The organism is Clostridium neonatale, from assembly GCF_900465025.1.
GTDB classification, from domain to species: domain Bacteria; phylum Bacillota; class Clostridia; order Clostridiales; family Clostridiaceae; genus Clostridium; species Clostridium neonatale.
This window is the reverse complement of sequence record NZ_UICR01000001.1, coordinates 663,014-720,684: the sequence shown is the minus strand read 5'-3', so window position 1 is coordinate 720,684 and position 57,671 is coordinate 663,014. Positions and strand designations below refer to the sequence as shown.

General features: G+C 27.9%; 50 protein-coding genes, 2 tRNA genes, 1 pseudogene and 1 riboswitch (2 of these 54 running past the window's edge). Of the genes and pseudogenes, 12 read left to right on the top strand and 41 right to left on the bottom strand.

What is annotated here, in order from left to right; translation table 11 throughout:
• The 8 genes from CNEONATNEC86_RS03350 to CNEONATNEC86_RS03315 form a co-directional block, all read right to left on the bottom strand.
• Positions 1-773, bottom strand: the 5' portion of a protein-coding gene (locus CNEONATNEC86_RS03350) for a penicillin-binding transpeptidase domain-containing protein (protein ID WP_058293820.1). It extends 2,215 nt beyond the left edge of the window; the window shows 773 of its 2,988 coding nt (coding positions 1-773); the start codon lies at positions 771-773; its stop codon lies off the left edge, out of view.
• Positions 770-1,267, bottom strand: a complete 498-nt coding sequence (gene mreD, locus CNEONATNEC86_RS03345) for a rod shape-determining protein MreD (protein ID WP_159135521.1) — start codon at positions 1,265-1,267, stop codon at positions 770-772. The genes CNEONATNEC86_RS03350 and mreD overlap by 4 nt, the downstream gene beginning before the upstream one ends.
• Before the next feature lie 9 nt (positions 1,268-1,276).
• Positions 1,277-2,134, bottom strand: a complete 858-nt coding sequence (mreC, locus tag CNEONATNEC86_RS03340; protein WP_058293818.1) for a rod shape-determining protein MreC — start codon at positions 2,132-2,134, stop codon at positions 1,277-1,279.
• A gap of 4 nt (positions 2,135-2,138) precedes the next feature.
• Entirely contained in the window at positions 2,139-3,158 is a 1,020-nt protein-coding gene (locus CNEONATNEC86_RS03335; RefSeq protein ID WP_058293817.1) for a rod shape-determining protein, read from the bottom strand.
• Between the two features lie 22 nt (positions 3,159-3,180).
• The gene (gene radC / locus CNEONATNEC86_RS03330; RefSeq protein ID WP_159135520.1) at positions 3,181-3,870 is read right to left on the bottom strand and encodes a RadC family protein; all 690 of its coding nucleotides are present in this window, start codon (positions 3,868-3,870) and stop codon (positions 3,181-3,183) included.
• A 129-nt stretch (positions 3,871-3,999) separates the two neighbouring features.
• Positions 4,000-4,566: a Maf-like protein gene (locus CNEONATNEC86_RS03325; protein ID WP_058293815.1), complete on the bottom strand. Its 567-nt coding sequence runs from the start codon at positions 4,564-4,566 to the stop codon at positions 4,000-4,002.
• A 208-nt stretch (positions 4,567-4,774) separates the two neighbouring features.
• Entirely contained in the window at positions 4,775-5,452 is a 678-nt protein-coding gene (locus CNEONATNEC86_RS03320) for an SPOR domain-containing protein (protein ID WP_159115586.1), read from the bottom strand.
• Positions 5,453-5,629: 177 nt separating this feature from the next.
• The gene (locus tag CNEONATNEC86_RS03315) at positions 5,630-7,084 is read right to left on the bottom strand and encodes an aminoacyl-histidine dipeptidase (protein ID WP_159115585.1); all 1,455 of its coding nucleotides are present in this window, start codon (positions 7,082-7,084) and stop codon (positions 5,630-5,632) included.
• A gap of 490 nt (positions 7,085-7,574) precedes the next feature.
• Here CNEONATNEC86_RS03315 and pyk point away from each other — a divergent pair, with 490 nt between their 5' ends.
• Positions 7,575-8,993 carry a pyruvate kinase gene (pyk, locus tag CNEONATNEC86_RS03310; protein ID WP_058293812.1) on the top strand — a complete coding sequence of 473 codons (1,419 nt, stop codon included), beginning with the start codon at positions 7,575-7,577 and terminating at the stop codon, positions 8,991-8,993.
• Positions 8,994-9,055: 62 nt separating this feature from the next.
• Here the strand turns inward: pyk and rpsA are convergent, their stop codons facing one another.
• Positions 9,056-10,207 (bottom strand): 30S ribosomal protein S1, encoded by a 1,152-nt coding sequence (gene rpsA / locus CNEONATNEC86_RS03305; protein WP_159135519.1) that lies wholly within the window; start codon positions 10,205-10,207, stop codon positions 9,056-9,058.
• A 277-nt stretch (positions 10,208-10,484) separates the two neighbouring features.
• Between rpsA and CNEONATNEC86_RS03300 the strand changes: the two genes are divergently transcribed.
• From CNEONATNEC86_RS03300 to CNEONATNEC86_RS03290, 3 genes are read left to right on the top strand one after another with little or no spacing between them, the layout of a single operon-like run.
• On the top strand, positions 10,485-11,375 hold the full coding sequence (locus CNEONATNEC86_RS03300) for a hypothetical protein (protein WP_159135518.1): 891 nt from the start codon (positions 10,485-10,487) through the stop codon (positions 11,373-11,375).
• Positions 11,376-11,389: 14 nt separating this feature from the next.
• Positions 11,390-12,043 (top strand): PspA/IM30 family protein, encoded by a 654-nt coding sequence (locus CNEONATNEC86_RS03295; protein WP_058293809.1) that lies wholly within the window; start codon positions 11,390-11,392, stop codon positions 12,041-12,043.
• A 9-nt stretch (positions 12,044-12,052) separates the two neighbouring features.
• Positions 12,053-12,703 (top strand): DUF1292 domain-containing protein, encoded by a 651-nt coding sequence (locus CNEONATNEC86_RS03290; RefSeq protein WP_159135517.1) that lies wholly within the window; start codon positions 12,053-12,055, stop codon positions 12,701-12,703.
• 31 nt (positions 12,704-12,734) lie between these two features.
• On the opposite strand, the gene CNEONATNEC86_RS03285 is transcribed toward CNEONATNEC86_RS03290, so the two are convergent.
• The 9 genes from CNEONATNEC86_RS03285 to rd all read right to left on the bottom strand — a co-directional run bounded on the left by CNEONATNEC86_RS03285 (position 12,735) and on the right by rd (position 19,911).
• Entirely contained in the window at positions 12,735-13,184 is a 450-nt protein-coding gene (locus tag CNEONATNEC86_RS03285) for a CBS domain-containing protein (protein ID WP_058293807.1), read from the bottom strand.
• A 157-nt stretch (positions 13,185-13,341) separates the two neighbouring features.
• Complete coding sequence (locus tag CNEONATNEC86_RS03280) at positions 13,342-14,271, bottom strand: 3'-5' exonuclease (RefSeq protein WP_058293806.1); 930 nt, start codon at positions 14,269-14,271, stop codon at positions 13,342-13,344.
• A gap of 30 nt (positions 14,272-14,301) precedes the next feature.
• On the bottom strand, positions 14,302-16,104 hold the full coding sequence (locus CNEONATNEC86_RS03275) for a MutS-related protein (protein WP_159135516.1): 1,803 nt from the start codon (positions 16,102-16,104) through the stop codon (positions 14,302-14,304).
• Between the two features lie 463 nt (positions 16,105-16,567).
• Positions 16,568-17,521, bottom strand: coding sequence for a metal ABC transporter solute-binding protein, Zn/Mn family (locus CNEONATNEC86_RS03270; RefSeq protein ID WP_125149462.1), 954 nt, complete (start codon positions 17,519-17,521; stop codon positions 16,568-16,570).
• A 196-nt stretch (positions 17,522-17,717) separates the two neighbouring features.
• Positions 17,718-17,900 carry an alpha/beta-type small acid-soluble spore protein gene (locus tag CNEONATNEC86_RS03265; protein WP_058293803.1) on the bottom strand — a complete coding sequence of 61 codons (183 nt, stop codon included), beginning with the start codon at positions 17,898-17,900 and terminating at the stop codon, positions 17,718-17,720.
• A gap of 131 nt (positions 17,901-18,031) precedes the next feature.
• Positions 18,032-18,979 carry a hypothetical protein gene (locus tag CNEONATNEC86_RS03260; RefSeq protein WP_159135515.1) on the bottom strand — a complete coding sequence of 316 codons (948 nt, stop codon included), beginning with the start codon at positions 18,977-18,979 and terminating at the stop codon, positions 18,032-18,034.
• 227 nt (positions 18,980-19,206) lie between these two features.
• Positions 19,207-19,281 (bottom strand) — tRNA-Trp (locus tag CNEONATNEC86_RS03255).
• Between the two features lie 162 nt (positions 19,282-19,443).
• A complete protein-coding gene (locus tag CNEONATNEC86_RS03250; RefSeq protein ID WP_159135514.1) occupies positions 19,444-19,590 on the bottom strand; it encodes a hypothetical protein in 147 nt (48 codons plus the stop codon).
• Between the two features lie 159 nt (positions 19,591-19,749).
• Positions 19,750-19,911, bottom strand: a complete 162-nt coding sequence (gene rd / locus CNEONATNEC86_RS03245; RefSeq protein ID WP_058293801.1) for a rubredoxin — start codon at positions 19,909-19,911, stop codon at positions 19,750-19,752.
• Positions 19,912-21,656: 1,745 nt separating this feature from the next.
• Between rd and CNEONATNEC86_RS03240 the strand changes: the two genes are divergently transcribed.
• Together CNEONATNEC86_RS03240 and CNEONATNEC86_RS03235 are read left to right on the top strand one after the other, a co-directional pair.
• The gene (locus tag CNEONATNEC86_RS03240) at positions 21,657-23,336 is read left to right on the top strand and encodes a 2-oxoacid:acceptor oxidoreductase subunit alpha (RefSeq protein ID WP_159135513.1); all 1,680 of its coding nucleotides are present in this window, start codon (positions 21,657-21,659) and stop codon (positions 23,334-23,336) included.
• Positions 23,337-24,209 (top strand): thiamine pyrophosphate-dependent enzyme, encoded by an 873-nt coding sequence (locus CNEONATNEC86_RS03235; protein WP_125149465.1) that lies wholly within the window; start codon positions 23,337-23,339, stop codon positions 24,207-24,209. It begins immediately after the preceding gene.
• Positions 24,210-24,535: 326 nt separating this feature from the next.
• On the opposite strand, the gene CNEONATNEC86_RS03230 is transcribed toward CNEONATNEC86_RS03235, so the two are convergent.
• Positions 24,536-24,610: transfer RNA gene (locus tag CNEONATNEC86_RS03230), tRNA-Trp, on the bottom strand.
• 71 nt (positions 24,611-24,681) lie between these two features.
• Positions 24,682-25,653: a metal ABC transporter substrate-binding protein gene (locus CNEONATNEC86_RS03225; protein WP_159135512.1), complete on the bottom strand. Its 972-nt coding sequence runs from the start codon at positions 25,651-25,653 to the stop codon at positions 24,682-24,684.
• 328 nt (positions 25,654-25,981) lie between these two features.
• Here CNEONATNEC86_RS03225 and tsaE point away from each other — a divergent pair, with 328 nt between their 5' ends.
• The 3 genes from tsaE to rimI are packed head-to-tail and all read left to right on the top strand — an operon-like array spanning position 25,982 to position 27,577.
• Positions 25,982-26,443 (top strand): tRNA (adenosine(37)-N6)-threonylcarbamoyltransferase complex ATPase subunit type 1 TsaE, encoded by a 462-nt coding sequence (gene tsaE / locus CNEONATNEC86_RS03220; protein ID WP_058293797.1) that lies wholly within the window; start codon positions 25,982-25,984, stop codon positions 26,441-26,443.
• Positions 26,440-27,156 carry a tRNA (adenosine(37)-N6)-threonylcarbamoyltransferase complex dimerization subunit type 1 TsaB gene (gene tsaB, locus CNEONATNEC86_RS03215; protein ID WP_058293796.1) on the top strand — a complete coding sequence of 239 codons (717 nt, stop codon included), beginning with the start codon at positions 26,440-26,442 and terminating at the stop codon, positions 27,154-27,156. Before tsaE ends, tsaB begins: the two co-directional genes overlap by 4 nt.
• Positions 27,140-27,577, top strand: coding sequence for a ribosomal protein S18-alanine N-acetyltransferase (gene rimI, locus CNEONATNEC86_RS03210; protein WP_058293795.1), 438 nt, complete (start codon positions 27,140-27,142; stop codon positions 27,575-27,577). Before tsaB ends, rimI begins: the two co-directional genes overlap by 17 nt.
• Positions 27,578-27,854: 277 nt before the next feature.
• On the opposite strand, the gene CNEONATNEC86_RS03205 is transcribed toward rimI, so the two are convergent.
• From CNEONATNEC86_RS03205 to CNEONATNEC86_RS03170, 8 genes are all read right to left on the bottom strand, one after another.
• The gene (locus CNEONATNEC86_RS03205) at positions 27,855-28,607 is read right to left on the bottom strand and encodes a flagellar motor protein MotB (protein ID WP_058293794.1); all 753 of its coding nucleotides are present in this window, start codon (positions 28,605-28,607) and stop codon (positions 27,855-27,857) included.
• Between the two features lie 28 nt (positions 28,608-28,635).
• The gene (gene motA / locus CNEONATNEC86_RS03200) at positions 28,636-29,412 is read right to left on the bottom strand and encodes a flagellar motor stator protein MotA (RefSeq protein WP_058293793.1); all 777 of its coding nucleotides are present in this window, start codon (positions 29,410-29,412) and stop codon (positions 28,636-28,638) included.
• Positions 29,413-29,963: 551 nt separating this feature from the next.
• Entirely contained in the window at positions 29,964-30,542 is a 579-nt protein-coding gene (locus CNEONATNEC86_RS03195; protein WP_125149468.1) for an ECF transporter S component, read from the bottom strand.
• A gap of 187 nt (positions 30,543-30,729) precedes the next feature.
• A riboswitch (FMN riboswitch) is annotated at positions 30,730-30,847 on the bottom strand.
• 104 nt (positions 30,848-30,951) lie between these two features.
• On the bottom strand, positions 30,952-31,545 hold the full coding sequence (locus tag CNEONATNEC86_RS03190) for a cytidylate kinase-like family protein (protein WP_125149469.1): 594 nt from the start codon (positions 31,543-31,545) through the stop codon (positions 30,952-30,954).
• Between the two features lie 100 nt (positions 31,546-31,645).
• Positions 31,646-32,254 (bottom strand): copper homeostasis protein CutC, encoded by a 609-nt coding sequence (locus CNEONATNEC86_RS03185; RefSeq protein WP_159135511.1) that lies wholly within the window; start codon positions 32,252-32,254, stop codon positions 31,646-31,648.
• A 63-nt stretch (positions 32,255-32,317) separates the two neighbouring features.
• Positions 32,318-33,454, bottom strand: a complete 1,137-nt coding sequence (locus CNEONATNEC86_RS03180) for a YibE/F family protein (protein ID WP_125149471.1) — start codon at positions 33,452-33,454, stop codon at positions 32,318-32,320.
• A gap of 138 nt (positions 33,455-33,592) precedes the next feature.
• Positions 33,593-35,155: an alkaline phosphatase gene (locus CNEONATNEC86_RS03175; RefSeq protein WP_159135510.1), complete on the bottom strand. Its 1,563-nt coding sequence runs from the start codon at positions 35,153-35,155 to the stop codon at positions 33,593-33,595.
• Positions 35,156-35,449: 294 nt separating this feature from the next.
• Positions 35,450-36,913, bottom strand: coding sequence for a glycoside hydrolase family 1 protein (locus CNEONATNEC86_RS03170; RefSeq protein ID WP_159135509.1), 1,464 nt, complete (start codon positions 36,911-36,913; stop codon positions 35,450-35,452).
• Positions 36,914-37,185: 272 nt separating this feature from the next.
• Between CNEONATNEC86_RS03170 and CNEONATNEC86_RS03165 the strand changes: the two genes are divergently transcribed.
• Positions 37,186-37,980 carry an HAD family hydrolase gene (locus CNEONATNEC86_RS03165; RefSeq protein WP_159135508.1) on the top strand — a complete coding sequence of 265 codons (795 nt, stop codon included), beginning with the start codon at positions 37,186-37,188 and terminating at the stop codon, positions 37,978-37,980.
• A gap of 224 nt (positions 37,981-38,204) precedes the next feature.
• On the opposite strand, the gene pgmB is transcribed toward CNEONATNEC86_RS03165, so the two are convergent.
• The 5 genes from pgmB to CNEONATNEC86_RS03140 form a co-directional block, all read right to left on the bottom strand.
• Positions 38,205-38,843 (bottom strand): beta-phosphoglucomutase, encoded by a 639-nt coding sequence (gene pgmB, locus CNEONATNEC86_RS03160; protein WP_159135507.1) that lies wholly within the window; start codon positions 38,841-38,843, stop codon positions 38,205-38,207.
• Between the two features lie 3 nt (positions 38,844-38,846).
• Complete coding sequence (locus tag CNEONATNEC86_RS03155) at positions 38,847-40,535, bottom strand: glycoside hydrolase family 3 protein (protein ID WP_159135506.1); 1,689 nt, start codon at positions 40,533-40,535, stop codon at positions 38,847-38,849.
• A 21-nt stretch (positions 40,536-40,556) separates the two neighbouring features.
• Positions 40,557-41,819, bottom strand: a complete 1,263-nt coding sequence (locus tag CNEONATNEC86_RS03150) for a PTS sugar transporter subunit IIC (RefSeq protein WP_159135505.1) — start codon at positions 41,817-41,819, stop codon at positions 40,557-40,559.
• Between the two features lie 459 nt (positions 41,820-42,278).
• Positions 42,279-43,076 carry a MurR/RpiR family transcriptional regulator gene (locus CNEONATNEC86_RS03145; protein WP_159135504.1) on the bottom strand — a complete coding sequence of 266 codons (798 nt, stop codon included), beginning with the start codon at positions 43,074-43,076 and terminating at the stop codon, positions 42,279-42,281.
• 223 nt (positions 43,077-43,299) lie between these two features.
• Entirely contained in the window at positions 43,300-44,211 is a 912-nt protein-coding gene (locus CNEONATNEC86_RS03140) for a hypothetical protein (RefSeq protein WP_159135503.1), read from the bottom strand.
• A 218-nt stretch (positions 44,212-44,429) separates the two neighbouring features.
• Here CNEONATNEC86_RS03140 and CNEONATNEC86_RS03135 point away from each other — a divergent pair, with 218 nt between their 5' ends.
• Together CNEONATNEC86_RS03135 and CNEONATNEC86_RS03130 are read left to right on the top strand one after the other, a co-directional pair.
• Entirely contained in the window at positions 44,430-45,122 is a 693-nt protein-coding gene (locus CNEONATNEC86_RS03135) for a response regulator transcription factor (protein WP_058293785.1), read from the top strand.
• Positions 45,097-46,671 (top strand): sensor histidine kinase, encoded by a 1,575-nt coding sequence (locus CNEONATNEC86_RS03130; RefSeq protein WP_083498704.1) that lies wholly within the window; start codon positions 45,097-45,099, stop codon positions 46,669-46,671. Before CNEONATNEC86_RS03135 ends, CNEONATNEC86_RS03130 begins: the two co-directional genes overlap by 26 nt.
• Positions 46,672-46,872: 201 nt before the next feature.
• Here CNEONATNEC86_RS03130 and cls read toward each other — a convergent pair whose 3' ends face one another.
• The 8 genes and pseudogenes from cls to CNEONATNEC86_RS03090 all read right to left on the bottom strand — a co-directional run.
• Positions 46,873-48,420, bottom strand: a complete 1,548-nt coding sequence (gene cls, locus CNEONATNEC86_RS03125) for a cardiolipin synthase (RefSeq protein WP_159135502.1) — start codon at positions 48,418-48,420, stop codon at positions 46,873-46,875.
• A gap of 374 nt (positions 48,421-48,794) precedes the next feature.
• On the bottom strand, positions 48,795-48,932 hold the full coding sequence (locus CNEONATNEC86_RS03120; RefSeq protein WP_157065754.1) for a hypothetical protein: 138 nt from the start codon (positions 48,930-48,932) through the stop codon (positions 48,795-48,797).
• A gap of 94 nt (positions 48,933-49,026) precedes the next feature.
• Positions 49,027-51,150, bottom strand: a complete 2,124-nt coding sequence (locus tag CNEONATNEC86_RS03115; protein WP_159135501.1) for a beta-glucosidase — start codon at positions 51,148-51,150, stop codon at positions 49,027-49,029.
• Positions 51,151-51,256: 106 nt separating this feature from the next.
• Positions 51,257-53,602, bottom strand: a pseudogene (gene yicI / locus CNEONATNEC86_RS03110) (alpha-xylosidase).
• Positions 53,603-53,815: 213 nt separating this feature from the next.
• Positions 53,816-54,658, bottom strand: a complete 843-nt coding sequence (locus tag CNEONATNEC86_RS03105; protein ID WP_159135500.1) for an aminoglycoside 6-adenylyltransferase — start codon at positions 54,656-54,658, stop codon at positions 53,816-53,818.
• Between the two features lie 102 nt (positions 54,659-54,760).
• Positions 54,761-55,603: an AraC family transcriptional regulator gene (locus tag CNEONATNEC86_RS03100; RefSeq protein ID WP_058293780.1), complete on the bottom strand. Its 843-nt coding sequence runs from the start codon at positions 55,601-55,603 to the stop codon at positions 54,761-54,763.
• A 198-nt stretch (positions 55,604-55,801) separates the two neighbouring features.
• Positions 55,802-56,782 (bottom strand): cold-shock protein, encoded by a 981-nt coding sequence (locus CNEONATNEC86_RS03095; protein ID WP_159135499.1) that lies wholly within the window; start codon positions 56,780-56,782, stop codon positions 55,802-55,804.
• A gap of 302 nt (positions 56,783-57,084) precedes the next feature.
• Positions 57,085-57,671, bottom strand: the 3' portion of a protein-coding gene (locus tag CNEONATNEC86_RS03090) for a glycosyl hydrolase 115 family protein (RefSeq protein WP_159135498.1). Its footprint extends 2,272 nt past the window's final position; 587 of the gene's 2,859 nt are visible here — the last part of the coding sequence; its start codon lies off the right edge, out of view — the gene reads right to left on this strand; the stop codon is at positions 57,085-57,087.

The following is a 57,671-nucleotide window of genomic DNA, read 5'->3' as shown; positions in this document are numbered from 1 at the left end:
GTAACAGCTTTATATCCTTTAAAACTTTGCATTTTTATTGCATCTTTAATAACCATAAATTCTCTTATTTCTTCAAGAGAATATCCTTGTTTCTTTATAAGATCTACAATTTCCTTTCCAGACATATTATCATACATCTGTTTTTTTTCTTTAGAGTCCTTATAATTAGGATCAATAAGTTCAATTAAAGAATACTTTTTGGTTAATTCATAAAACATTTCTTCTGGAGTTATCTTAAGAAGTTCTGAATCTAATTTTGCACTTTCTTCATCACTTAACTCTTCAACATCTGGAAACATCTTCTTTTTTAGTGTATCATCAAATCCTCTATCTTTTTTGAATCTTAATTCTTGATAATTTTGTGATTCTTTATCACTAGTTGTATATTCAAAATAAATATTACCATCAGAATCTATTTTTAATGCCATATTATCTTGAATAGATTCATTATTTTCTTTGAATATTTTAAATATTTCACTCATTGTACTATAGAAGTTATTTGTTGCATCATCTGTAGTTGTATATGAAAGAGTATAAGTATTTATATTATCAGCCAATATATTTCCTTCTTGATCATAAATTCTTCCTCTTGGTGCTTTTTCTGATTCAAACCTTGTTGATGTAACATTGGCTTTTTCTTTATAATCTTCATGATTTAAAATTTGAAGATATATAAGTTTAAAAGTAATAGTTCCAAATATTATTAACATTATTATACTTAAAACAGTATATCTTGATATCTTTTTCTTTTTGGCTGGTTTATTTACTATCATTTAAACCTCCACTGTTGATTGTTGTTATTTTTATCCAATTGTCTAGATACCATCTTATACATGAAGAACATTATTATTGAGTTATACAATCCCATGATTATAATTTTTATAAAATCCACTTCAACAATAATATCCATAAAGGAAAATATCATAAATATTCCAAAAAACTTAACAATCGTAATTACAAATATACTTACTGTAGGAATTAATCTCTTATTTCTTACAATACTTTCACCTATCACACTTGCCATAATACACAAAAATAAATTCAACAATGAATTTACACCGAAACCATTGTAAAAATATATATCTTGTAATAGCCCACTGACAACTCCTATAAATACTGCATCTTCTTTTTTCTTTAAAATTGAATACGCTATAGCAAAAGTAAGCAGTAAACTTGGATAAGCTCCATGTATAGCAAAAAATGGAGCAAATGAATTGTCTAAGATAAGTAGTACTATAGAAATTAATATTAAAATTATTTTTTCCATACTTATCACCTAATTATATTTAACTTCTTTTGTGTCCCTTATATCTTTAGGAACTATTACAAACAATTCTTCCAATTTATTAAAATCAACATAAGGCTTAACTATAGCACTTTTCATTACTTTTACCTTATCTTCCTCAACTTTAGTTACTTCACCAATTCTAATTTCTTTTGGATAAAGCATTCCAACACCTGAAGTCATTATTACATCGCCTTCTTTAATTTCTGAATCTATTGGAAGATCATACACCTTAGCCAAATTCCTATTTTGTCTATCTTTATATCCTTTTATATATCCTGTTGCTTCTCTTGTACTATCTGCCATAACAGCAACCACTATATTTTCATTTGCAAGGGATTGAACTATACTCCAGTTTGATCCAACGCTAGTTACTTGGCCAACAAGTCCTTGTGCCGCTACAACTACCATCCCTTTTTGTATATTTGCATTCTCACCTTTATTAATAAAATATCCGTCAGAAATATTATTGTTAGGATATCCAATAATATCACATCCAACATAATCATAATTATTATGTTCTTCAGTGAAATTCAATATTTGTCTTAATCTTTCGTTCTCATCTGCTAAATCAGAATACTCTAATAATTTATCTTTCAATTTTTCATTTTCAGTAATTAAATTCTTATTTTCTTCTTTTACTTCTGAGAAGTTTAAAAAGAAATCTACACTTTCTTTCACCCTATTTGTTGCTTTATAGACAATACTTTGGACTGGATTTAATGCCGCTCCTGCACCACTTTCAATCATACTCTTGTTTTCTCTTTTAAAAGTAGCAATAATTAATACTAAAAATGTAACTGACAGTACTATAATAGTTACTGCCAGCTTATTTTTAAGAAGCTTCATTTAATTAACCTCTTTGATCTCTGCTAATTTTGTCAAAATCCTCTAATGCTTTTCCTGCTCCTAATACTACACAATCAAGAGGTGATTCAGCTATATGTACAGGCATATTTGTTTCTTTATTTATTAATACATCTAGTCCTCTTAGATAAGCTCCTCCACCAGCAAGCATAATACCTTTTTCCATTATATCTGCAGCTAGTTCAGGTGGTGTTTTTTCTAATGTAGTTTTTATTGATTCTATAATAGCATAAACGGGTTCTTTTAAAGCTTCTCTTACTTGTGATTCAGAAATTTCTACTATCTTTGGAAGGCCTGTTATCATATCCCTACCTTTTATCTCCATAAGCATTTCTTCTTCGCCTTCTAATTTATAAGCAGATCCTATTTCCATTTTTACTTGTTCTGCTGTTCTTTCACCTATCATTAAACTAAATTCTTTTCTTATATAAGAAATGATTGATTGATCTAATTCATCTCCTGCAACTCTTAATGATTTACTAGTTACAATACCTCCAAGTGAAATTATTGCAACTTCTGTTGTACCTCCACCGATATCAACAATCATGCTTCCTGTAGGTTCACTTACTGGAAGTCCTGCTCCAATAGCTGCTGCCATTGGCTCTTCCATTAATACAACATCTCTTGCTCCTGCAAGTTTAGTTGCTTCTTCAATAGCTCTCTTTTCTACCTCTGTAACTCCTGAAGGATAACATACTATTATTCTTGGACTCTTAAATGCATTTTTTGTAGTAACTTTCTCTATTAGATTCTTCATCATAGTTTGAGCTGTATCAAAATCTGCAATTACTCCATCCTTTAATGGTCTAATAGCAACAATATTTCCTGGTGTTCTACCAATCATAAGTTTAGCTTCTGAACCTACTGCTAATGTTTTTTTTGTTACATTATTCATAGCAACAACTGAAGGTTCTCTTAAAACTATACCTTTTCCTTTAACAAATACTAAAGTATTTGCTGTACCTAAATCTATTCCCATATCTTTTCCTGAACCAAAAAATCCCATGATTGCGTTTGCTCCTTCCAATTTATATAAGTTTTTTATCTTTTAAACTAACAAATTTATTGTTACCTATAATAATATGATCTAACAATTTTATTCCCAAGATATTTCCACATTCCTTTATTCTTAAAGTAATATTAATATCTTCTCGGCTTGGTGTTGGATCCCCTGATGGATGGTTATGACATACAATTATAGATGCACTACTTTTATTTATTGCAGGTTTAAATATTTCTCTCGGATGAACAATAGAATTATTCAAACTGCCCTTAAAAACATCCTTACTTCCAATAACTATATTCTTTGTATTTAAAAATATAACTTTTAACACTTCTTGATTTAAGCTATTCATTTCATTCATTACAACACTAGCTAAATCTTCCGGGCAACTAATTTTAACTTCTTTTTTTGATGCCCTTAATGTACTAAGTCTTCTTACTAATTCAGATATAGCAAGTATTTGAGCTGCTCTAGCACCTCTTACACCTTCTATAGATTTAATTTCTTCAAAACTTGCACTTAGTATTCCATCTAATCCATCAAACTCCATTAACAATTTACTACTTAATTGAAGTATACTCTCTTTATTGGAGTTTTTTTCAAGTATAATTGCTAAAAGCTCATGATTTGCTAACACCTCTGGTCCAAATTTTACTAATCTTTCTCTTGGTGTTTCATAGCTATCATCATATTTATTTCTTGGGATTGCTTTCATTATTTACCTCCAAATAATTAAAACTCCCCACCCCAGATTAACCTACAAGCTATATTCTTCATAGATATCATTTATTACATTGTAAGAAAAAATTGCTCTTTTAAATCATATCTAATGTTGAAATATTTTCTATACTATTTCTTTTAGAACAGATCTCAATGTATTTAAAGGAAGACCTACAACATTATAGTAGCATCCTTCTATGCTTTCAACAAAAACTCCTCCGATTCCCTGGATACCATAAGCTCCAGCCTTATCCATTGGTTCTTTTGTATTTATATATTGAAAAATCTCCTCATCACTCATATTGGAAAATTTGACCTTTGTAGCCAAACTCTTTTGTATTATAATATTCTCTTTATTATTTATTACAACAATTCCAGAATAAACAAAATGATTTTTTCCTTGAAGTGACTTTAACATTTTAAAAGCTTCTTTCTCATCCTTTGGCTTTCCAAGAATTTTGTTGTCTAATGTAACTATAGTATCTGCTGATATTATTATTGAATCCTTAGATACTCTATTTCTAACATCCATCGCTTTTCCTAATGCTATTTCTTTAACATACTCATCTATAGAGCCCCTAAAATCAACTTTGTTTTCATCAAAATTGCTTATAATTATATCAAAATCAGAAACTAACCTTTTTAGAAGTTCTTGCCTTCTCTCTGACGCTGATGCTAATATTATTCTCATATTTTCACATCCTAAATTTAAAGAATCTATCTATTATTATTGACAAATACTCTTTTAAATAGACATTAGGGTGTAGATTTGTCTCAGCAACAATTCTACACCCTATAGTTTATCATTTAACAACACCTTAAACAAGTATGTTCTATTAAGTTATGTTTTTTTTTATATAAAATTAATTTTGTTGTAATAATTTCATTAAACAACTAATTTAATTCTCGTTAATTGCTTTATATACATTGGCACTAATTTCTCCTTTATTATTCTTATTTATTTCTTCTGGGAAATTATTTATACACTCATTTATTAAATTAAGTTTTTTAGAATTATTTAAGTCCTCTTTATTTATTATATTTTGAGTCCATTTTTTGAAGTCTGCAGTCTTTATACTCTTAACACCATCTTCGTCTAGTTTATTTAATATAGTAAAAACTCCATCCATCACTTCAATACATTTTTTATCTTCATTATTTTCTCCATTTATGGTTAATTTAATTTTTGCCACTTCTATCCCCTTGGATATTAATTCATCAAACTTTTTACTTGCATTATTTTCTTCATATATCCCTGCCATTACTCTAAATTTTCCATCGCTTTCGATTATAAATGGTGTACAATAAGTAGCTAGTTCATTTACAGATTTCTCTGCATTTTCTTTCTTTGAATAATATCCACATTGTAATGCTATTATATTCATATTAGTATCCACAACCTTATCTTTATCATTATTTTTAGATGCTGTTGTTTGTACTGAATTTTCTTGATTTCTATCAAAAATTAAACTACTTATATATAAGCCTCCACCAATAGAAATACCACCTATAATAATAACACTACATAGAAATTTTAGTTTGCTATATCTTTTATATTCATATCTTGTGTATCTCATAATGCCACCCCCAGATTTTTAATACTAAAACTCATTTATATATTATTATTCCTTTGGAAATCCATTTATGAGTTATGTAATGTAATTTTAAAATTTTCTTATTTAAAATATGAAATAAAAAAGAGATTAAAATATATTCATATACTTTAATCTCTTGAAAAATGATATTTAAATTAATTATTTAATTTCTTTAAGTACTTCTAATAGATATTCATAACATCTTTCAACTGATGAAATACTCATATGCTCATTTGGTGTGTGAACATCATAAAGATCTGGGCCAAAGCTAATCATATCAAGATCACCTAATTTTTCCTTAAACAATCCACATTCAACACCTGCATGTATAGCTACAATTTCTGGTTCTTTATTATACATTCTCTTAAATACATCTTTACATATTTCTCTTATTTTCGAATCTGCTTTATATGGCCATTCTGGATAGCCAGCATTACTAGAAAATTCTCCACCCAAAAGTTCTGTTATACATTTTATCTTTTCTACGATATCTTCTCTTAACGAAAATACTGAGCTTCTTACCGCACTATCAAATTCAACTTCATTGTCATTCATAAGCACTACACCTAAATTAGTAGAACTTTCAATAAGTCCTTTTATATCAGCACTTTCTGTGTTCACACCATTCGGATACATATACAATAAATCAACTACTTTTTGTGTTATTTCATTTGAAATTACCTTATTATTTGCTAAAGTAGTTTCACAAATATTTATTAATAATCCTGGATCCTTAGTTGCAAATTCATTTTTTAAATCTTTAGTAAGATTTGATACTATTTCAAATAACTTATCTTTGTCAGTTTCATTTATTGATATTACTGCACTTGCTTCTCTTGGAATAGCATTATTCTTTGATCCACCTTCTATTGAAGCTAAATTAAAGCTTATTTCATTAGAAATGTTCTTTAAAATTCTTCCTATTATTTTATTAGAATTTCCTTTTCCTAAGTGAATCTCCATTCCTGAATGACCGCCTTTTAGTCCCTTTACTTCAATAGAAAATTCCTTAGTAGCTTCCTTTTTATCTTCTAATTGAATTTTTATTGAAGATTTTGTTCTAATTCCCCCAGCACAGCTAACTAAAAGTTTTCCTTCTTCTTCATTGTCTAAATTCAAGACAATTTTTCCACTTATATGCTCTGGACTTAATGCCATAGCTCCACTCATTCCTGCTTCTTCATCAGTTGTAATTAACACTTCAAGAGCTGGGTGAGATATATTATTTGAATCTAATATTGCCATTGCATATGCAACTGCAATTCCATCATCAGCTCCTAAAGTCGTTCCATTTGCATATATATAATCATCTTTTACCACTAACTCTATAGGATCTTTAGTAAAATCATGTACTTTATCTTTATTTTTTTCACATACCATATCCATATGTCCTTGAATTATAACTGTCGGCGCATTTTCATATCCTTTAGTTGCTGGCTTTTTTATAATTATATTATTTGCATCATCTTGAATTGATTCAAGGCCTAAACTTTTACCGAAATTTAATAAATAATCACTTATAGCTTTTTCATTTCCTGATCCTCTTGGAATTTTGCTTATTTCACTAAAATATTTAAATACATTTTCTTCTGTAAGTTTTTCTAAAGTTTTCATAATAATATCTTCCTTTCCAAAATTGTGTGGTACAATATATTTGATATATCTTTTATATCACTTTAATATCATAAGATAATAAGATATTAATCAATTATTTCATTTATTATATCATATCTATCTTTACATAGTTAAAATTATATAATTTTTTAATTTTCCAATAATCAAATCAAATATTAGTTTCCTCTCTATAACTAATCTATAGCTAAACAATAATATTCGTTTTATGTATTATTATTTAGCAATAATTTTTCTGATTTTAAATTATATAGTACGTGTATTAGAATTATTCCTGCCTAGATTTAATGAATTTAATAAATGTATTTTGATAAGACTATAATTGATATTATATATTTTGCTCCATTTTTTTAAATTTATTGCGAGCATTTTACTATTTTATATTTTTTCATTTATGTAGTGTATTATTGCTAATTTATTCAAAATTAGATGAAATATATATTAAAATAAATTATTAGGATGAGGTGTTAATATGCAAAAAACAAAAATGATTTTTACTATTGGACCTGCCAGTGATAATGAAGAAGTTTTAGGCAAATTCATTGATATTGGTATGAGTGCCGCAAGATTAAATTTTTCCCATGGAACTCATGAGACACATAAAGAAAAAATAGAATTAATAAAGCGTTTAAGAAAGGAAAAAAATTCATCAACTGCAATTATATTAGATATTAAGGGTCCTAAAATAAGAACCCATAATTTTGTCAATGATGGTGTAGAACTTAAGGAAGGCAATTCTTTTGATTTTATTTGTGGAGAAGAAATTCTTGGTGATGAACATAGATGTTCTATATCTTACTTAGAACTTTATGAAGATATAAAAGTAGGAGGTAAAATTCTAGTAGATGATGGTCTTCTAAAATTCACTGTTACTAGTATTGAAGGAAAAACTATTCACACAGTAGTTGAAGTTGGTGGTATGATTAAAAATCATAAAGGTGTTAATGTACCTAATGTAGTTATAAAACTCCCTTCAATAACTGAAAAAGATATCGAAGATATTAAATTTGGATGTGAGATGGGTGTAGATTTCATTGCTGCATCTTTCATAAGAAAAGCTAGTGATATTCTTGATGTCAAAAAGATCTTAGCTGAAAATAATGGAAAGCATATAAAAGTGATTGCTAAAATTGAAAATCAAGAAGGTGTTGATAATATTGATTCAATTATAGAAGTTACTGATGCAGTTATGGTTGCTAGAGGAGATATGGGTGTAGAAATTCCAATACAAAAGGTACCTATAATTCAAAAAATGATAATTAAAAAATGTAATAAAGCAGGTAAAATAGTAATTACAGCTACTCAAATGCTTGATTCAATGATAAGAAATTCTCTTCCTACAAGAGCTGAAGCTAGTGATATCTGTAATGCTATATTTGATGGAACTGATGCAATCATGTTAAGTGGTGAAAGTGCCTCTGGTTTATTCCCAATTGAAGCCGCAACAACTATGGCTAATATTGCTCAAGAAGCTGAAGAATACCTAGATTATAATGCTTTAACTGCAAGACTTAGAGAACCATCTCTTACTGATTATGCTGCTGCAATAAGTTACTCTGCTTGTAGAACTGCTAATTTACTAGATGCAAAAGCAATAGTTGCAGCTACAAAAAGTGGTGCTACTGCCAGAATACTTTCAAGATATAGATCAAAAGCTCCAATTATAGCTATTACTCCATATGACCAAGTTAGAAGGTCTTTAAGCTTAAACTTTGGTATTTATCCAATGCTATGTGACATGTTTAATACTACAGATCAAATTTTAGATGAAGCTAAAAATGTAGTATTTAAATTAGGAATAACTGAACCTGGAGATGATATAATAGTTGCTGCTGGTATGCCTACAACTCATACAGGTGGAACTAATATGTTAAAAATCGAAAAAATATAATACAATAAAATAAAAAGATAATGCCTAAATTTAAGTAGGCATTATCTTTTCATTTTATATCTTTATTCAAACTTAAATCCTTTAAGTAAATCAGCTAAAGAGGTTCCATCTTCTTCATTATCAACATAATTTAAATATTCTTTATTAGTCTCAACAGCCTCTTTTATGCTTAATGCAATTTTTTTGCTTTCGTTGTCAATACTTAATACTTTTACTTTAACCTTTTGACCCACTTCTAATACATCAGAAGCTTTTGCAATATTATCATCTGTTATTTCAGTAATATGTACTAAGCCTTCAATTCCATCAAACAGCTCTACAAAAGCACCAAATGAAGTTAATCTACATACTTTTCCTTCTACAACATCGCCTTCTTTTAAATCTTTGCTATGTAAAGTCCACGGTTCTTGTTCAACATCTTTTAGAATTAGAGATAATCTCTTCTTTTCCTTATCCACACTTCCTATAAATACTTCTACTTTATCACCTTCTTTTACAACTTCTTCTGCTCTATTAACTCTTTTCCAAGATAGATCTGAAAGGTGAATTAATCCTTCTACTCCACCTATATCTACAAAAGCTCCAAATTTAACTATCTTTTTAACAACTCCAGATCTCTTTTCTCCTTCTTTTAAAGTATTCCAGATTGCTTTTTGATTTTTTTCATATTCTTCTTCTTCAAGTACCCTTCTTGATGCAACTATTTTATTATTTCTGAAATCTAATTCAGTTATCTTAACCTCTAATTCCTTTTCAAGTAAAGTACTAAGTTCAATTCTCTCCCTTGACGCAAGTGATCCTGGAATAAATATCCTTATATTTCCATAATAAGCTACTAAACCACCTTTAACTTCTTCTTTTACTTTTACAATTATAACTTTTCCTTCATTATAAGCTGCTTTCAGATTTTCTTTTTCTGTTATTTCCATAGCTTTTATTAAAGAAAGTTCAACATAACCTTCTCCATCATTAGGTGAAAGTACATATACTGTAATTTCATCTCCCACATTAACTACTTCTCTAGGATCTTTATTATCCATAGATACTTCTTCTTTTGAAATTAATCCATCAAAAGCATAATTTATATTAACACTTACATCCTTATCACTTACTTCTATAACTGTACCTTTTAATATTTCTCCTCTATTTAATTTCTTTACATCATAATTATCAAAGAAATCATTCATTGTAACTTCTTTTTCTTCATTAAGCATTTTCAAATCCTCCTAAAAATAAACTATCTAATTACAATATTAATCTAAGTAAACCTTTAATACAAGTAAACTCATATATTTATAAAAATATTTTACTTCTGATTGCAACAAATAATATTATATAACACTTTAAGAGTTATATAATATTATTAAAAGATAGTTTTAATAACCTTTTAGTGATATATTAAACCCTAATCCTGTAATTTAGTCTATTTTGAGTAAATTCTATCATTGTGTGATTATTCTTTTTTTTATATAATTAATACATACTTAATTTATGGGGGGGATAAATATTAGAAAGAATAATAGGAAAAAACTTTTTATATTACTTTTAACACTTTTATTTACATTTTCCGGTTTATCCTTAGATATAATATCTCTAGGTAATACAGATCAGCTTCAAACTAACATTGCACAAGCTAAATCAAAATCTAGTAGTTCCAAAAGTTCTCACAGTTCAAAAAGTTCTAGTAGTAAAAGAAGTTCTAGTAGTAAGAAAAGCTCATCTAATAGTTCAAGCAATAGTGGATTTAAATCTGGTTCTGTAAGTAATTCTTCTACAGATAAAAAGAGTTCCTCTACTAGTTCAACAACTAGTGGAAATAGTAATTCTACTAATAAAAAGAATTCCACTACAAGTTCAACAAGTAGCGATTTTAAAACTGGTTCTGTAAGTAATTCTTCTACAAATAAAAATACTACTTCTACTAGTTCAACAACTAGTGGAAATAATACTTCTACTGATAAAAATAATTCCGCTACAAGTTCAACTAATGGCGATTTTAAAACCGGTTCTGTAAGTAATTCTTCTACAAACTCAACTTCTAGTGGAAATAGTACCACTAGTGATGAAGACAGTTCTTCTAGTAGTACAGGAAGTGAAAAAGGATTTAAAAGTGGTTCTTTCTCTACAAATAAAAATACTGATGATAAATCATCTGATGCAGATGGTAATAACCAAGAAAATGATACTAATACCAAAAGCTATGATTCACCACCTAGAGGAAATACATCTTATTGGCCATCATATAGTTATGGTAGTTATTTTTATAGACCATTTTATTTTGGCTCAATAACAAGTTTAATGATCAATGCTATAATATTAGCAATAATATTTATGATAATAATTGCTTTAATAAAAATATATCTAAAAAATAAAAGAAAATAATTGGAGGTAAATTTATGGGAATCTTCTCAAGAATGTCAAATATGATAAAAGCAAAAGTAAATAATACTTTAGATGAAATGGAAAATCCAATTGAATTATTGGATCAAAAGTTACGAGATATGGAAGAACAATTTAATAAAGCAAAATTAAATTCTGCTCAAATTCTAGGTAATGTTCATGAAATAGAAAAAAAATTAAACTTAGCTAAAAAGGAATCTGCTGATTATGAAGAAAAAATCAAACTTGCATTAAGCAAAGGAAATGAAGATCTAGCAAAAAAAGCTTTAGCTAGAAAAGTTGAAATTGACAAAAAAGTCTCTTCTCTTCAATCAAGTTATGATAATTCAAAAATTCAAGCAGATGCATTAAAAGCCAATCTTCGTTCATTAGAAGAAGAGATTAACAAAACTAGAAACTACAGAGATGAAGCTGCTGCTAGATTTTCAAATGCTGAAGCTTCGCAAAAAGTTAATGAAGTGCTTGCCAATGTTCAAACAAAAAATAATTCCATTCAACTTGATAGCATAGAAAGAAAAATTCAAAGAAAAGAATCTCTTGCTCAAGGATTAGGAGAATTAAAAGATTTAGACAATTTTGATAGTGAGTTTGAAAAGTTAGATGAAGTAGATTTAGATCTTGAACTTGAAAAATATAAAAATAATCTTTAGGTGATATATATGGATAAAGATCTCGACTTTATAGAAACTGAGAGAAACTATTGGGGAAAGATATATACAGAAATAATGTTTGCATTAAATGAGGTTTCCCCTTTTATAGAAGAAAAAAAATTAAAACAACGAAAATATTATTCTAAGTCTGATGCATTAAAAGAATATATTAAGCTATTAGATTCAGCAGAAACTGATTGTAAAAAAAAATCTCTATTTTCTATATTTAAATCTAACCCTACTATTTCATTGTTGCAAGATTATAAAGCAAAAAATAGAGAGGATTTCACTCAACTGGAAAAATGTTATAAATGTACATGCTTAAATTGTTCATTTGAGTGTAATTTCAAATCATGCTCAGCTTGTAGAAGCAACTCATTATTAAGTTTTTGTGATAAAGATAGAGTTAATATTCGAAAGTTTGATAACTTTACCTTTGATCTTACTAATAATGATACTGGTATTTCTTCTAAGTATAAGGCCTTAGCTGTAATAGAGGACTGTACGATTAAAAAACAATATATACTACTTGAAAACTTAAGAGATGCAAATGATAAATTAGTGTTATACTATTATCCTGGAATAAAAGAAGATACCTTTGGTGAAATAACTAATGTTGAAGAATTTGACTTCATTGTTGAAACTTATCAAAATGCTTAAAGAGGTGGCAACTAGCCACCTCTTTAATATACTATCCTTCATCATACATAGAAAACTGCTGAACTTCTAAATGCTTTCTTTTTTCCATCTCATTATAACAATAATTTATTATATCACTTCGTTTTATTATTCCTATAAAAATTCCATTATCATCAGTAACCGGAACAAAATTCTGGCTAACCGCTAAAGTTATCAATTCTTCTATATTCGAAGTTATAGATACTGATTTATGATTTATTCTTCTTTCAATATGTTTTACTTTAACAGATTCAGTGTTCTTAAAATTCAAATCTGGGGTGTTCTTTAACTTCCAAAGTAAATCCCCTTCTGTTAATGTACCTACATATTTTCCTTCTCTGTCTATAAGCGGTATAGCTGTATATCCATGATGCTCCATTTTCTCCATAACTTGTCTCATTGTCGCTTCTAGATTTTCATATACTACTTCATTTTTAGGAGTAAGAAAAAAGGCTATATTCATAACTAAAATCCTTTCCTAAATAAATTTATTATAATTCCATGCTACAGATTATTCTTTAAACGAATTCAATATCACATTCTATATAATATTTCTATATTTTGTAACATGTCCTTTTTACATTTTATCATACTTTTCACAAAATTTCTTCAGTAATTTCTTATATATTTGTTACATTTTCTTTATTTTCATCTAAATTATTAAGCTTATAACAGTATTTCAAATAAGCTTCACTCTTAAGTATACTATTATTTTCTATGTAGATTTCTTCATCTTTCAATGTCTTTTTTATAGAAACTTCACATAATATATTATTTTTACATTTAGGGCATGCTCCTACAGCTGCAAATCTCCAATTAAGTAATTTTAAGGGCGTTTCTAAATTTACTTTTTTATTACATTTTGGGCATAGTAATTTTAAGTCTTCTTCGTCTATATTACGTTCTTTTAGGTTTTCCACATTTAATGCAGGCATGTTATAAATATCATTAATTATATAGTTCTTAATAACTCTTGAATTATATATTCTTTTAAAAACTTCTACTGTATACTCCGCATCATTTAATGCATCATGAAGTTTACTCTCATCAATCTTTATTTTTAGTTCATCTAAAGCTGATTTAAGACCTAATGCTTTTTTATGCACTAATATTTTCATTGCATATTCTTGTAAATCTAAGTAACCATTAATCCATTCTAGCTGTTTATAATTATGATAATTAGAATTTATGATTAATTCTACAATATCATCTTTCGCCCATGAACATAAAACATCACCATCTTCAAACATATCTCGTAATTTACTCATAGCTTCTTCAAATGAGATGCCTCTATCCTTTAAGATTTCCATGTCAATTTTAGTTATTTCATTTACTATTGGATTAATAATAGGGAATATAGTCGGTTTTATATATTCTCTCATACTACATACAGGTTTCATATATTTATCAACCTTTATAGCACCAATTTCAATTATTTCATTTTCAATACCAACTTCTTTAAGCTCACTATGTTCATCAAAAAAATCCTTGTAATATTTAGTTATCCCCTTCATTCCATTAAATTCCAAGTCAATAATAATATATGCCATAATAATTTAAGAAGGCTAATTCACCTCCTTTTACTCCTCCCCTATCTCTATTCCTGCAAGTCTCATTAAATGTATTGCATTTTGAGTTTCGCTTTTTCCTTTTCTAAGTAAATAATCAAATTTAATCTTATTATTTTCATAATATTCCCTGAAATTATAATTTACGATTTTACTGTTTTTATATTCCAAATCGCACAATTCTAAATCGTGAGTAGATACAAGACCTACGCCACCATATTTTATTAATTGATTTATTAAAACTGTAGCACCTATATGCCTATCTTTTGAATTTGTCCCTTTAAAAATTTCATCTAATAAAAAGAAGACTTTTTCGCCTCTCTTGCATGCTTCTATAAGTAATTTTATTCTTAATATTTCAGCATAAAATGATGATATGTTTTCTTGCAAATTATCTTTAGTTCTCATACAGGTATAGATGTTCATAATTCCACAAGAAAAATTCCTTGCGCAAACAGGTGAACCAACATAACTAAGTAAAAGATTTACACCTAAAGTTCTCAAAAATGTACTTTTACCAGACATATTTGAACCTGTAATAACGGCGACTCTTTTTTCCCCATTAAATTTAAAATTATTTTTAATTGCCTTTTTACCAATAAGCGGATGTCCTATATTTTCTCCTTCTATTATATCATTATCCAAAATATTAGGATAAACCCAATCTGAATTTTCAAATGCAAGATTTGATATGCTACTCAGTGCGTCTATTTCACTAACAACATTAATCCACTGTTCTATACACTCACCATTTTTTTCTCTCCACTTATAAAGACTTTTCATTAAAAAAACATCAGAAAAAAATAATATATTTAATAAAAAATAATATGAATTATATTTGCTATTTCCTATCCAATCAAAGATATCAGATAATTTTTCTAGTTCTTTTTTACAACTTACATTATCATTACTTAACTTACGGCAAAGCTGCTTAAGGTATTCACTATTGAATTTTTCTTCTTCTATTATAGCAAATATTTTTGAATATCCATTTATTACACTCTTTATTGATTCAAATAATTTTATCTCATGTTTTATACCGCTAGATAATATCTTTGATACTAAATAATTTGCCATTAAATTTAGCAACAAAAATGATTCTGGTAGTATATTCCCAATAATTAAACAAATAGACACAATAGTTATTAAAATAAATATACTTGCCCATACTATTCGTGATAAACCATATTTTCTTTGTATTTTATTCCATTCAATAAAAGATTTTATTTCCTTGATATTTGTCTCATTTAATACTCCTTCAACAAATAAATTCTGCCTATACTCTACCCTTTCTCCAAGTTCATTTATAGCTTCTTGCCTTAGTTTTATTTCTTCTTTTGAAAATCTTATTTTTAATTCTAGTAAATTACATAGTAATATACGTCCACCATAAGTTACAGTAGTATTTATATATTGAAAAATCGAATTATTTCCAAATACATCTAGATCATTTGTGAATGGATGCGTATCATCTAAAAACTCTTTGCCATCATCTTCAAATTCCTTAAATCTTCCCTCTATTCTTTTTATGCCTTTTTTATTTACTTCTAATAATATATCTTCCTTCCTCTTAGAATCTAAAATATTATTATGATAAATTACTAGGATCACAAATATAAATATTCCTAAAATTGATGATATAGCAATATTACCATAATCATTTTTTTTATAAAAAATATAATCTATTACTATCACCAGTATAAGTATTCCTAACCTGCTCCACCCAACTAAATTACTTTTCTTATTTAGAAAATCGCTTTTTTTCTCATGAATTAATATATTTTCCTCATAAATTTTTCTTGCCTTGTCTTTCATAAACTCTCCTTAAAATTATTCATCAAATTTTAATCCCATATATCTATATTTTACGTTATTATATAAATGTGTCAATAAACGCTTGTATTTTTTACCATGAGTTTTTATAATATTTGAACATAAAAAAATCGCCAAGGCAACCATGATATAATCCCCTATAAAATATAAATCCAATAGAGTACAATAACTTAAATTTAATAAACTCCTTTAGCCGCCGATTTTTTTCAGCACATTCTGGATTTTCTGAGCTTGCCGAAGAAAAGGCCAGGCACATATATTTTATTTTTTATTCTTTAGGTTCAACGGCATTAGTTTATTTCAATATTTTCCATTTCAGTTTATCCCCTCAAAGGGCACGCTCCTAAAGAATAAAAAATAACTTTGACATTTTGAACTGTTCTCCGTCAAATAGACAGGAAGATGTTTAAAATATCAAAGCTTATTTTTCTATTCTATAAAGTTATTATTTTTCTAAGCAATTATATATTTGATTCAAATTATACTCCATAGCTTCTAGATAGCTTTTATTATCTTCTTGAGACTCTAAAGTATATATTGGAATTACTTTTGCACCAACTTCAGCTGCCAAAGTCTCAGAAACTTTAGGACTTGCTAATGACTCTGAAAAAATAGTTGTTATATTATTTTCTTTACAAAAATTCACTAGATTCTCTAATTGCTTTGGTGTTGGTTCACCTTCTCCAAATACATTTTCAACTGATTTTTGTTCCAATCCAAAATCCCTACATAAGTATCCAAAAGCTGCATGACCAGTTATAAAATTCTTGTTTTGAAGTGTTTGAAATTTTTCATTATATTTATTGTATAAATCATCTAATTTTTGTTTAAATTCATTATAATTTTGTTCATAATATGCTTTATTTTCAGGATCTATCTCTATTAATGTATCTTTTATTGCTTCTGATTGAACTTGTGCTTCCTTTAAGCTAAGCCATGAATGAGGATCAATTGCCCCGTGTTCATGGTCATGTTCTTCTTCATTGTCATGATTATGTTCTTCTTCATGATTTTCATCTTCTATTGTTATAGAATCCACATTTTTACTTGAATCTACTATTAGTACGTCTTCATTCTTTATTACTTCATTAACTTTCTCTACCCATTCTTCTAATCCAAGTCCATTATATATAAACGCATCACTATTTATTAATTTTTCAAAATCTTTAGTTTTAGGTTCATAATCATGTGGTTCCATATTATTTGGAACTAAACAATTAATATCTACTTTATCTCCTGCTATCTCCTCAGCAAATTCTTTTAATGGAAAAATTGATACTGTAATGCTTGGTTTTGTCTCTTCATTTTTAACTGCATTCTTATCATTTGATTCTCCACATCCTATGATCATACTTCCTATTAAACCTAATAATACCCCTAAAAAAATTTTCTTTTTCATTATTACCTCCTATATGCAAATAATTCGCATTTGCACTCTTATAAATAATATTACTAGGAATAGATAAGTATGTCAATAAAATTATAATGGCTCATAAAAATAAGGGATATATTACTATAAACTTAAGTAATATATCCCTCGGCATTGAAATATGAAAATTTTAATTAAGCTTTCTGAATATTAATAAACATAATCGCTATATTCTATGTTCATATTCCTCTACCATTCTTTTTACCATTTCTCCTCCTACGGAACCGCATTGTCTTGCTGTTAAGTCGCCATTATATTCTTTAAATGGTACTCCTAGTTCTTGAGCTACTTCGTTCTTAAATCTTGATAAGCCCTGTTTTGCTTCTGGAACTAATGCTTTGTTTGACATTACAATCCCCTCCTTGGTTAATCTGGTATTTGCCAACATGATTAATAATTTATTTATCCTTGTTGACAATATTATTTTTACCAATATAGGCTTTTATATTCCTTGAAAAATATGGATTTTTATATTTTTTATTAACTTACAGTAATCATTACACTATCAACAAATTTTTTATCTATTTGCGCAAGCGTTTGAGTTTCTTTATTTATTATATTAAGAAGTAAATTAGAAGCAATCGAATTAAGCTCATGCATATCATTTTGTGAAATGATACCTTTTTCTTTTATCTTCTTTAAATAATTGTTCATTTCCCTAAAAAATCTAAGCACTTCATACCTTACAAGATCATGGCATACAGATTCATCACTTATATTAAATAATCTCTTTTCCAAATCAAATATTTTTAATGGGAAAAATAAATATACATTTTCATCAAACATTTTTTTCATATCATACTTCCAACTTTTTACTACATTAAATTTATATGAATGAGTATTTTCAGCATTAATTTTAAATTCCAACATGTCTGGCACTTCCATATTTGAATTCAACATAATAATATATGGACTGTTTTTATTTAATTCTGCCTTACTCTTTTTATTTCTTAACGCTTGTTTTCCACCAAACAAACTTATTATTTTATTTGATTCTTTAGATAAGTCATCTCTAAAGATAATTATTGCTCGATTTTCATTATCTTCAATTTTAAAATTAATTTTATACTTTATTTTTTTATATTCATTTTCTATTTGAATTACAATATCAAATTCTTCTTTTGATTCTTTGCTACTTTCTATATATCTAACAATCGAATTTAATGCTTCCCATCCATCACAGTATATAGAATTAAAAAAATCAATCACCGGAACCTTATTATCAAAATAGAATAAATTTTTTATTATTTCTAATAATTCTATTTCAGATTCATTTTTTTTACTTATATAATAAAATCCATTTTTATTTATAAATTTATCTTCAAATTTATAATATCGTCTTTCTACTTTATCCTCTATGATCCTATCACATTTATTTTCATAGGGATTTTTCTTTGCTACTCTTTTTAAAAAAAGTAATTTATCCATAATATTTTCACCTCATAATGGATTATCACCACAATATTATTATACTATACAACTATCTTCTATTTTTCAATTAATATATCTTACAAATTAATTTTATTAAGTTTATATATATATTATGATTTAATTAAATCTCATTCTACATTTGAATTTTTAATTGCTTCAGCTATATAGTATATCTATGTTATACTATTTAAATAAAAAAATCGTAACACTGTGTGTTACGATTTTGGCAGGGGCAGTAGGATTTGAACCCACAACCAATGGTTTTGGAGACCACTACTCTACCGTTGAGCCATACCCCTAAGACATTTAGTATTTTATCATACATTATGTGAATATGTCAACAAAAATTAAATAATAATTATTACATTTTATACTCCACTAAAATAATAATATAGTGTATATTAACATTTCATTGAAGTATTTTATGGTAATAACATCTGAAATAAATAATTTAAAATTACCTATGAAGATGGAATTAAATATTTCACATCACTTGCAGAAGAAGTTACTTTAAAACTAATACCAGAACTATTTGTTAAGGCATGGGGATATAATTGTTCAGTACCAGGACCAACTATTATAGTAAAACCAAATGATAAAGTCTGCATTAGAGTCATTGCATGGACTAGAAGTGCTTAATGATATGATTCATCGCCTTATATCGAACCTGGTGTAAACAATAAAATACATCTAAATTGTAATATAACTTATAAAGTTATGAAATTTAGATGTATTTTATTATCCTAGTTTATTCCTATTAATATTTACTATGCTACTTTTTCAAAGTATGATTTTCCTACTCCACACAACGGACAAACCCAATCGTCAGGAATATCTTCAAACTTTGTTCCAGCTGCAATTCCATTGTCTGGATCGCCTACTGCCTCGTCATAAATATAACCACAGACTGTACAAATATACTTTTCCATAATAAATTCCTCCTAAAATAAAATTATAATTCTTTTAGATTATTTTTTCTAATCTTCTTCCCCTGTGTCTTTCTTTTATTTTTTCATTAGTTAACTATATGAAGTCAGCCTTTTTATTTTGTTGATGATAACTTAATTACTCTTTATTTCTATTTATAATTTGTAACTGGTTATATCCACAAATAATTTCACAGCTTGGACAAATCATATCAATTAATTACTAGTATCTTTTTTATTTTTAATTACCTAAATTTCATACAACTAAAACATAGCATTCTCCATATTGTAATTTCAAAAAATAAATAAAGAATAATACTAGCCTTCAAGTATAATTTTCTTTACACACAAAAAAATTAAGAAAGGCAGGTATTATCCAATGAATAATTTTACCTTTACTAATAATTTACTAATAATAAGTGTAAAGATAAAAAACATAAGTATTAATGAAATCAATCCAGTGGAATTATTTCATTTTTATTTTATAATCAATGTCAGACTTATAGTAGCATTCTTTAAGATGGCTAAAATGTATGTCATATAAAAAATCTAAGAACATCAAAATTCTATAGTATATATGGGTTTCTGTAGATTATATCCACAGCACATAATCTTATAAGCTGTTTCAACTCTATAGTTCTTTATGCACTGAACTTGAAAATATAAGAATTAGAGCTCTAGTAAAAATTGTTGGAAATATAAAAGATGTTGTTAAAAGAACTTCTGAGAGAATCACAGTAAATATTTCGCAACTAACTAAGTTAGCAAAGTTAATGATTTATGTACTTTGTATTCCCACATATATCCAACTAACTTTTAATATTTCAATTTAAATCAAGTCTTACCAATTAAGTATAATTCTAAATTATAAGTATTATTTTTACTTTTCTCAGTATGACCATTTTTAAATTTGTATGGTACTCAATAATACATTATCTTAAATTGGACACATAAAGAAATTTTATAGGTAATTATAACTTTTATATTTGTACGAAAGATAGGTAATTAAATATAAATTATATGTATAGCTATTATAAATATTATATTATTTTCCATAAAAATTTATTAATTCTAGGTAGTTTTTACAGCTTACATTATAATTTATTCTAAAACTTGTCTAAAAGTATTTCTATTTCTTTGTTATCTATATTCCTCATAATACCATATTATTTTTCTTAATTCAACAATCTTCATTAATTGTTATTTTTAATCATTATTATATTATACTTATTTAGTATTTAATATTATTTAATGTAAAATTATTTACTATATCTGAAATGTCATATCTAAGATTTATAAAATATATCTTTAACTCAATTTGCAAAGTCATTTTAGAAATAAAAATTTAAAATTATATATATGTTGCAAATCAGTTTCTATCTTCAGACGCATAATCTAACTATTGCCTAAGTAGAAAACATATTTATATTTCTTATAAACTTTTCAATTGCATTTCTAACTTGTGGTAAAGAATGATAAAGCACATTGTAATAACACAAAATAGAAAAATTTCCCTTATGAATCTATAATTTTAATATTTATAAATAATTTAAGATTTGCCCAGATTTTATAATAAAATCTGTCTCTAAACGCAATTTAAGGATATATTTAACAATAATTATCATTTGATATTTATTGTTACCAGATGTATATTTAACCTAAATAATAATTAAACAATAATAAATATAATATCAATATAGTATATATTTTTAATAATAAATATACACTGATGAAATGAGGCGAAAAAATTGAATTATAATATTTTAATAGGTGGTAGTGCTGGTCAAGGCATGGATACCATTAGTGACTTTCTAGAAAAGTCGCTAAAGAAAAAAGGGTTTTATGTATTTTCTAACAAAGATTACATGTCAAGAGTTAGAGGTGGTCACAATTATACTCAAATAAGGTTTGGAACAGATCCCATTTATTCTCATGCGAATGAGCTAGATTTGATATTAGCTCTGGATGAGAATACAACACATCTTCATATAAATAACTTAAAAGAAGATGGATCACTTATTTTAGATGAATCTATTAATATATCAGATCCGAGGACTATTAAACTACCATTAATTAAAACTGCCACAAATCTTGGAATATCACGTGGATTTACTTCTGTAGCTGCTGGAGCAGTACTAAAATATTTCTCTTTAAACGGTAGTGTTGATGATTTATTCAGCAAAAAATTAAAAGAACCAATAAGAAGTAAAAATATTGAAGCAATACATCTTGGATATGATTTAATAAATTCAAAATATGAATTGAAAGGCAAAGATTTAAGTAATCATATCTTAATAAATGGTAATAACGCAATTGCTCTTGGTGCCATCGCTGGAGGTTTGGATTTTTATTCAGCTTATCCTATGACACCAGCCACAAGTATAATGACTTATTTATCAAAACATCAAAAAGATGTCGATATAGTTGTTGATCAAGCAGAAGATGAAATAAGTGCCATAAACTTTGCAATTGGTGCATCGTATGCTGGCGCTCGCGCAATGACTGGTAGCTCAGGTGGTGGTTTCTCACTAATGGTTGAATCTCTAGGGCTTGCTGGCATAGCAGAAATCCCACTAGTTGTAGTTGATTCTCAAAGACCCGGTCCTGCTACTGGGCTTCCAACAAGAACTGAACAAAGCGATTTAAGTTTTATTTTAAGTGCATCACATGGTGAATTCCCTAGAATAGTTCTAAGTGTTAGAAATGCAGAAGATGCATTTAATCAAACTGTTAAAGCATTAAATATTGCAGATAAATATCAGACAGTAGTCTTTCTATTAACAGATCAATATACCGCCGATTCTAACATTACAATCCCTATGTATGACTTAAGTAAAGTAAAAATAGAACGACATGTTGCATCAGAAAAAGATATTGCTTCTGATGAAGTATATAAGAGATATAAAGTTACTGAGAATGGAATTTCTCCAAGATTAATTCCTGGTAGTGTAAAAGGTCAAGTCGTAATAATTGATAGCGATGAACATACTGAAGAAGGTCATATCACTGAAGAATCAGAAGTAAGAATCTCTCAAATGGAAAAGAGATTTAGAAAAATCAGTTCAATAATAGAGGATGATTTACAAGAGCCCGAATACTTTGGTGCAGATTCTATTGATATACTTCTTGTTGGCTGGGGTTCAACTTACGGTGCCTTAAGGGATGCTGTTAAATTATTAAATGATAGTGGCATAAAAACAGGTGCATTAAGCTTTGGAGATATCTACCCTCTTCCACAAAAGAAATTAAAAGAATATAAAGAAAAAGCTAAAAAAATAATTAATGTTGAACAGAATTTCACTGGTCAATTTGGTAAACTAATAACTCAAGAAACAGGAATTTTAATGGATTACAGCATATTAAAATATGATGGCCGCCAAATTATTGGTAGTGAAATTGCAGACAAAGTAAAAAAGGAGGCCTTTTAAATGATAGAATTAAAATCTTTTAATAGTACTGATGAAAATACTTGGTGTCCTGGTTGCGGTAATTTTGCTATATTGACAGCAATAAAAGAATCCTTATTTGAACTTGGCTTATCTCCTGATGAAGTTGTTATGGTATCCGGGATAGGACAAGCAGCTAAAACTCCCCACTACTTGAAAGCAAATGTATTTAATGGGCTTCATGGTAGAGCACTTCCTCCAGCACAAGCCATTAAAATAGTAAATAAAAAACTTAATGTAATAGTTGTTTCCGGCGATGGAGATACTTACGGTGAAGGAGGAAATCACTTTTTGCATAATATAAGAAGAAATGTAGATATAGTACAGCTTGTTAATAACAATCAAATTTATGGTTTAACAAAAGGCCAAGCATCTCCTACAACTGCAAGAGGACAAACAACTTCTATGCAATTTGAAGGAACTTATACCGATCCTTTAAACCCATTAGCTGTTGCAATAGCAGCTGGAGCAACATTTGTTGCTAGAAGCTTTTCTGGTGAAAAAGAACATTTAAAAGAAATAATAAAAAAAGCGATAAATCATAAAGGTTATGCATTAGTAGATATACTTGATCCATGTATTTCATTTAATAAAGTAAATACTTTCAAATGGTATAAAGATAGAGTCTATAAATTAGATGAAAATTATAATCCAAAAGATAAAATTAAGGCCTTTGAAAAAGCCCAAGAATTTGGTGATGATGGGATTCCAATAGGAATAATATATCTTGATGAAACAAAGAAGACTTATCATGAATCTCACCCAGTATTACAATCTGGAATTAATATTATTGACAAAAAACGGGAACCAGAATATGCCCAAAAATTATTAGATAAATTCTTATTTAATGATTAAAAATATAATTTAGAAGAAAAATCTCAGAAATAATTTTCTGAGATTTTTTTTCTAAATAAAACCGTACATGCAGCTTCGCACACAGCTTCTGATAAATCTTCATTTCTACCAATATCATCCATTCTGTAATCCAATATCTGTTTTACTTGCGTTATGTTCCATGTGTTCTATAGTGCTTACTTCATACCTTCTCATTACAAGTAATGTACTTACCTTCGACTTGTCTTCCTAACGTTCCCGGCGACTCAGACCTCTTTCAGTATGCCCGCTCAGCAAACATATTTGGCAAACAAAAAAAGCCACAGTACAACGTACTGCGACAATTTTGGCAGGGGCAGTAGGATTTGAACCCACAACCAATGGTTTTGGAGACCACTACTCTACCGTTGAGCCATACCCCTAGGACATAAATGATTATATAACATCTTAAGAGATAAAGCAACATTTTTTTATGTTTTCTAAAGAATATTATCTATTTAACTTCTTCTACTAAATCATTATCAGTGTTATTAGATGAATCAGATTCCACAATATTTGATAATTCTTTAATATTATATAATATTAAATCATCAAAACTCATATTACCATAATATTTCCAAAGCTCTACAGTTTTATAGTATTTAGCTTCTGGATTTGACTCAGTTCCTTCTGTTCTCATTGAATCAATATCTATTACTGTATTTATATCTACAAGATCATCTCCATCTTGAATTATAACTACTTTTTCTGGATCTAAATTCTTTTCTTTCACTAAATCATTTATATCATTATTCTGAAGTTTTATAGTACTTAAATTTAATGATTTTGCTATATAATCAAATCTATTATCTAAAATTATAAAATTATAATTTTTAAGAGCATTAATATGCTTATTATAATAACTTATTTGTTTATCAAATTCTTTTATAGATTTATTATAATTTTCTTCATAGTAATCTCTATTTTTAGGATCTTTATCCTGTATAGAATTTTTTATGTTATATAATGCTATCTTATATTCTTCTATTCCTTCAAAATAGTAAGGATTCTCTTTTACATCTCCATTATTATCGAAATTTAGAAGTCTTATTCCTCTTGATAAATTTATTATTCCCAAATTTCCTTTTTTCAACTTACTTATAAAATTTGATATCCATGGCTCAAAATCTGTTCCAGTATATATAAATAAATCCATATTAGATACATTCTTTATTACATCATCATCAAATTCAAAATTTTTAATATCCTTTTCATCTGTTATCATATATTCAACATTGTGCTTATTTCCAATTATCCTTTTAACCATTTCAGCTTGAGGTTTATTTACAGTAATTATATTTAAATATATATCTCTAAATTCATTCTTTTTACTCTCTGTATTTGCAAGTAATGGACTTTGGAATATTGTCATTCCAAATGACAATATTATAGTTATAAAAACCATTATAAAAGTGACTTTTTTCAAAAGTTTGCACCCCCATTAAGTATTAATTACACATCCCAAACTTATACCGATATACATAATTATTTCTATTAATTTTATATAATTATAAATATAATTTATTAAATATTTAAAGTTTTCTTTAATTATATTTATATTAACAAATATAACATTACTATTTTTATATTATATCAATTTTTATATTATAAATATATAGTATTATGCTACTAAAGTATACATATTTTATTATTTTTAATTATATTTATTTGGTTTTTATAAAGATTTGATATAAAATAAAGTAATGATAAATTCATAAGCTGCAATAATATTAATATTAAGGAGGCTTTTATACATGATATTTAAAATAAATAGCGTAGAAGATACTACGCAACTTGGTATAAATTTAGGTAAATTACTTAAAAGTGGAGATATAGTTTGCTTAACTGGAGATTTAGGTACAGGAAAAACACATATTACAAAGGGAATTGCTAAAGGCCTAGGTATTGAAGATAATATAACCAGTCCAACTTTTACTATTGTAAATGAATACGAAACTGGAAGATTAAAGTTAAATCACTTTGATGTATATAGAGTAAGCGATCCAGATGAAATTTATGCCATAGGTTTTGATGACTATATTTTTTCTGATGCTGTTTCTGTTATTGAATGGGCAAATTATATTGAAGAAATTCTACCACAAGATTTTCTTCATATATTAATAGAAAAAGATCTTAGTCAAGGTGAGGATTATAGAAAAATAACCATAACTCCATATGGAGAAAAATATAATTATATAAAGGAGCTTACATTATGATTACACTAGCTATTGATTCATCTTCAAAGGTAGCTACTGCTGCTTTAATTAAAGATGATACTCTACTTGGAGAAATAACTTTAAATGATAAGAAAGAACATTCTGTAATACTTATGACAATAATTCAGGACTTGTTAAAATTTCATAAACTAGATGTTAATGATATAGATGGTTATGTAGTTTCTAAAGGGCCTGGTTCTTTTACAGGTCTTAGAATCGGAATGGCTACTATAAAAGGTCTTAGCTTTGGTAGTAATAAACCTTACGTAAGTATTTCAAGCTTAGATGCATTGGCTTATAGTGTTTCTGCTTTTGATGGAATTATCTGTCCTATTATGGATGCTTTAAGAGACAGTGTGTACACTTGTTTGTATAAATCTTCTTATAATAGCTTAGAAAAACTTACTGACTACTCTGCTCTTGACCTTGATGAACTTATAGAATTAATTGAATCAAGAAATGAAAAAGTAATTTTTATAGGTGATGGTGTTGATAAATATAAAGATTATTTAATTAAAAACTGTCCTAATTGTAACTTTCCACCTAGCCATTTAAACTTAGTTCGTGCTTCTTCTTTAGGTGAACTAGGAAGTAAACTATTAAAGGATGGTAAATTTGACGATCCAAATTCTAGTCCTATATATCTAAAGAAATCTCAGGCTGAAAGAGAATATGAGCAAAGGATGAAACTAAACAATGAATGTTCAAATTAGAATTATGAATGAAAATGATGCAGTTGAAGTTGCTAAGATAAGTATACTTAGCTTTTCATCACCCTGGAGTACTGAATCATATATCCAAGAAATAAAGAATCCAGTTGCTTTATATCTTGTTGCAGTTATTAATAATAATATAGTTGGTTTTATTGGAACATGGAACGTATTGGATGAATCACATATAACTAATGTAGCAGTTCATCCGGACTTTAGAAAACAAAAAATAGGTTCTCTTCTTTTAGAAAATCTTATAAATACATGTGAAAAACAACATAATACTTCATCATTTGATTTAGAAGTTCGTGCTAATAATATTCCTGCTCAAAAACTTTACTCAAAATTTGGCTTTAAAAATAATGGTATAAGAAAAGGGTATTATACTGATAATAAAGAAGATGCTATTTTAATGTGCCGATAGCATTATATCTTTTTCCTAATATCTGATATATAAGATATAATATTAATAGACATATAGGATAAGTATTATCTGCTACATAATACTTATCCTATATACTACTTTGTAAGTGAATTTTCAATAATAATAGTACTAAATAATTTTTCTATAGTTTTATTATTTTTAGACAATATACATTTTTCTTTATTATTAGGAATAATAAAAACAGAATGCACCCAAACTTTGCATCCTGTTCATATTAATCTTAATAACTATACTGCTTTATTTGTAATTTTTGTTATTATTTCGCTTCTTCTTCCTCATCTACTGGGAAATTACGAACCACATAAATTTCAACTCTTCTATTTTTAGCTTTTCCCTCTTCTGTGTCATTTGAAGTTTTGGGCTTATATTGACCATAAGCTTGAATTGAAACATTCTCTTCTTTAATTCCACCATAAGAAACCATAAAATCCATAACATTAATTGCACGAGCTGCACTTAAGTCCCAATTCGAACGGAATTTATTATTACTTATTGGAACATTATCAGTATATCCTACGACTCTAATCTGATTGTCTAATTCTTTAAGCATATTAGATATTTTTAATAATATCGGTGATACATCACTTAATACTTCAGCATCTCCTGAGTCAAATAAAGCAACATCTTGTATTGCAATTTCCAATCCTTCACCATTGAGATCAATTTTTATTCTGTCTCCATAGCCCTCTTGCTCAATTTCTTCTTCTAAATTCTTCTTTATTTCAGTCATTTTAGTGTCTTCTATTTGACTATCACTCATTCCTGTAGTATCTGATCCATCTGGTCCTCCTATAGATACAATTGAATTTCCATCACCATCACTAATCCCAGAACCACCTGAAAAAATAACATTAAATTGTTTAGCTACATTGTTAAATTTTTCTTTATCAATTTGTCCCATTGCAAACATAGTAATAAACAAAGCTAGTAGAAGTGTTAGCATGTCCGAATATGGAAGAAGCCATGTTTCATCCATATGCTCTTCATGGTTTTTCTTTTTCTTCCTCATCACTGTTCTCCTTTAAAATAATTTATAATTAATTATTCTCTTCAAATATTTTTCTTTGCTTCGGCTCCAACATACCTACTAATTTTCTTTCAATGCTCTTTGGATTATTTCCAGCTTGAATAGCTAACACTCCTTCAAGAATAATATTCATATTCTCTACTTCTTTCAAGGATTTTCTTTTTAACCTATTAGAAAAAGGATGGCAAATTACATATCCAGTAAAAATTCCATAAACTGTTGCAATAAATGCATTGGATATACTTGAACCAAGTTTCTCAATATCATTAAGATTTCCAAGGGCACCAATTAATCCAATAACTGCCCCTAAAACTCCAAGTGTTGGCGCTGAGCCACCCGCTGTTGCAAAAATAGAAGCACCCAAACGATGTCTCTCTTCCAAACTTTCTATTTCTATTTCTAATACTTCTCTTATCAAATCCGGATCCAATCCATCAATTACCATTTCAAATCCTTTTTTCATAAACTTATTGTCTAGACCTTGTATGGTACTCTCAAGAGATAACAATCCCTCTCTTCTGGTTGATTGAGACATTCCTACAATCTGTGTTACAATTTCAGCTGGATCCTGTGTATTCTTATCACTGAAAAGAACTCCTATAATTTTAGGAATTTTCTTAAAGTCTTTTTTAGGGAAAGAATTCATTACAGCCATTATAGTGCCAAGAATAATTATCATAATAGCCTCAGGATTTAATAACATAGTTATACTTGAGCCTATCATTAATAATCCTGAAATTACAATTGTAAGCCCCCCTAAAATACCTATAATTAAAAATATATCCATTTTTTTCTCCTTTGCAAATTGTTAAGCCTTTACAGAAATTTTCAAATTTCTGCAAATTCATTCTTTTTATTGTTTCTTATAAAATCTCCTTTTCTGCATAATACTCGTATTTTTACAAAAATATATTTTTGTAAGTTAAGTTTTATGATTGAAAAGTTAAGATATAATTCTAAAATTAATATCCCCATTATAATTAATCAATTTTTAAATACATAATGCTATTATATCATGTATTCATATCAATGCAAACAGGCTATTTCCCTAAGTTTCTCTTATGTCTTTATAAGATAATCAGCACCATTTTATAACATGAAACAATACTCTTTTTTCTATTTAAAATACCATATTTCTATGTGTTTTTTGTATTTTGGGGATATTTTTTTAAAAAATAATGTATTTTTCTGCTTATATATAAAAATCAACAAATTAAATTTTATACCTAAAAATATAAAAAACCTAGTGTAATATAAATTATCACTAAGCTTTATTTATGTTAGGACTTATATAATTTAGGCAATAACATTATTGTTTGGATGATTTTAATCATATAACTATTTTAATACTTCTCTTTCTGATGATCCAAAATTCGGTTTAACTTTAAATATTGAAACTGAAACTCTCTTGTATAAAAAATAAGTAGATACTGATACAACTAATGCTTTAACTCCATTTAATGGTAATAGACCTACTGTTATATATTTGATTAATTCTGATTGTGACATTTGCATACCATACGCAGGTAATAAGAGATAAACATTAGCTAATATTCCTACTACCTCTATTGAGATAGCACCTACAATCATCCCCAATATTGCATTCTTTTTACTTTTATTTCTATGATATACAATTCCAGCTGGCAAAATTAACGCACTTCCTATAAGAAAGTTTGCTGTTTCTCCAACAAAACCAGTTCCACTTCCCTTTATTAAAATATAAAGTATGTTTTTAAATAATTCAATTATAACACCTGAAATTGGACCAAATCCAAACGCACCAATAAGTGCTGGTACATCACTTAAGTCCATTTTTAGCCAAGGAAATACAGGAATTATTGGTAGATCAATATACATAAGTATTACTGCAATGGCCGCTAATAAAGAAATTTTAATCATCTTGTTTGTTTTTTCCATAGTACTTTGCCTCCCCAAAATTATCTCCTGAGTGTAGCTTATTAAGCGCTTAAAAAATCTATTATTTTTTAATTTTAGTTTCCTATATATTTATAGTTTTTATACCCAATAAATAATAAAACCCCAATGAATATAATTCATCAGGGTTCACCATACTAAATAAATAATGATTTTTTAATTCCTAATAGGTTACCTTCTTTCATCCAGACTATACTGTTGGCTTCGGAGTTACACCGAATCTGCTTTTATTAAAGCTCGCGGGCTATACCGCCAGTAGGGATTTACACCCTGCCCTGAAGATATTTTAAAATATTTTTTATTTTTCCTATATATTATACATCACTCTATACTATAATTACAATATTTTATAATATTATTCTATTTTTTATAGCTAAACTATTTTAATTATCTATTTTTTATTTTTCATATTTACATACATTTTTATTAGTTCAACAGCATTATCTATTCCTATTCCACTGTCTAATGTTATATCATAGTTCTGCGCTTTTCCCCATTTATTATCAGTATAGTGAACATAATATGTTGATCTACATTTATCAAGCTTAGTTATTGTCTTTTCTATATTTTCCTCTGGCATATTATATTCATTTATAGCTCTTAACTTTCTTTTTTCAATATCTGCATGTATAAATACATTTATACAATTAGGATAATCCTTCAAAACATAATCTGCACATGCACCAACAATTACACAATTTCCTTCTTCTGCAACTTTCTTAATTGTCTTGCTTTGTGCTATAAATATTTCATCATCAATTGACAAAGTATATGGAGAACTTGAAAGTGATAATGCAAACAAATTTGTAGCTCTTTTTTCTGCATTCTTAAACATATCCTCATGTAATCCACTTTCTTCTGCTGCTCTCTTTAATAATGCTCTATCATAAAATGCAAACCCTAACTTATCTGCTAACTTTTCTCCTATCTTTCTTCCTCCACTACCATATTGCCTATCTATAGTAATAATAATATTCTTATTCATAAAACCTCTCCTTATCTATAAATATTGCTATTACATCATGTATATACAATTTTGTTATATTTATATTATATCAATTTCCCATAAATTAATATAATACTTATTATAATATTTTACTTCCATGTATCTCTATAGCTTTAGTATATTCTAAAATCATATCTCTATTTTCCTTATTAATACCTTTTCCCGGCATTATTAATATTTTTCCATTAGAATACTCAACTAACTCCTTTAAACACTTCATCCCTTCTATAGCATTTTCTTTTCCACCTTTAGTTAATATTCTATCACCTCCAAACTCAACCAAATAATGAATTGCAGATTTTTTATCTTCAATCTCATCAAATGCCATATGAAATGTTATAGACATTGGCTTAGCCACATTTACTAGATCTTTAATTATTCTATAATCTATTTTATTATCCTTTATCGCACCAATTACTACTCCATATGCCCCTAAATTTTTGCACATTTCTATATCAGATTTCATTATTTCTAATTCATCATCTGTATAATAAAAGTCTCCACCTCTTGGCCTTATAATAACCATAACTGGTATGTTTAATTTTTCAATTGTCATTTTAATTGTTCCATAACTAGGGGTAGTTCCGTCCTCTAATAAATTATCACAAAGTTCAATTCTATCTGCCCCCCGCTTGGCAGCTAAAACCGCTTCTTTATAATTTCCAACACATACTTCAAATATAGCCATATAACTTTTCCTTCTGTAGATGTTGCATATTAAAATAGTTAGTATATAACTATTTTAATTCTATCATATTATCGTTTTCTTTTCTCTATTAGCTAACAACAATCCACTAGCTATTGCAGTAAATGGTGCTACTGTTATCAGTCCAAAACTCCCAATTAAAGTGTGTAGTATTTCTGAAGAAACATATTTTAAATTTAATATATTTATTATTGGTGTTCCTTGTGCCATAAATACCATAAGAAGGCCTATATATCCCCCTGAATATGCTAAAAGTAATGTAGTCATCATAGTTCCCATTATAGATCTTCCAACATTTATTCCAGATTTAACCGCTTCAAGCTTTGTTATTTCTGGCTTCTTCTCCACTACTTCTGATACAGCTGAAGTTATATCAACAGCCACATCCATGACAGCTCCAGAAGATGCTATAAATATACTAGCTATAAATATCTTTGTTAAATTTAAACTTTCATATCCTGAATATAAAAGTGATTCAGAAAATGACATAACTGCACCATGAATTTTAAATTTACTTACAAAAAATAATGCCATAAAACATGTTACTAGTGCACCAGAAATCGATCCTAAAATAGCTGCTAAAGATCTTTTATCTAGGCCATAAACTAAACCTATTATTACGCATATTAATATTAGTGTAGTTACCATTCCAACTATTATTGGATTATAACCAAGCAAAAATAATGGAATTAATACTTTCCACATAGCAAGTACAGTGAATATAAATGATAAAATTGATTTTATTCCTACAATACCTGCAAAACTTACTAAAACAACTACAAATATTCCTACTAACAATAATTCATAATTTAACCTGTAATGATCTACAAGAGTAACTACTCTTATAGTATCACCTGTATAATCAACAGTAACTAAAACCTTATCTCCTGCTTTAAATAATTTATCCTGTTCAAGTGATCCCGATAATCTATTAGTCCCTGTTGTGGTTCTTCCTTTAAATTTTCCTTGAAGTATTTCTATTTCACACAGTTGGTCTCCAACTTTTATAAGACCATTATTAACAATAAAATTTTCATCAGTACTTATAACTCTAGCTGATACCCTCTCAGTATTTTCATATATCTTCTGTGGAAATTTATTAGGTAATAGTATTAACAATATTATTGCTATTAAAGTTATAATTATTGGAATAGTGTTTCTTCTATGAATATCTTTAAACATCTAAATAATCTTCCTCTCACTTATGCAAACTTTATTAGTATTAAATAAAAATTTGCTCTAATCACATGAAAATTTAATATATTTCGTAATTAGAGCAACTTATTATTATTCTTTATTTTAAATTCAAAATCATATATCTTATTTTACTTTAGTTATTTCTTTTAACTTATCAAACACATTTGTATTATCATAATATCCTGAGAATAACTCTTGTCCTGCTCCCTTTGCCATCATAGCAACTGGTAATCCTGTATGTGAATAAGAGCTATATGATACACCCGATTTATTATTCAAAATATGTGTTAATGTAACAGTAAATGGTTCATAGCTTCCATACATAACATATTCATTTTCATCTAATTTTCTATCCTCTTTTTGAATCATACTCTTTTCATAGGCTGCTTTTATTCTTGCTTCTTCTTCACTTGTTAGTACCATTCCACCTTTTGTTGATTCACCTGATGATCCTGCTCTCTTAAGTCCAAAATTCGCTTCAACATCTTTCATTGCATCATCAAATGATGTTTTATTTTCTCTGTACTTTGCCATATATCTATCAAATGCTGTGTATGAAATCTTTTGATTAGATAAGTTTTGTAAATAAGTATCATAATTTGTACCTGCAAATCCTATTGTAAGTCCACCCGTCTCATGATCTCCTGTAACTAAAATTAACGTTTCTTTTGGATGTTTATTATAGAAATTTATTGCTTCTTGTACTGCATCACTAAGAGCTTCTGTATCATTAATACTTGATGCTGCATCATTAGCATGGCCAGCCCAGTCAATCTTTCCGCCTTCAACCATCATAAAAAATCCTTTATCATTATCTAATAGCTCGATTCCTTTCTTAGTATAATCAGCTAATGTAAGTTCATTACCTGTGCGATCTAGATCATACTTTATTGCTCCGCTTTCTTTCTCAATCTCATTCTCTGGACATATGGCAATTACTTTATTGTCACCAGATTTTAAGCTCTTTATCTCTTCTTGTGTATCTGCTATCTTAAATCCGTTCTTTTCTGCTAATTTCGATATAGGTAATTTTCCTTGTTCTTTTACTTCTTTAGAATCATCTGATAAGAACTTTCCACCTGCAAAATAATTAAAGTTGGAATTAACAAGCTGTACTCCCATATCATAATAATTACTTCTTGCTGGCACATGAGCATAATATGCGCCTGGCGTTGCATGATCTATATTTACAGAAGTTACTATACCTATTTTATATCCCAATTCTTTTTTCAATTTTTCAGTTATTGTTTCATAAGATTTAGTTTTTGTCTCATCCATGTTTATTACACTACTTAATGTTTTCTTACCTGTTGAAAGTGATGTAGCTGTTGATGCTGAGTCTGGACAAACTGATGTTGAATCATAAGTAGTCACAGTTCCTGCAACTGGGAAGTTCATAAAAGATAAATTCACTGGATTTGGGTAATTTCCTTTTTTAGGATCAATTACTCCATTCTTTTCTACACCTTTATAATATTGAGCAACTTGAATTTGTGGAAAACTCATCCCATCTCCTATAAACATGAATATATACTTTGGTGCCTTTCCATTATATTTAGCTGATTCTGATGTTGCAGCTTCCACTGGTTTTATAGGACTTATTGGATTATTTAATGTATATCCAATCCCAACTAACATAGTTAACGTAATTGTTGTTCCCACAATTCTTTTAGCAGTTTTATTCATTAATATCGCCTCCACTTTTACCATTAAAAGTTTTTATTTCAATTTAATTATGTACTAATTATAGTATTATCAAATTAAAACAATTTTATAGTTTGGTAAAATTTGTATTATATATATGTTAAATAAAACTTACCACATATATCCATAATCTAATCACGTTTTATCTGATGCATTAATGTAAATAGAACTCCTAAATTTAATATCAATAAATTTTATTCTGTCATTTCATAAAACTGCAAAAAATGGTATCTACTTGACTTTTCAAATTCAAGTAGATACCATTTTTAATTAATATTATAATTCTTCACCATTACTTGCTATAACATTCTTATACCAGTTAAAACTCTTCTTTTTATATCTATCTAAATTACCAGTACCATCATTATTTTTATCAACATAGATAAATCCATAACGTTTTTTCATTTCACCAGTACCTGCTGATACAAGATCAATACATCCCCAAGGAGTATATCCCATTAAATCTACCCCATCAATTACTGCTTCTTTCATTTCTTTTATATGATCTCTTAAGTAATCTATTCTGTAGTCATCATTAATTGACCCATCTTCTTCAATTTTATCAACAGCACCAAATCCATTTTCAACAACCATTAATGGAATTCTATATCTAGAATACAATTTGTTTAACACGGTTCTTAATCCTATTGAATCAACTTGCCATCCCCAATCGCTTGCTTTTAGGTACGGATTCTTTAACCCAAGAGACATGTTCCCGCCAATTTGTTCTGAATCTTCTGGATGCGCGCTTATACAGTTAGACATGTAGTAGCTAAATGTATAGAAGTCTACAGTTCCTTCTTTTAAGATTTCTAAATCTCCCTCTTCCATATGAATATCTATATTGTTTTCTTTGAAGTATCTAGCTGCAAAGTGTGGATATTCTCCTCTTACATGAACATCTCCACATAAGTAATTACTGATTTCTTCACTATTTTGAGCTAAAAAAACATCTTCTGGGTTACATGTATATGGATATAATGCTTCATACGCAATCATACATCCAATCTTAAACTCTGAATTTATTTCATGTCCCATTTTTATAGCTTTTGCGCTTGCTACAAATTGATGATGAAGTGCTTGGAATCTCTTTTGAGGATTATCCTTAATTTCACTTATAGGCCCACCCTTTTCATCAAGAAGAATTCCACCTCCAAAGAATGCACCAAATGGCCTTGCAAGTATATTTATTTCATTAAATGTAAGCCAGTATTTAACTAAATTCTTATATCTAGTGAAAATTGCCTTACAGTATCTTAAATAACAATCTATAACTTCTCTATTAGCCCATCCATCACCATTATATTTTTTAGTCAATCCATATGGAAATTCATAATGTGAAATTGTAACTAATGGTTCTATATTATATTTCTTTAATTCATTAAATACATCTTCATAAAATTTTAATCCTTCTTCATTTGGTTCAAGCTCATCACCATTTGGGAATATTCTAGTCCAGTTAATAGACATTCTAAATGTCTTAAATCCCATTTCTGCAAATAAAGCTATATCTTCTTTATATCTATGATAAAAATCTATCGCCACATGGCTTGGATAATAAGTTCCTTCTTCAAGTTCTGGTGTAATTCTTCTTGGTATTGTATGAGTTCCACCTGTTAATACATCAGATGTACTTAAGCCTTTTCCACCTTCTCTATATCCGCCTTCAAATTGGTTTGCAGCAGTTGCTCCACCCCATAAAAAACCTTCTGGAAATTTATCTGAATACTCTTTTAACATGTACACCTCTCCATTTCATAAATTACTTATAAATTGTTTACATATTTATGATACCATATATTAAATATATTTTTTCATTTCATTGACTTTTTGTAACAGATACCATTTTATAGGTATTTGTTTTTTTATAAAACAATGTGTTATTATTTATAATTTAACAATACATTTTATATTAAAGTTTATGTATTTTAATTGACTAAGGATACTAACCACCTTAAAATTATAGTAAATAATAATTTGAGCACTTCATACAAAGGAGATAATTAGTGATTATGAAAAAAGCAATATTTCTTGATATCGATGGAACAATTTTAGACTGCTTGGGAGGCATACCTGATATTACCCCTAATGTAAAGAAAAGAATACGTTCACTACAATCAGATGGCAATTATGTTTTTGTTGCTACTGGCAGACCTTATGCATTTTTAAGTCAAGCTATATTAGATTTTGGTTTTGATGGGTTCATTTTAACAAATGGTGCTCATATTATAATTAATGGTAATACTTTTTACAAAGATCCCATTGATAAAAATTTTATAAAAGAAGCTACTATTGAATTTGAAAAACGTAATATTCAATATATTCTTGAAGGTGAACTTTACTCGTATATGAGAGATAATTGTAAAGAATTCTATGAATTTTATGATAGTATAGGAATTTCCAGAAAATTTTTAGAAAGCAATTTTAATATTGATGATGTAGATACTTATAAAATAGAAATGTTATGTCATGATAAAAGTTCCGTAGATTTCTGCTTATCATTAATAGAAAATAATCCACATTATGATCATTTTCATAGCATAGATGAAAAATCATTCGAACTATATTCTAAGAAAAATACAAAAGCCACTGCAATTTTAAAAGTATTGGATCATTTAAATATCCCTATTGAAAATAGCTATGCATTTGGTGATGGAAAAAATGATATAGAAATGTTATCAACTGTTGGCTGTGGAATAGCTATGGGAAATGCTGATGATGACGTAAAGAAATATGCAAAAGAAATTACTGATACAGTTCATAATGATGGGGTAGCTGTTGGTATAGAAAAGTACATTATCTCTTAGAACTGTATATTTACTTATCATTTGAATTGTTCTTGATTTACTCTTAACATTTTACTTACTAGACACAACTTTTCAATTTAAGTCTAAATATGACTTTCGGAGTTTAGTAATTTTATATTTTCTTAGATATAAAAAATGTAACAAAATAGAATTAGAATAAATTCATCTTGTTACATTTTTTATTTTTTGAAATTTGTGCTTCAAAATAATATATAATATTTATATTATTTAAATATATCTAATAATTCTTTAAACTCACTTAAATGATAGTCGGCAAAAATACATTTAGCTGCACTTGATATTCCTGCTACTTTCATCGATGCAATTTTGGCAGCTATGCAGCCTGATTCTGAATCTTCAATAACTGCACATTCTTTTGGCTGAATATTCAAACCCTTTGAAGCTTTAATAAATATTTCTGGATGTGGCTTTGAATATTTTATCATTGTACCATCAGCAATTACATCAAAAAAATCAATTAATCCTATTTGCTTTAGAATTATTTTTGCATTTTTACTAGATGATCCAATTGCTAATTTATATCCTCTTTCTCTTAAGATCTGCAAAGTATCCAATACTTCTTTAGAAACATCATTAGTTGTCATTTTCTTAAGAAAAGTTTGATAATACTTATTCTTTTCCTCTGCCATTTTTGACTTTTCTTCTTCAGTATATAACTTGTTGCTTTTTTCTAAAATAATCTCTAAGCTCTCTAATCTTGATACCCCTCGAAGTCTTTCATTAATTTCAGTATCAAAATAAACCCCCAACTTATCCGCTAATTTTTTCCATGATAAATAATGATATAAATCTGTTGAGCAAATAACACCATCCAAATCAAATATCAATCCTTTAATGCTCATATTCTATCTTCTACTCTCTTCATAATTGCAGAATGGGTCCACTGGATTTTTTCCTTTAAATTCACTTTTACCAAGCAATTTATCAACAAGTACAATTGGATTATATTCATTTGCTGTGTAGGCATTTATATAAGTTTTAATCATGGGAACATCTTGTAAATGATAAGGATTAGCTAATGATATAAATAAAGTTGGGATTTCATTAACAAACCATGGAACATCTACTCCTAGAGGAGCTTTCCATTGAATTCGTACATTTGTCTGATTACTTGCTGTTTTTATATTAGCAAAATAAATAACAAGATCAAATGTATTCTTCAAATTCTCGATACTTCCATTTTTCAAAAGATGTGAGTGTTTAGTTTCATCAAAATAAATTATCTCAAATCCTTCTTTTATCATTTGTTCAGAGAAAATTTTATTTACTGCTGGCTTTCCGCTCGCACTTACCTTATCGCCAAGAACTATAAATAAAACGCGCCTATGTTTTTCTATAGATAATGGTAATAAGCTTTGAGTATCTTTTACTAAGGTAATAGATGCATCTGATAATTCCTTAGCCCATTTCACATGCTGTTCACATTTTAGAATACCAAGTAAATCTTCATTAATAGAACTGCTATTCTCATGCAAATGAAGACTTGCCTTCATTGCTAGAATTCTTTTAACAGCTTCATTCAAACGTTTCTCAGTTAAAGTTCCATTTTCATATGCCTGTAACATATAATTGTAATCTTCCTCTAAATCACGAGTGAACAATATCATATCACATCCAGCTATAATCACTCCTGGAACAATATTACAACGCTTGTCAACTGATGTTAGTCCTGACATATTGACTGAATCAGTAATAATTAATCCGTTAAATCCAAGTTCTTTTCTTAATAAATCATTCAATAAATAGGTTGAGTAACTTGCTGGTAAAAATGCCTCTTCTTCAAGGTCTGGATATTTTGTCCTTATATAGTCAGGAAACATAATGTGAGCAGCCATAACTGATTTTGCTCCATTATCTATCATCTCCTTATAGATAACCCCATAAGTTTCTTTCCATTTCTCATATGATAGAGAGTTAACACTTGTTAATAGATGCTGATCTCTATCATCTACACCATCTCCTGGAAAATGTTTTATTGAAACAGCAACATCATTTTCTTGACAAGCTTTCATATATGCTTTTGCCATATTTAAAACTCTTTGCGGATTATTACCAAAAGTTCGTACATTCGTAATAGGATTTGAATGATTATAATCTATATCAATAACTGGTGCAAATGCCCAATTACATCCTACTGATTTTCCTTCTTTAGCAGATATTAATCCTAAACGATAAGCATATTTATCATCCTCTGTTGCAGCTACTTGAATTTGCCTACCATAAAAAGTTCCATCATTACCAATTCCATCACCTCCAGATTCAAGATTTGCAGCTATAAGCATAGGAATACGAGAATTCTTTTGTAAATAGCAATGTGTTTTTTGTATTTCTTTACTTAATCCTGGTCGATACATAATGCCACCTGGATGATATGTATTTAAAATTCTATCTAATTCATTTCTGTCATGAGTATCTCCATGTAAACAAAATAATTGTCCTATTTTTTCTTCTGTTGTCATGGAATTAAAAGTACTTTCAACCCATTGAATATCTATATCATTTAAAAAAAATGGATTTCCTTTATAATCAATCATTTTTATTCCCACCTTTAACTATTAAATTTCTTTCATTTCTTCTTTATAAGCTTCTTTGTCAGCAGCTTTGAAGAACGGATAATACATAAAAAGTGATATTATTAATAAAACCAATTGTAAAGCTGCAATTTTCCAGCTTCCTTCCATTAATCCAGTTACAAAAGGAGGAAATCCTGGTCCAAGTATAGCTCCATTAGCTGGTGGGACAATACCTAACGCTGTACAAACATATCCAATAGTAATAGATACAACTGGAACACAAATGAATGGTATAACAAACTTAGGATTCATTACTAATGGTGTACCAAATATAACTGGCTCATTAATACTAAAGCAATTTGCTGGTAATGCCATCTTCCCTAAAGTCTTGTAACGCTTACTTTTTGCAAAAAATGCAAACAAAATGCATAGTGCCAATGTTCCTCCAGATCCACCAACTCCGCTATAAAGATTAAAGAATTGTTTACCAGCCAAATTTGGTAATACACTTCCTGCACTATATGCTGTAAGATTTTGAGCATCTAAAGCCATCCATATTGGATTCATGACTGAATAAAGAACTATAGTTCCATGAATTCCAAAGAACCACATAGTCTGACACAGAATAGCAGCTATTAAGAATGCAAAATAATTACTTCCAATATATTGCAAAGGTAATTGAACAAAAGAATAAACTAATTGATGAATACTTCCATATGTTGTATGTTCCATAACGCTAGCAATAACAAGTGCTACAATAGCAATAACAAAACCTGGAATCAAAGATGTGAATGTTTTAGATATTGTATCTGGAACTCCATCAGGTAATTTGATAGTTAGATTCCTTTTAATACATAACACAAATAAAATTGATGATATCAATCCAATAAATATAGCAACAAATAAACCTTTTGCACCTAACCAACCAAAGCCTAAATAACTTGTAGTCACATCTCCAACAACTACATTTTCAATAGGCGTAACAAATAAAAATGCCATTAAAGCTAAAATACCTGCCAGTACCCCATCTGTATCATGTTTTTTAGCAAAACAATATGCAATGAAAAATACAGCATATAAAGATAAAATATTGACTGTAAGCTGAGCAGGAATTGTAAGCAATTTTTTCAAACCAGTATTAATCAAAAAATTTTGATATGCTTCAATAGGTAAATTAGACAATAAAGAAGCAATAGAGCCAATCATTGTAATTGGTAATGTAGAAATCAAGCCATCTGAGATTGCTGTTACGTAATTGTTTTTTGCCACTTTATCAATACAAATTTGGACTTTCGATAGATTCATGTTTTAATCTCCTTCCTAAAGTACACAATAATCTTAATTTTTTAATTTCTAATATCATATCAAGCATTATTTCAAAAAGATATTTCATTAAAATAACGTGTATTTCTTAAGATTATATTAGTAATAAAAACTATTTCTTTAACTTAAATTTTAAATGCGCGCTAACTTTTTTTATATGAAGATCTTCTGTAAATTAATATTAACACAAAAATATTCATGATTGTTTTCTTTATACGCAATCGTTTTCTTTTAGTGCTATTTTTTTTTCTATTTAATAATATTTTCATAAAACAAAAATTTAAGTCCATATTTCTTAAAATAAAAAAATGATATCCATATAAATGAACATCATATCTTAAAGCTTATCATGAAAAGTATATTTATTTTATTGAAATTAGATGGAAATTTGAATATGTACTGCAAATTCAAATTTATAAAAATTTTTATTAAAAAAATTAATTATAAAATGTAACGATTCAAATAGCGATTCAATAAAACTTCAATAAATAACAAAAATTTATAATTGCTAGATCTACCATTTTGATAATTCCCCACATAAACAACATGATCAAAATTGGTAAGTATACGATTATTAGGATTCTGTGTAATAACATACATTTTTGTATTATTTTTTCTTATTTCTTCAAAAATATATTTTCTAGCATTGAAATAATTTCCATCGACACTAATAAAAATGCATAAATCATCTTCTTTAACATTTTCAGTAAACTTACTTTCTTGGTTACGTGTAAAAGCAAAGTGTACCATTTTCCCATAACTCATAAGCATATATTGGAGATAAAACGAAAAAGATCCAGATAATTGCATACCAAAAATATAAATATCTTTCGCCTCATAAATATCTTCTATTAAATTATCAATATCTTTAAAATTAATTACATTAACTAAATCATCTAGTGAACTTTTTATAGATTCGGTATATTGAAAAATTTCTTTGTATTCATTTCCATCATTAAAAATTAAACCTTTATAATTATCATTAATCATTTCTCGAAGAAATTTTTTATTATCTAACAAAGCTGATTTTAAATCAACAAAATTTCTAAAACCAAGAGATTTTGTATATCTCGTTATCGTTGCTGGTGATGTATAACATTCTTCTGCTAAAGTCGTAATTGATAACTCACGAATTTCGTTATGTAAATATTCTAGTAATTTTCTAGAGATAACATAATTGATATCATTTTCATCCATAGTATCAATTATGATTTGAATGTCATTAAAAATCGTATCCATAATAATCATTCTCCTCTTTTATTGATTATAATTCAGAAATGAAATAATTTAAATTTCAATATATTCTAACATTTGACAGATTCCATGTCAATATTGGCACATCACACTATAAATAAACTAATAGAGAATAATACTAAGAAATATATTTGCTTAATAACTAATAAAAATAGAACTACTATAAAATTTAGTTTTACAGTAGTTCCATTTTTATGAATTCCTCAATCTACCCTTCTAAAGCTTCAAGTATCTTATCTTCTTGTGCTTGAGTTATCACTCCAGCTTCAACTAAATTATCAAGGTAGCTTTTTTGTGCTGATGTTGAAATACTAGTAACACTATTATCTTCTTCCTCTTCATCATCTTCTTTTGCTTTAGCTGGTGCTGGTTTTCCCATATTTTTAATTATCTCATCTTTTATTTCTTTTGTTATAGTCCCATCTTCAACTAAAGTATCTAGAGGATTCATTTTTCTTTCTTCATCTTCTTCATTAGAAGTCAATGCTGATAATAGAGTAGTTTTACTTAATTGACTTTGTTCATCAGTTATTATGCCATCTTCAACTAATTGTGATAAAATGTCAATTATACTTTCTTCATTGCTGCTGCTATTACCTAAGCTTTTTATAATTTCATCTTCTTGTTCTTGTGTTAAAGTTCCATCTTCAACTAAAGAATCTAGTGGATTAACTCCTCTTTGAATATCCCCACTGCGTGTATTTTGTTGTATTGTTGATAGCAATGCATTTTGAATTGAACTCTTTTGATCCTCAGTTATTGTTTCAGAATTAATTAAACTATCAAATGGTGCAGTGGAATTCATCATATTTCCCTCACTACCATATGTCAATTTATTTTTATACGTATTGTTTATTCCATTACTTTCAAAAGCACTTTGAACTGCATCTGCTTGCTCTTGTGTTAAAGTCCCGTCTTCAACCAAGTTGTCTAAAATACTAGAATCAAATTGTGGTGGCTGCATTAGTCCAGACGCTATATTTCCAGCTTGTTGGCTGATTTGGATTGAATCACTCTCTTGTTGTTTAGCCTGCTCCTGCTCTTCTAATAATTTTTGCAGTTGAATCTGAGTAAGATTATAGTATCCATTGATTTGTGATGTACCATTTATTGTGTTCATGTGTTTTCTCTCCTTATATCTGCTTCCTTGCACACATTTTTACACTTCCCTGCTCTTCATTTAAATTTTCATATTATTTTTATCGTAATATATTTCATACTGACAACTGTTATCATGTGGCAAATTTAAGGCAAAATTGTGGCAACATTAAAGAATGTAAAATTTATTAATTATTAAATATCTTTTATGTTAAAATGGTTTTGAGGTGAATTAGATAAATGAACAAAAAGTTGATTTATATGGCTGATGATGAAATTAATATTTGCAATATCATTAAATCATTTCTTTTAAGAGAAGGTTTTGATATTGAAATCTTTACTGATGGCCGTTCTTTGCTAAATGCATTTCAAGAAAAACAAGCTGATATGCTAATATTGGACATAGTTTTACCAGAATTAGATGGATATCAATTATGCTCATTAATCCGCCTAACTAGCAATGTTCCAATAATATTTATTTCTGCAAAAGATACAGAACCCGATAAAATTGCCGGACTCAATCTTGGAGGAGATGATTATTTAACAAAACCCTTTAGTCCATTAGAGCTTATTGCAAGAATAAATAGTATTTTTAGAAGAATAAATTTAGATAAAACACAAACTGAAAATAATGAATATATAAATATATGTGATATTTATATAAATCCATCTACAAAGCGTGCTGAAATTAATGGGAAAAAGATAGATTTCACTGTTACAGAATTTTCACTACTACATTATTTAGTTAAAAATAAAAATAAAGCAATTAGTAGAAGTGAACTTTTGGACAAAGTATGGGGTTATGAAAATAGTGTTAAAACAAGAGCTACTGATGATATGATAAAAAGAATTAGGAAAAAACTTAGTGATGCAGGATCCGTTTTAGAAATACATACAATCTGGGGATATGGATTTACAATACAAGATGAATAATTTTATAGTAAATAAAAATACAATAAAAGGCAAAATATTAAACTATAATATAAGTATCATTATTATGCTTATTGCATTAACTGCTATAATATTTAATTTATCTATAAATCTTTATATTCAAAAAGATATAAAAAATCAATTAAACACCCTTGCTTCAAACGCCAAGAATACTGTATTAATAAATAGTCCGGATTTTTTTCCTAATAATAACATTCCGCCAAAGCCACCTAAATTTAATCAACATCAAACTAATAATCAAGATAATATAGAAACAGATAAAAATATTGTTCCTCCATCTGATCCATCAGAAAATCAAAATAATATTTCTAGTCATTTGTATAGTGATAATAATGATTCATTTAAATACTACTTAATGCTAGATCGTTCTTTAAAAGAGCCTCTAACTTTATTAAATGCTAATTTTATACTATTAGATGAAAATCAGAACACAATAACTCCTCTTCACGAAAATTTTGATTATTCTGCTATTATTGAAGAGATATCATCCAAAAATTCTAAGGCTATGCGCTTAAATGAAACAACATATGTTAACTTTGACTTTTCAGATAATAAGTATATGGCAGTAATTCAGCCAATAGCTGATAAAGACTTCTCTTTTTTAGGATGGATTATTATATATTCAAATGTACAGAAAATGCAAGAATTAAAATTTTATATTAATATAATTCTATTGCTTATTCTTATTTCTAGTGCTTTTATTACAGTTATTTTTTCTTCTAAACTATCAAAAAATATATCCAAGCCGCTTTCTGATTTAAATGAACAAATAAGTTCTATTTCTGATAGAAATTTTGGTAATAAAATTCAAATTCCTGTATTTGATGAACTAGATGAATTAGTAAATAATATAAATTCCATGTCAGAGAAGCTTGGAGATTATGATAAAGCTCAGAAAATTTTTTTAGAAAATATGTCTCATGAATTTAGGACGCCTTTAATGTCTATTCAAAGCTATGCCGAAGGTATAAAATACAGTGTTATTGATAATGATACTGCTGTTGAAGTCATTCTTGGTGAGATTAATCGTATGAAAATTTTAATAGAGGATTTATTATATTTATCCAGATTAAATGCAATAGAAGAAAATTACAAATACTCCACCTTGAATTTTAATGAAATAATCGTAAGATGTATTGAGCGAATGAATCTAATTGTTGAAAAAAATAATATAACTATATCCTTTAATCTTCCAGAAGAAATACTCTATATTAATGGAGATGAAGAAAAACTTTCTCGTGCAATTACCAATATTATAACTAACTGTGTTAGATATGCTAATAGTTTAATATCTATTAATTTAATAATATTAGGACATAACAAAATTCAATTAACTATAAGTGATGATGGCACTGGTTTTGATACCAATGATTTTTCCAATATTTTCAAAAGGTTTTATAAAGGAAGTAAAGGTAATTTTGGATTAGGACTATCCATAAGTAAAAATATAATAGAGCAACTAGGTGGCACCATTAGTGCACGCAATTTAGAAAAAGGTGCTATATTTACAATTATATTACCATTACTGTAATATGCTTTTTTATATTTAAATCATATATAATTTAAACAAGTATTTTTAATTAATGAAATTTCAAATAACTTAGAACTCATAGTAAAAATTTACACTCTAAACCTTTAAAAATGTTAAAGACTATCACCCACTAAATAATGTGATAGTCGTTAATTTTATTATATTAACTTTTAGTTAATATTCCAAACTTCCTGTATAAAACTACATTAATGGTGCAAATAATTTTAATGTTCTTCCTATTAATTTCTTCATTAAACCAAGCTTTTTACAATCTTCAATAGTAATCAACTGACACTTTTTAAGAGTATTTTGAAAATCTTCTTCAATCTTTCTAATAACTGAATTTTTATATATATAACTTGCACACTCAAAATGTAAATAAAAACTTCTAAAATCCATATTAATAGTACCTACAACCGCCTTCTCATCATCACTAACAAATACCTTTGCATGCACAAACCCCGGTGTATATTCATAAATTTTAACTCCTGCTTCAATAAGCTCCTCATAATATGTCCTTGCAAGAAGATATGCAGCTTTCTTATCTGGTATATGAGGCATAATTATAATAGTTTCTATGCCTCTTTTAGCTGAATATGTAAGTGCTGTTATCATTTCATTATCTAAAATTAGATATGGAGTCATTATATGAACATATCTATTCGCTGTATTAAGTATGTCCATATATACTTGTTCTCCAACATTCTCAGAATCAAAAGGGCTATCTCCATATGGCATTATGTAGCCTTCCGTTTTCACTTTATCTTGAAAATTAAAATTTTTCTTTATGTACTTTTCTAAATCTTCTTTTTTTCTTACATCAATATCCCACATACTCAGAAACATTAATGTAAAACTTTTAACTGCTTCTCCTTTTAGCATTATTGCAGTATCTTTCCAATGCCCAAATCTTTCATATTCATTTATATATTCATCAGCTAAATTTATGCCTCCTGTAAATGCTGTATGCCCATCTATAACAAGAATCTTCCTATGGTCTCTATTGTTTTGATATGTTGAAAGAAATGGTACTATTGGTGCATACATTTTACATTGTATTCCTTTTTCTCTTATTTTTTTAGGATAATTATATGGAAGTAATGCTAGTGAGCACATCCCATCATACATTACACGGACTTCTACCCCTTGTCTAGCTTTACGTTCCAATATTTCTAAAATAGTATCCCACATTACACCATTTTCAATTATAAAATACTCCATAAATATAAATTCTTTTGCACTCTCTAATTGAATTTTCATTTCTTCAAATTTATCTTCACCACAAGGAAAATATTTAACAGAGGTATTTGTGTATATTGGAAAGCCTCCACAATTATGCATATATTGAGCTAAATTAAATACTTGTACATTTTCCTTTTCTAATGCTTCCCTGGTAAACTTATCTTGATATAGATAATCTCTCTGACTTTCTAATAATAACGCTAATCTTTTTTCTATGGTCTTTGTTCCAAGCTGAACTCTTGTAAATAAATAAAAAAATACTCCAAATACCGGGATAACCAATATTGGAATAATCCATACCAATTTGAAACTTGGATTCTCTTTAGAATTTAAAATGTAAATTACTACACTTGAGCTCAATAAAATAAAAGCTCCATAGATATATGTAATGTATTGATTCAGCCATGTTAAGCAACCAAGAAATATTATAATTTGTAATATAAATAATAGCGCAATTACTGATGTTCGTCCAAATACCACTCTACCTAAACGCCTTATTTTCTTCATCACATACTACTCCTATTTTTTTACTTATAAACTTACGTTTGCAAATATTTTATCTTTCACTTATTATATCATATTTTGTAATTGAGATTAATTAAAATAGTGCAATTCATTTGAACTAAGTAGAAGTTGACAAATATCTTTCTTAAAATTCAGCCTTATTATATTCCATTATTCTACATATAGCTTTTATAAAGCTATATGATATATTAGTATTACTTATATCACTAAAACTTTTTACTATACATAAATATTGTCTAGAAACTCTTTAGCCCTCGCTCAGATCAAGTAATATTTTGAAATGCATAATGTTCATAAGATAGTAAATTGTTTCATGCAAAAATGATTTTTTCTTTTTCCACAGCTATTAGCAAATTCTATGCATTCTGATTTTTTTCAGCACATGGTACAAAATGAAGATTTCTAAGTCTTGCAGAAGTTGAATATAAATCTGTTAAATCCACCGCCTCTACAAATTGACTTAGTAATCGCACTGAATCATTAACTGGTATCATATAATTAATGTTCTCCTTTTGAATAAATTATCAATTTTATTCAAAAGGAGAACAAAAATAAAACTAAATGAAAGAACTTATTCTATTTGATATATTAAAATTCATAATCTGAATCAATATTAACCTTTGAATTTAATCTAATATCTTTAGATGAGCTTCCTACTAAGATATTAAATGCCCCATTTTCAACTTTCCACTTTTTATTATTAACATCATAAAAACCTAATGATTTTTTATTTAACTTAATTTCTACTTCTTTAGTCTCTCCAGCTTTTAATGATATCTTTTCAAATGCTTTTAATTCAATAGCAGGTCTTTCTACACTTGCTTCTAAATCACTTATATAAATTTGTGCTATTTCTTTACCTGCTTTTTTTCCTTTATTAGTTATTTTAAAATTAACTAATATTTCTACATCATTATCTTTTTCATTAGTTGTAATTTTAAAATCCATATATTTGAAGTCTGTATATGATAAACCATGTCCAAAACAAAATAGTGGATTAATATCATAAGTTTCAAAATATCTATATCCTACATATATTCCTTCTCCATAATTAACAGTTTCTTCGCCAGGAAATTCTCCAAGTTTATGAGCCGGACTATCTTCAAGCTTTCTTGGGAATGTTACTGTTAATTTTCCTGATGGATTAACATCTCCAAATATAACTTCTGCAAGTGCTCTTCCGCCTTCCATACCGTTATACCATGTTTGAACTATAGCTTTAGCTTCATCTGCCCACTCACTCATATCTACTGGTGAGCCAGTAAGCATTACTATAACAGCATTTTTATTAACTTCTAATATTCTCTTTATTAATTCATCTTGGTCATATGGAAGAATTAAATCGCTCTTATCATAGCCTTCACTATCAATTCTATGTTTAACTTCTTCATCTTCATCTACTGAAAGGGCATTATTTTCTAATTTCAGCTGATCTTCAACGTGCTTTAAGCCACCAACTATTATTACTTCATCAGAAGATTTAGCTAATTCTACTGCTTCTTCTATTAATTTATCTTTAGCAGATGGATCTTGGCTATACCCCTTAGCATATTTTACTTCTGTATTCCCACCAAGTCTCATTTTTAATCCTAAAAGTGGTGTAATTTCGTATAATGCCTTTATTTCAGCACTTCCCCCGCCATTCGAATGAGTAAAGTTTGCATTTTCCCCTATAACGGCTAGCTTTTTAATCTTTTTATCTTCTAAAGGAAGAACATTATCTTCATTTTTTAATAAAACTATTGATTCTCTTGCTACATCAAGAGTAACTTGTCTGTGTTCTGATAAATTGTAAGTTCCGCTTTTTCTATCTTCTGAGAATATATTTATTTTATACATGAATCTTAATATTCTTCTTATTTTTTCATCTATTACTTCTTCATTTATTTTTCCTTCTTTTACTGCTTTAATTAACGGATTTGCAAAGAAGTATTCATCAAAATTAGTAGTAACACTCATTTCTATATCCATACCTGCATTTACTGCAAGTTCTGTGTTATTTACTGCACTCCAGTCAGATATAACAATGCCATCAAATTCCCATTCTTCTTTTAATAGTTCAGTTAGCAATGCCCTATTATTTGAACAGTGATATCCGAATATCTTATTGTATGCGCACATTATTGAATATGCATTACCTTCTTTTACTGCCATTTCAAATGCTGGAAGATATATTTCTCTAAATGTTCTCTCATCTAATATTGCTTCTACATTTAATCTTTCTGTTTCTTGATTATTAACTGCAAAATGCTTTACACATACTGAAACATCATTTTCTTGAACACCCTTAATAAAAGGTACAGCCATTTTTCCACTTACATAAGGATCTTCTGACATGTATTCAAAATTTCTTCCACAAAGTGGACTTCTAATTATATTAATTCCAGGCCCAAGTATTACATCTTTTCCTCTTCCTCTTGCTTCACATCCAAGTACTTGACCACTTTTATATGCTAATTCAGTATTCCATGTAGATGCTAAAGCAAGACTGCAAGGAAGATAAGTAACATAATCATCAGAATTTCCAATTGGAATCCAACTATCATCTAGAAATTCATTCCTTACACCAATTGGTCCATCTGACATTTTTAACGGTGGTATATTAAATCTTTTTACACCTTCAGTTCTAAAAAGACCATTTCCATGAATCATGGCAATCTTTTCTTCTAAAGTAAGCATTGATATTATTTCTTCTATTTTCTTTTCACTCATGTCAAACTCTCCTTTATTAATTTTTTCTCATAATCACTTGTAAATAATTAATATTTAAATATAGGTAGAGATTTATCTCTCCCTATAAACTTATAAAAAATTTCTTTTATATCAACGTACAAACTATATCAGCATTTCCATTTTCAACTGTTATCTTCGTATCATTTCCCTCTACTACAAATGAAGCACCTTCAACTGATTTAACATTTGTAACATTCTTTAACACCAAACTCCAAGTTCCATCTGTTCCTTCTGATTTTATGTTTATTACCTTATCATTCTTTATAGCTTCTACTGATAAAGATTTATTTCTTTCCATATCTAATATTTCAGCAGCAGCTTTTTCATTATCTTTTAATTCATACGCTAATAATGAAACATCCTTTCTATAATCATAGTCAGGTTTAGTATCATTTGCTCCAACAGCTATAATACTATTTTCCTTAACAAGCATTGGTATGCTTAAGTAATCATGAATTTCCTTAATCCATCTTCCACCTTCATATTTCTTACCTGTTATAAAGTTAGTCCATTTACCTTCTGGTATATAATATTTAGCTTCACTATTTTCATTAAAAATTGGTGCAACTAATATTGAATCACCTAACATATATTGTTTATCTAAATATGCACAAGTATCATCATTTTGATATTCTAATACCATAGATCTCATTGTTGGAATTCCTTTTGTATGAGCATCATTAGCTATTTTAAATAAATATGGCATTATGCTGCATTTTAACTTACTAAAGAATCTTACTACTGCTGAAGCGTCTTCATCATAAGCCCATGGAACTCTGTATGAAGTACTTCCATGTAATCTACTATGAGATGATAATAATCCAAATGCTACCCATCTCTTATAAACATCTGCTGTAGATGTGCTTTCAAATCCTCCTATATCATGACTCCAGAATCCGAATCCAGACATACATAAAGATAATCCACCTCTTAAACTTTCTGCCATTGATTCATAATCAGATTCACAATCTCCACCCCAATGAACAGGGAATTGTTGTCCTCCAGCTGTAGCTGATCTAGCAAATACAGCCGCTTGATGTTCACCCTTCACTTCTTTTATTGTTTCAAATACAACTTTGTTGTACATTTGAGTGTAGTAGTTATGCATCTTATATGGATCAGAACCATCAAAGTATTGTATATTTTCAGTTGGTATACGTTCACCAAAATCAGTTTTGAAACAGTCAACTCCCATAGCCATTAATTCTTTTAGCTTATCACTGTACCATTTGCAAGCATCAGGATTTGTAAAATCTACTATTGCCATAGCTGGTTACCACATATCAAATTGCCATACATCTCCGTTTGTTCTCTTAATTAAATATCCATTTTCCTTTGCTTCAGCAAATAATTTAGATTCTTGAGCAATATATGGATTAATCCATACACAAATATTTAAATCTTTTTCTTTTAATCTTTTAAGCATTCCTGTTGGATCCGGGAATACTCTCTTATCCCATTCAAAATCACACCAGTTAAATTCTTTCATCCAGAAACAGTCAAAGTGAAATACTCTAAGTGGAATTTCTCTATCTATCATTCCATCTACAAATTCATTTACTGTCTTTTCATCATAGTTTGTAGTAAATGAAGTAGATAACCATAAACCAAATGACCATGCTGGTGGCATTGCTGGCTTTCCTGTTAATGATGTATAATTTTCAATTACTTCTTTCATTGAATCTCCACCTATTATGAAGTAATCTAAAGATTCACCAGGTACACTGAATTGAACTTTTGTAACTTTTTCTGATCCAACTTCAAAAGATACTTTTTCAGGATGATTTACAAATACTCCATATCCCTTATTAGTTAAGTAAAATGGTATCTTTTTGTATGATTGATCTGTGCTTGTCCCACCATCTTCATTCCAAGTTTCAATTGTTTGTCCATTTTTAACAAATGGCGTAAATCTTTCACCTAATCCATAAACTAACTCACCAACACTTAATTGTAATTGTTCTCTCATGTAAGTTTGTTCTGGATAATCTAAGAAATCCTCTTTTCCGGTTTTAACATAAGCCATTCCTCTATATTTACTAGCTGTTAACTTTTCTTTACCTCTATAAAAAGCCATTTCTACTTTTTCTTTATCAAATACCATTTTGGTATTTCCAGATTGAAATACTACTTCCTTATCATCTTCATTAATTATTACTTTCGTATTATTATTTTCATTTAACTCATAATTTGGAGCTTTAACTTCCTCTCCCATATAGTGATAAGCTCTAACTCTTATTACATTCTCCATAGGTGATGAAATTTTATATGTTATAGCTGGTCCACCAAGTGTGCAGCCTCTATTATAAATCTTATTACAAGGTGTATATAATGTTAAAATATTATCTTCTACTTTTGTACTATATACTTCTTGTGGACTAAATGTTTGAACTCCTGTTTTATTTAACCAACATCCATTACTGAATCTCATATTAACACTCCTTTAAATTTTTTTAATATATAACTAATGATTTTTATTACTTATTTTCCTTACAGACCAATTATACCTTCTAAATCTGTAACCGTATACTTTGAAAATTTCATATATTTTATGGTATTAATTATACTTTTTGTATTACTTTTAATAACTAATCCTTCTCTTTATTTTCACTATGCTATATTAATTAAAACTTTTAATCATATTTCACCATTCCTTGCTTTCTATTCGCCTATTAAAATATGAAATAACTTCATTTGCTATATTTTTAGGATAATTAATTTTTCTAATTTCACATATCTCTTCTGAATCATTTTTAAATAAATTCATACTACGTTTTACTGCTTTTTCTAATTCACTAAGTTCTGCTACTGAAAAATATGATTTTAAATGCTGTTGCTTTTCACAAGGTACACAATGTTTTATTTTACTTTCCCATGATCCCCAATCCAGAGTATCATATTGATATAACATTAAATCTACATGAGAATGAAATAATATATCAATGTTTTTAAGTATCTTAAAAATATCTTTCCTCTTAAAATACTTAATAAGCATCTCTGTATGAAACCAATAAGTATCCATAGCTCTTATAATATCTGGTATATAATTATCTGTTCTAAGTCCAATACTAAGAAGATTTTCAACCTCTCCTGTTCTATCAAAAATTATGTCATCTTTTGTGCATCCTTTTAAATGCTGTCTACACATCCAATCTTCAATATATTTAGAATTAATTATAAAGAAGTCAAATTGATGAAGGTTATTTTCTAGTCTAATTACACTGCAATAATTTTTAAAATGATCATCATTAAAACTTTCTCCCCAGAAAATTAACAATTCATCTAAAGCATCAGAAAGAATTTTAGGAACATCTTGTGAAAACTCTTGAAAGTCTTCATCTGATACAAGGAAAACAGGATCATAATCAGAATATATATCTGATTCTCCTCTACTTATAGATCCATAATGCCATCCTCCTTTACATCTCCTATCTTTCTTTAAAATTTCTATTACTTTATTAAAGACTCCTTCTAAATCCCTATGCATTTTCTCACTCCCATCAAATAACTCTATAGCTATATTAGCATCCATTACTTAATAAGTATTGTTAATTATGAACTAGTTATTGTCAATTATTATCTTTTCAAATTATTTCTTTAGTTTAAATTTATTTTTATATTTTGCTGGTGTGCATTTATAAACTTTTTTAAATGATTCTATAAAAGATTTAACATTTGCAAATCCATTATTTAATGCAATTTCTGTTATTGACGAATCTGTGTTTATAAGCTCTTTATAGGCATTGTATAATCTTATCTTGTTTAAATAACAATAGAATGTTTCACCTGTAGTTTTTTTGAAAAACCTAGAAAAATATGTTGGAGCCATCCCAATTTCATCTGCAATATTTTTAAGGGATAACTCTGAATCATAATTTTCTTCCATGTATGTGATTGCTCTTTTTATATTAACTATACTTTTTTCTTCATACATACTAAAATTAATATCATTTCTTTTTTGCCTGCATTCTTTTAATAATATCATGCATATTTCTCTTAAAATAATTGATATCTCAAGTTCATAAAACTCTTTCTTATTTTTATATAAATCAGCACACTCTATAATTAAATTTATTATCTTTTTCTTTGCTTCTTTCTTCTCATCGAAGTTAAAATAATATAAGTCAATATCTGGACAGTATTTTTTTAATAAATCATATGACAATAATATAGTAATTGCGCTTATGGTGTTCTTATCATTAGCCTCTGTTTCATGTAGATCGCCACTATTAACAAAGAAAAAATCTCCTTCATTAACATTAATGTCTTTCCTGTTAATTCTGCCTCTTATTTTTCCTGATAACACAAGATCAAATTCTATATTATTATGCCAATGTAAAGGATAATGGCAATTTTCTCCCTTAGTATTTCCAATATATATTTTTGCAGGTATTATAGTATCCATTTCTATTTTTTCTTGATAAAACTTCATCTTCTTCATCCTTCTTTATATTTCTCATTACTTTATTTTCGCATAAAGGATAAAAGAACTATATGCTAATAAATAGCATATAGTTCTTTTATATAATTTATATTATTTGTTCCAAAGCTCAACTTTTTCTTTAGTTAATTTTGTCATTCCTGCATTTAATATTATTCTTTTTTAATGCTTATTTTTTATTATTATATATTATTTAACCCAAGCTCCATTAGCTCCTAAATAATATCCATCAATAGATTCATTAGTAACCATTTCTCCATTAACTTTTAAGTAATAATACTCACCATTATTTAACAACCATCCAGTCTTCATTGATCCATCTTCATTTAAATAGTACCATTTATTATTATCTTTAACCCATCCTGTTTGCATTACGCCATTCTTATCCATGTAGTACCATTTATTATTATCCTTAATCCATCCTTTACAATTATCATTATCTTTAATGTAATACCACTTATTATTTTCAATCATCCATCCATCTTTTTTCATTGCTTCAGTAGTTTCAACTGCATCTTGTGGCATTATCATACATTTTGATACTTCCATCTTTTGTGGAAGTTCAAGAGTTTGCATTTTATCTGGATTTACATCTTCCCATAATAATAGACTTGATCCTACCTGAATATCATCTATTCTCACAATATTTTTTGTTCTGTATGGAAATATCTTCGTATTATTATTTAAAGTTGCTTCATATGTTCTTCCTTCACTTATTACAGTTGTGCTTCCATCATTATTTTTCTTTATAGCTTCAACTTTAATATAAGTTGGTGCTTTAGTATCTTGAGGTACATTTACAATAATTACTTTAGCATTTGTCATAGGTGGTAAACTTAAAGTCATCACTTGCCCAATATAGGTATAAATACCTTCATTCAATTTTATATCTTTTACTGATGCTGGTGTACCTGTTACTGCATCAACAATTACAGTTTCTTCAGATACATTTAATAAAATTTCATTATTTACATTAGTTGAATTTTTAATTAAAATTTGTCCTTCTTCAGATATATTGGCAACCTGTCCATAAACTTGAGTATAAGTTTCTCTATGAGATGCTTCCATATTAGATTCTAGCTTTGTATCTATTGCATATGCACTTTGTGGTATTGCTGAAAATGCTGTTATTCCTAACATAAACATTGAAGTCATCTTTTTTATTTTCATATAAAATCATCTCCTCTAAATAGTCTATTATAATTAATAATTTTTTAAGTGGTTATTATTAGTAGAATTTGTTTCTTCACATATAATACAACTCAGCTTAATAAATTGTTGCAATAATTATAAATTTATTTTTGTGTAAATCACAATAACAAATTCATACTACCTTAAAGAAAAATGATATATATATAGATACAAATATTCTAGTTAAGCAAAATTGTATATATTTAAATATCTGTAATATTAATGTAATAAAAAATATAACTATTCTATTAATCACTTAATTAAGTACTTACCTAATATATCTATTTATGTGCTACATAAAAACTTTCCTCTGGTCCAAAATAAGAATATGGAAGTTTTTCTTTTGATAAAACTAGCTTTTGCAATACCAAACCTGCATCCATACCATAAAAACGAAGCTTATGAATTCCTTTAGTTAATCTGTGTTTAGTTGTTGTTATATGAATGTTATTAAGTACTGCCTCACACCAACTGTCATTAGTGTAGCTACCAGCAATAAAATCATCTAGAAAAGCATCTGCTATAGTTTCTTTTTCACCATCAAAAGCCACTGCATATTTTAATCTGCTTTTCTCTCTAAGATTATTTGTTGGTGCAATATAGGTTGTTAAAATATATTCCGAATCCATATTCACTTTTAATAAGTATTCCAAATATGGTGCATCTTCAACCTTTTCAAAAGATACAGTTGTCGGAAACATCTTAACTGATGACAAAGTACGTCCATAATTTTCAATTACCTTCCATGATGCTTTAGCTTTTTCAATATTATTTGATACATGTTCTGCTTCAATAGAAACCACATCATGAGTCTCAATAAATGTCATCTTAGGCAGATCATACGTATCTATAACCTCTGCTGTAACAT

Excerpts from the sequence above, each read along its gene's own strand:
- tsaB (WP_058293796.1), top strand. The coding sequence starts at position 26,440 with ATGATTACACTAGCTATTGATTCATCTTCAAAGGTAGCTACTGCTGCT.
- CNEONATNEC86_RS03335 (WP_058293817.1), bottom strand. The coding sequence starts at position 3,158 with ATGGGATTTTTTGGTTCAGGAAAAGATATGGGAATAGATTTAGGTACA.
- CNEONATNEC86_RS03295 (WP_058293809.1), top strand. The coding sequence starts at position 11,390 with ATGGGAATCTTCTCAAGAATGTCAAATATGATAAAAGCAAAAGTAAAT.
- CNEONATNEC86_RS03165 (WP_159135508.1), top strand. The coding sequence starts at position 37,186 with ATGAAAAAAGCAATATTTCTTGATATCGATGGAACAATTTTAGACTGC.
- CNEONATNEC86_RS03145 (WP_159135504.1), bottom strand. The coding sequence starts at position 43,076 with ATGGATACGATTTTTAATGACATTCAAATCATAATTGATACTATGGAT.
- CNEONATNEC86_RS03180 (WP_125149471.1), bottom strand. The coding sequence starts at position 33,454 with ATGTTTAAAGATATTCATAGAAGAAACACTATTCCAATAATTATAACT.
- CNEONATNEC86_RS03280 (WP_058293806.1), bottom strand. The coding sequence starts at position 14,271 with ATGGCATATATTATTATTGACTTGGAATTTAATGGAATGAAGGGGATA.
- CNEONATNEC86_RS03175 (WP_159135510.1), bottom strand. The coding sequence starts at position 35,155 with ATGAATAAAACTGCTAAAAGAATTGTGGGAACAACAATTACGTTAACT.
- CNEONATNEC86_RS03250 (WP_159135514.1), bottom strand. The coding sequence starts at position 19,590 with ATGCAGACTTTATCATTTGGTTTTACTATAATAGTTGGTCCTGGTACT.
- CNEONATNEC86_RS03290 (WP_159135517.1), top strand. The coding sequence starts at position 12,053 with ATGGATAAAGATCTCGACTTTATAGAAACTGAGAGAAACTATTGGGGA.
- pgmB (WP_159135507.1), bottom strand. The coding sequence starts at position 38,843 with ATGAGCATTAAAGGATTGATATTTGATTTGGATGGTGTTATTTGCTCA.
- CNEONATNEC86_RS03140 (WP_159135503.1), bottom strand. The coding sequence starts at position 44,211 with ATGAACACAATAAATGGTACATCACAAATCAATGGATACTATAATCTT.
- CNEONATNEC86_RS03300 (WP_159135518.1), top strand. The coding sequence starts at position 10,485 with ATGGGGGGGATAAATATTAGAAAGAATAATAGGAAAAAACTTTTTATA.
- CNEONATNEC86_RS03275 (WP_159135516.1), bottom strand. The coding sequence starts at position 16,104 with ATGAAAGACAAGGCAAGAAAAATTTATGAGGAAAATATATTAATTCAT.
- CNEONATNEC86_RS03155 (WP_159135506.1), bottom strand. The coding sequence starts at position 40,535 with ATGATTGATTATAAAGGAAATCCATTTTTTTTAAATGATATAGATATT.
- CNEONATNEC86_RS03285 (WP_058293807.1), bottom strand. The coding sequence starts at position 13,184 with ATGAATATAGCCTTTTTTCTTACTCCTAAAAATGAAGTAGTATATGAA.
- motA (WP_058293793.1), bottom strand. The coding sequence starts at position 29,412 with ATGGATATATTTTTAATTATAGGTATTTTAGGGGGGCTTACAATTGTA.
- CNEONATNEC86_RS03325 (WP_058293815.1), bottom strand. The coding sequence starts at position 4,566 with ATGAGAATAATATTAGCATCAGCGTCAGAGAGAAGGCAAGAACTTCTA.
- mreC (WP_058293818.1), bottom strand. The coding sequence starts at position 2,134 with ATGAAGCTTCTTAAAAATAAGCTGGCAGTAACTATTATAGTACTGTCA.
- CNEONATNEC86_RS03265 (WP_058293803.1), bottom strand. The coding sequence starts at position 17,900 with ATGTCAAACAAAGCATTAGTTCCAGAAGCAAAACAGGGCTTATCAAGA.
- CNEONATNEC86_RS03130 (WP_083498704.1), top strand. The coding sequence starts at position 45,097 with ATGGATTTACAATACAAGATGAATAATTTTATAGTAAATAAAAATACA.
- CNEONATNEC86_RS03195 (WP_125149468.1), bottom strand. The coding sequence starts at position 30,542 with ATGGAAAAAACAAACAAGATGATTAAAATTTCTTTATTAGCGGCCATT.
- CNEONATNEC86_RS03190 (WP_125149469.1), bottom strand. The coding sequence starts at position 31,545 with ATGAATAAGAATATTATTATTACTATAGATAGGCAATATGGTAGTGGA.
- CNEONATNEC86_RS03270 (WP_125149462.1), bottom strand. The coding sequence starts at position 17,521 with ATGAAAAAGAAAATTTTTTTAGGGGTATTATTAGGTTTAATAGGAAGT.
- pyk (WP_058293812.1), top strand. The coding sequence starts at position 7,575 with ATGCAAAAAACAAAAATGATTTTTACTATTGGACCTGCCAGTGATAAT.
- mreD (WP_159135521.1), bottom strand. The coding sequence starts at position 1,267 with ATGGAAAAAATAATTTTAATATTAATTTCTATAGTACTACTTATCTTA.
- CNEONATNEC86_RS03120 (WP_157065754.1), bottom strand. The coding sequence starts at position 48,932 with ATGATACCAGTTAATGATTCAGTGCGATTACTAAGTCAATTTGTAGAG.
- CNEONATNEC86_RS03170 (WP_159135509.1), bottom strand. The coding sequence starts at position 36,913 with ATGTTAAAAGAGTATTCAGATAAATTTCCAGAAGGTTTTTTATGGGGT.
- CNEONATNEC86_RS03115 (WP_159135501.1), bottom strand. The coding sequence starts at position 51,150 with ATGAGTGAAAAGAAAATAGAAGAAATAATATCAATGCTTACTTTAGAA.
- rpsA (WP_159135519.1), bottom strand. The coding sequence starts at position 10,207 with ATGCTTAATGAAGAAAAAGAAGTTACAATGAATGATTTCTTTGATAAT.
- CNEONATNEC86_RS03185 (WP_159135511.1), bottom strand. The coding sequence starts at position 32,254 with ATGGCTATATTTGAAGTATGTGTTGGAAATTATAAAGAAGCGGTTTTA.
- rimI (WP_058293795.1), top strand. The coding sequence starts at position 27,140 with ATGAATGTTCAAATTAGAATTATGAATGAAAATGATGCAGTTGAAGTT.
- CNEONATNEC86_RS03315 (WP_159115585.1), bottom strand. The coding sequence starts at position 7,084 with ATGAAAACTTTAGAAAAACTTACAGAAGAAAATGTATTTAAATATTTT.
- CNEONATNEC86_RS03100 (WP_058293780.1), bottom strand. The coding sequence starts at position 55,603 with ATGAAGTTTTATCAAGAAAAAATAGAAATGGATACTATAATACCTGCA.
- CNEONATNEC86_RS03320 (WP_159115586.1), bottom strand. The coding sequence starts at position 5,452 with ATGAGATACACAAGATATGAATATAAAAGATATAGCAAACTAAAATTT.
- radC (WP_159135520.1), bottom strand. The coding sequence starts at position 3,870 with ATGAAAGCAATCCCAAGAAATAAATATGATGATAGCTATGAAACACCA.
- CNEONATNEC86_RS03150 (WP_159135505.1), bottom strand. The coding sequence starts at position 41,819 with ATGAATCTATCGAAAGTCCAAATTTGTATTGATAAAGTGGCAAAAAAC.
- CNEONATNEC86_RS03205 (WP_058293794.1), bottom strand. The coding sequence starts at position 28,607 with ATGAGGAAGAAAAAGAAAAACCATGAAGAGCATATGGATGAAACATGG.
- CNEONATNEC86_RS03105 (WP_159135500.1), bottom strand. The coding sequence starts at position 54,658 with ATGCATAGGGATTTAGAAGGAGTCTTTAATAAAGTAATAGAAATTTTA.
- CNEONATNEC86_RS03260 (WP_159135515.1), bottom strand. The coding sequence starts at position 18,979 with ATGGATAAATTACTTTTTTTAAAAAGAGTAGCAAAGAAAAATCCCTAT.
- CNEONATNEC86_RS03235 (WP_125149465.1), top strand. The coding sequence starts at position 23,337 with ATGATAGAATTAAAATCTTTTAATAGTACTGATGAAAATACTTGGTGT.
- cls (WP_159135502.1), bottom strand. The coding sequence starts at position 48,420 with ATGAAGAAAATAAGGCGTTTAGGTAGAGTGGTATTTGGACGAACATCA.
- tsaE (WP_058293797.1), top strand. The coding sequence starts at position 25,982 with ATGATATTTAAAATAAATAGCGTAGAAGATACTACGCAACTTGGTATA.
- CNEONATNEC86_RS03135 (WP_058293785.1), top strand. The coding sequence starts at position 44,430 with ATGAACAAAAAGTTGATTTATATGGCTGATGATGAAATTAATATTTGC.
- rd (WP_058293801.1), bottom strand. The coding sequence starts at position 19,911 with ATGGAAAAGTATATTTGTACAGTCTGTGGTTATATTTATGACGAGGCA.
- CNEONATNEC86_RS03095 (WP_159135499.1), bottom strand. The coding sequence starts at position 56,782 with ATGAAAATAAAAAAGATGACTTCAATGTTTATGTTAGGAATAACAGCA.